Here is a 53,776-nt window from a genome sequence, read left to right as displayed (position 1 = left end):
TACATGGACCTCATGGATCCCGACACGATCGACGACTTCGCCGACCGTTTTCTGGAGAATGGCGAACCGCTGCATTTCCTCATCAACAACGCCGCCGTCATGGCCAATCCGCTGACGCGCGACAGCCGCGGTTATGAATCGCAGTTCTCCACCAATCACCTCGGCCACTTCCAGCTCGCCGCCCGCCTCTGGCCGGCGCTGGTGAAGGCGGAGGGCGCCCGCGTCATTGCCGTCTCCTCTCGCGGCCATGTCCGCGCCGGCATCGATTTCGACGATCCGATGTTCGAAAACCGCGAATACCAGCCCTATGTCGCCTACGGCCAGTCGAAGACGGCGAATGCACTTTTTGCCGTCTCGCTGGATGCTTTGGGCGCAAGAGAGGGTGTGCGCGCCTTCTCACTGCATCCGGGCGGCATCGTCACGACCGATCTCATCCGCCATCAGTCGCGCGAATATCTTCTGGCGAGCGGCTATGTGGATGCCGATGGCAACCCGGTCATCGATCCCCAAAACAACAAGAAGACCATCGCCCAGGGTGCCGCAACCACCATCTGGTGCGCCGTCAGCGATGAGCTGGAAGGCATGGGCGGCGTCTATTGCGAGAACTGCGATATCGCCAAGGCTGTTCCAGCCAACTCCGAGGAGTTGCTCGGCGTGCGCCCCTGGGCGACCGATCCGGAGCTTGCCGAGCGTTTGTGGCAGATGAGCGAAAGACTGACCGGACTGACGCAGAGCTGAAGACGGAGCCCACACTTGACGTCATCCTCGGCCTTGTGCCTGGCATCTGCTGCCAGCAGATGCCAGGGGACAGACCTAGAATGACGGAGGGGCAGAGGCCCTAAGACCTAAGTCTAAGCCCCGATATTCTTAGACAATTGTTAACCATGTTGTTTGAAGCTTCTCTAATGTAGCTTGGGGGAGCTGGATCATGCAGGCGTTGAAGGCAGTGGAGGAGAATGCCGTAAGCCCGGCCCACGAACCGGATGGACCGGATCGCGACGCTCTGCGCCATATCCTCTCGCGCCTTGCCGAAGAGGCCTCCACGCTCGGCGTCGACCTCGTCGATATAGCCGGCGCCATCCAGGACATGGCGGCGATGTCCGCCCGCCATGCCGCCGCCTTCGATGACGTCACCCGCACAGCCCTTTCCATCGCCGAGACCAACCGTTCCGTCGCCGTTTCGCTGCGTGAGACGGATAGTACCGCCGCACAAGCGCGCCACATGCTGAAGGAATCGGCCGATCGCCTGTCCGGTTCGGTCGAGGAAATCCGCCATATGGTTCAGTCATCGGAAGAGATCAGCACGGAAATCGCAGGCTTCTCCCGCTCACTGACCGACGTCGACAAGGTGGCCGCCGAAATCAGCACCATCGCCCGCCAGACCAATCTTCTGGCGCTCAATGCAGCGATCGAGGCCGCCCGCGCCGGCGAGGCGGGCAAGGGCTTTGCCGTCGTCGCCTCTGAGATCCGCGCTTTGTCGCTGCAGACTTCCAAGGCGACGGGCTCCATTCAGGAAACGCTGGAGCAGCTTCGCGTCAAGATCGATCGTCTCTCGACTGTCGGCGGCGGCGCGCGCAAGAGTGCTGCTGGCGTCAGCGAAAAGTCTGAGGCAATGCGCGGCGCCTTCGAAAGCATGGAGCATGTCATCACCCGCATCCTCGATTCATCCGCCGTCATGGCCAATACGACCGAGGCCGTGGACCGCGATTGCGCCGGCTTCGTTGCCAAGCTCGGCGAAATGTCCGCCGAGGTGCTGGATTCCAACGGCCGACTGCAGCAGGCGGCAAAACGCGTCGACAGCGTCGTCGGTCTGTCGGAAACGCTGATCCAGCTGACCGCGAGCGCCGGCGTGGAAACCGCCGACCGCCACTGGATCGAACAGGCGCAATCCGTCGCTGGCAAGATATCGCATGCTCTCGAGCGTGCCGTTGCCGAAGGCGCAATCGGCATGGAGAGCTTGTTCAACCGCCAGTACCAGCCGATATCAGGCACCGATCCGGTGCAGATGATGGCCCCCTTCACTGATCTCACCGACCGCCTGCTGCCGCCGATCCAGGAGCCGGTGGCCGGCTCCGACCAGCGCATCGCCTTCTGCGCCGCCATCGATGAAAATGGCTACCTCCCGACCCATAACCGCAAGTTCTCTGAGCCGCAGCGGCCGGGCGATATCGTCTGGAATACTGCGAACTGCCGCAACCGCCGCATCTTCAACGATCGCGTCGGCCTTGCCGCCGGAAGGAGCACCGCGCCCTTCCTCGTCCAGACCTATCGACGGGACATGGGCGGCGGCAATTTTGTCATGATGAAGGATATTTCCGCCCCGATCACCGTCCGCGGCCGGCATTGGGGCGGCCTGCGGCTGGCGGTCAAGGTATAGCGTTGCCGCCACCTGCCGCACGGTCTATACCGCGCCCATGAGATTGCGCGCCGATATCTACGTTTCCGCTCTCGTCCGCAGGGTTTTCTCCGCGGGCGATTTTGCTGCCGTGGAAAAGAAGGGCGCTGAGCAGGCCGGTGCCATCTTCATCCGCCAGCGCTTCCGTGACGGCCTCGAAACCCTCTATGCGCCAGCCCCGCAGAGTTTCTTCGATGAGGAGAGCAGCGGCGACCGCCTGTTCGAAGTCAGGCTGGAGCGCGCCGAGCCGGACAAGGTGCGGGAGATGCTGGACCGCGAGCGCAAGTTCGACCCCGATCTCTGGATTGTCGAGTTGGAGACAGACAAGGTCTCGGAACTCATCCCGATGGCCGGCTGACGGCCTGCCTTGAATTTACGCCAATTCCCGCCTAGTTTACCGCCATCCGCAATACCAACAGGACGGTGCAAAATGGATTCCAACCTGATCGCAATGCCAATTCGCCTTGCCATCGGGGATTTCCATGCCTGCATCCATTACACTTTCCAATCTTTCGTGGTCCACACCTGACGGCCGGCCGCTTTTTTCCAATATCGATCTGAGCTTCAATGCTGAGCGCACCGGCCTCGTCGGTCGCAACGGCGTTGGCAAGACCACGCTTCTGAAGTTGGTTGCCGACGAACTGCAGCCGCAGACCGGCTCTGTCGCCGTATCCGGCACGATAGGCATACTGCGCCAGAGCGTGCAGGTCGGGCCGGATGAAACGGTTGCCGATCTCTTCGGTGCGGCGCAGGCGCTTGCCATTCTCCACCGCGCCGAAAGTGGCGAAGCGAGCGCCGATGAGCTTGCCCTTGCCGACTGGACACTCGAAGCCCGCATGGAAGCCGCACTGGAGCGCGCCGGCCTCGCCGCCGGGCCGCTGACGCTGCTGGCAGCGCTCTCCGGCGGCCAGCGCACCCGTGCAGCATTCGCCGCCCTGATCTTCGAAGATCCGGATTTCCTCATCCTCGACGAGCCGACCAACAATCTGGACCGGGATGGGCGCGATGCGGTGATCTCGCTTCTCAGCGGCTGGCGCCACGGTGCTCTGGTCGTCAGCCATGACCGGGAACTGCTGGAGACGATGGACGCCGTTGTCGAGCTGACGACTTTGGGCGCCACCCGCTATGGCGGAAACTGGAGCGATTACCGCGCCCGCAAGGCGCTGGAACTTGCCGCCGCCGAGCACGATCTGGCGGACGCCAAGAAACGTGTGGCGGAGGTCGCCCGCAGCGCGCAGGAAACGGCTGAGCGCAAGGCCCGCAAGGACAGCGCCGGCAAGAAGAAAGCGGCCAAGGGCGACATGCCGCGCATCATCGCCGGCGGCCTGAAGCGGCAGGCGGAGAGTACCAGTGGCGAGAATGCCCGCCTCGCCGAACGGCGTCACACGCAGGCGCTCGAGGATGCCGAGGAGGCGCGCAAGCGCATCGAGATCCTGCAGCCGCTCTCCGTCAAGCTGCCCTCGACCGGCCTGCCGCCAAGCAGATCGGTGCTGAAGATCGACGCCGTCACGGCCGGTTACGAGACGGACGAACCCATCATCCGCAAACTGTCCTTCGATATCACCGGCCCCGAACGTATTGCCGTTACCGGCCCAAACGGCTCGGGCAAGACGACGTTGCTCGCGCTGATTTCAGGCGATCTGCAGCCGTGGGAAGGAACGGTTCGTGTGCTGACCTCCGTCTCGATGCTCGACCAGCGCGTCAGCCTGCTCGACCCCGCGACCTCGATCCGCGACAATTTCCGGCGGCTGAACCTGCAATCGGATGAGAATGCCTGCCGCGCAGCACTCGCCCGCTTCATGTTCCGGGCGGATGCAGCGCTGCAGATCGTTTCCACTTTGTCGGGCGGCCAGCTTCTGCGCGCTGGCCTTGCCTGTGTCCTCGGCGGCGCGACACCGCCGGCGCTGCTGATCCTCGATGAACCGACCAACCATCTCGACATCGATTCCATCGCCGCCGTCGAAGCGGGTCTCCGGGCTTATGACGGCGCACTGCTGATCGTCAGCCATGACGAGGTGTTTCTGGAGATGGTCGGCATCGCGCGTCGGCTGGAATTGCCTGCAAGATAGTTACGTGAAGGAGATGCCGAGCAGCTTTTCGCTGAGCGACCAGAGCCGCTCGGTAGCCTCTGAGTCGGTCAGCGAAAAGCGCGAAGAGCGCCGTCAGCAATGCCTTTAAGCGCATAATATCGCGTCGCGCCGCCGCGGGACCGACGCGATTGTTTGACGGTTAGCGCGCCCGGTTGACGCTTTTGAGGTCGCGCACCGGCGCCTGCCGGATGAAGCGATAGGCCGGCGCGGCCTGTGGCTGTGCTGCGGGTGCCGGCTGGGCTGCTGCCGGGCTTTGCGGATTGTAGGTATAGCTGTCGGCGCGGCGCCATGCCTCGACACGGGCATGGCACTCTTCCGGGTCCAGCGCATCGAGAACGAGGAAGGCGCGGCTGACATTGTGCTGCACTTCAGCAAGATGCGGATAGAGCTTTTCTAGCACGAAGACGGAATCGAGAAAGCCCATGCCGAGGCTCGTCAGCGTCGTGGCGAGTTGCTGGCCGGAGAGGTCGAGCATGATGCGCTCGGCAAGCCAGCGGCTGGCAGACAGCGCATCGGCAAGTGCGGTGGCGAAATGCGTGGCTTCCCGCGAGCGGGCAAAGCGCACCAGCAGCGCCTCCTGAATGTCGGACAGCGAGCGAAGGCCGAGCCGATCCTCATCGTTGCGGCTGAGATGGCCGGCAAGGCTTCGGATGCGCTCGCGCAGCGCCTCTTCATTGGCAATGCGTTCTGCTTCCTGCTGGTCCACTTCGGGTGCAGCAGGCATCGGCGAAAGCGGCATAGCCGGCTGCTCGGCCGGTGCGGCGGAGGATGGGCGCGGCTCGGCCTGGCGCAGCGCCACCAGCGCATCGATGACCTTCGGCGACAGGGAATCCCGGCTGACGATCGCCTTCACATGCGCAGCACCATGGGTGCGGGCAATGGTGATCAACGTATCGTCGCTGATTGCCTTGGAGGCAGCGAGGAAAGGTGCGGCGACTTCGATTGGCTGGTTGCCGATGAACAGTGCAACTGCTGCCGGCATGTTCTCGCATTGGGAAAGAGCTGCTACGGCCTGGCGTCTTGCCTCTTCGGAGGAGGCCTGGAAAAGCGGCATGAAGAGTTCGGCAAACTGGCGCAGTTCGGAGCGTGTCGGATGTGACAGGTTCTCGAAACTGCTGACAGTCGCCATTAACACCACGTCCTTCTTCCTGATGGCCATGGGGCCCTCTAGGTCTCGAAACCGGTCACGCACAAGAACACCCCGAAAACGCAGAACAAGCGGGAGACCGTGGGCCGACAAGCGCTGGCGGGACGCATGTCAGACATACGGTTATGAACAAATCCTACACCGGCACGGTTAATGGATGCTGAAGATTCTATTAAAATGCAACAGAAATATACACGTTTCGCGTGTCGTGGATTGGTGAGCCGGCAAAATAAAATCAAACGCCCCGGAAGCGGGGCGATTTCCAGTTTTTAAAGATGTGGATAAATAGCCGGCAAATAATCTAGAGGCCCTTGTGGCCTCTGAGTGCCGACAGCAGTTTGTCGTGGTCGTCATGGCCCGACTGGTAAAAAAGGTCGAGCGCGGTCGAAGCAGCAAACTGCGCTTCGACACTTCTGATGTCGATCTGCTTTTCCGCGCACCAGGCATCCAGCGCGCTACGCAATATATCCAGATCTTCTGACGTGAATGTGGCGTTGTATAGAAGGGGCATGGGTTGCTCTCCGTATGGCAGCAAGAGCACGTACAATCTCCCAGGCGGCCAATGCCTTAAACTTTTGGCCGATGGGGCGAGAATACACCCATCCACCCTTGCGGCAATTAATATTTTTGTGACGCATATTTGCAACACCTGCGGTGCAACGGCCGTTTCAGCGGAGAGGGGCTGTTAACTATCTGAATTGTTTCTAATTTTATCCGACGGCTTTCAGCCGGTCTTTTCTTTTTCGCGACTGAAACCAAACAACCATTCTGCGCGTTATCTCAATGCCGAGCAGACTGCCCAAAGCAGTGGCTGAATATTAGTAATCTGTTAACGGTCGTGTGTCTCAATTCGGACAGGAACGACGCGATTTGGGAATATGGATCGTGGAAGCTCCGCAACATCACGGTATTTCGGTCAGGTGCCGTGAGAAAGGCGCGAATGCCCTCGGTCCGGTTCATCCGGCGCTTGAGGACGCGCTGGCCCGCAGCATGGCGGGCAGGGTGAAATCCATCGCAAGTTCATCCGTCTCGGGCAGTGCATGGAGACGAGAATGGCAATTGTAGTCGCATTGGCGGACCGGCTGCGTGAGGAGCCGCGCCGCATGGGTAAAGAGCCCCGCGAAGCAAAAATCCTCTGGTTCACCGGCGTCCGTTACGAACGGATCGTCGAAACCCCGAAGAAAAATCCGGCGCATTCTGCGCCGCGCGTCAATAACAAGTAACTCACGAAAACAACCCTAGCGGGCGTCGAGTTCATCGCAGGTCGCTTCCGTCAGGAAGGCTCGCGCGGCTTCGTCGAAGCTTGCCTGCGGCGCCAGCGTGCGCAGCACCGCATACCCCTCAGGATGTGCCATCTCCACCATGATCGTCTGCTGCAGTTCCTGCGGCAGGTTCTTGCGGAGGTCCGTCAATTGGATCGGGCTTGCCGTAACAACGTCGAGCGCGCCGCCGACGGAGGTGCGGTCGTTCATGCTGAAGACCTCGTTCGAGGCGCTGTCATAGATCGCGATTGACCAGAAGGGCACATTGCCCTTGGCGGTGAAATGCACCGGAGCCTCGCTCACATCGAAGGAGCAGACGGCGGTGCGCACGAAGGGATCGCCATTGGCGAGCCCTGCTTCGTCATAGCGGCCGGTAAGCAGATAGAAAGTGTTCGGATCGCCCTCAGCCTCCACGCGCGTTGCGGCATCGCGGCCGGTGAAGTGTGGCAGAGCGAGAATGATGACGAGGTGCAGAAGTGCTGCGCCGAAAAGCCCGGTGAGGAGGGCGAAGAACACCCTAAGCATTGCCACATCCGATCTTGGTCAGCTTCGGCATCGAAAGGTCGATCACGCCGGAGCTGCCGGCAGTCGGCGTATCGAATAGCGTCAGCACCAACCGGAATGTGCCGGCCTGCGGCAGCGCCAGCCAGTTGCCGGGCTCAGCGCGTGCGGCAATGTCGATGGTGAAGCTGCTATCGGGCTGTCGCAGCACCGTCCATGAATTCAGCGCTGCTGGCAGGGTCGCCTGCAACGAGGCGGGATTGCCGGCATTGTCGGCGGTAAACAGCGTCCACAGCCGCGCCGGCGGCGTCTGGCCGATGATGCGGTAGCGGCAGGCAGCGTTCAGCCGCTCGCCGCTATCGTCCACACTCGCTGTAAAGGTCAGGCCCTCGGCACTGCCATAGAGCAGCTTGCCTGCGCGCGCACGATGCGACTTTGCGTAGGGGTCTGCGTCGACGGTCTGGAGTTCCGGAAAGGCCTCCCAGGCCCCGAGCTTGATCGCCCCGAATCCCTGCGTTGCATCCAGCGCATAAAGCGAAATCATGATGCCGCCGCCGAAGGCGACGATCAGCGTGATTAGGATGAAAAGGGGAAACCGAAACACCTTGCGCCCTTGAAGATCAAATCAGTTGAAAGGGTTACCACTGATTCTGGCAGGGTGGAATGCCGTGAGGCGATGTGTCCCCCAAGTCTTGGCAAACCAGATATGTCGGTTTGACTAAAACAGCCGAAGCATCACTCCGCGCTCGCGACCTTCTGTACCTCGAGCGGTGCAGCATCCTTCAGTTTCTCGCCGATGCCCTTGAGAATGTTTGTCGATTGCACGGAGAGCATGCGCGGGCGAATGAGGGTCGGCACGCCGTCCTTCGGCTTGCTGGCCTGGGCCTTGGCGACATCCTTTTCGGATGGCAGCGGGTTTTCGATACCGGGGATGGGGCGCAGCGCGACACCCTGATGGGCATAGTCCATGGCGCGCTTGAAGGTCATGGCAGGCAGCGAGCCGCCGGTCATGTTGTTGGTCGACGTATAGTCGTCGTTTCCGAACCAGACGGCGCAGGTGTAGTTGCCGGTGAAGCCCACGAACCAGGCATCGCGATAGGCCTGCGTCGTGCCCGTCTTGCCGGCGGTGACGACGCCATTGTCGAGTGCTGCCTTGCGCGCCGTACCCACATAGGGCACGCGCGACAGCATCTGGTTCATGTAGCTGTCGGCCTGTTCCGACAGCACGCGCTGGGCGGGCGGCTCGTCACGATCGAAGTCGTAGAGGACGTCACCGTCATAATCGAGAACCTGCGTGATGCCGTGGCGACGAGACTGATAGCCGCCGGTCGGGAACACCGCATAGGCGGTCGCCTGGTCCAGCACCGTCACCTCGGACGTGCCGATCGGGATCGTCACGTCGTCGCGGATCGGCGTTTCGACGCCCATGGCTTTGGCCATGGCACGGATCGGCTGGATGCCGAGCTTTTCCTTGGCCAGGCGCACTGGAATGGTATTGATCGACTGGGCGACCGCGGTTTCCAGCGTGATGCGGCCCGCATAATGGTTTGCGTAATTGTGCGGGCTCCAGTTGCCCCAGGAGATGGGCGCGTCGATGATCGTCGTCTTCGGCGTCATCCCGCTCTCCATGGCCACCGAATAGGTATAGACCTTGAAGGAGGAGCCCGGCTGGCGCAGCGCCTTGGTGGCGCGGTTGAACTGGCTCTCGCCATAATCGCGTCCGCCGACCATGGCGCGCACGGCACCGCCATTCTCGATCATCACCATCGCGCCCTGCTTGGCGTGATAGGCTTCGCCATATTCGCGCAGCGACGTCTCGATGGAATCGTCCGCCGCCTGCTGGATGCCCATGTCGATCGTCGTGCGCACGATCAGCGAGCGCTGATGGAAGCGCGGCGACAGACGCTGCACCTCGTCGAAGGCCCAATCGAGGAAGAAATCGGGCGATTCCACTTCATTGCGGTCGACGACGGTGGCGGGATTGCGCCGCGCGGCGATCACCTGCCCCTCGGTCATCAGTCCGCTCTGAACCAGATTGGTCAGCACCTCGTTGGCGCGGCCGCGCGCCGCCGGCAGGTTGACGTGCGGAGCATACTTGGCCGGCGCCTTGAAGAGGCCGGCCAGCATCGCGGATTCGGCGAGGTTCACGTCGGTGATGCTCTTGCCGAAATAGAATTGCGCCGCAGCCGCCGCACCAAATGTGCCACCGCCCATATAGGCGCGGTCGAGATAGGTCGCGAGGATCTCTTTCTTGGAAAGGTTGGCTTCCAGCCAGAACGCCAGGAAGGCCTCGGTGATCTTGCGGTCGATCGAGCGCTCGTTGGAAAGGAACAGGTTCTTGGCGAGCTGCTGCGTCAGCGTCGAACCGCCCTGCACGACTTCGCCGGCCTGGGCATTGGTGACCATGGCGCGGAAGRGGCCGATGACGTCGATGCCGAAATGGTCGAAGAAGCGGCGGTCTTCGGTCGCGATGACGGACTTGATCAGCGAATCCGGCAATTCGTCGATCGGCACGGAATTCTGATGGATCACGCCGCGATGGCCGATGACGTTGCCATAGCGGTCGAGAAAGGTGACGGCAAAATCGCCGCGGTTGCGCCAGTCTTCCTTGGTGGCCTCGAAAGCCGGCTGCGCGAGCGCCAGCATCAGCACGAAACCGACGGCCCCGAGCGTCAGCCCTTCGCCGGCGAGTTCGAACACCGCACGTTTCCAGCCGCGAACGCGAAAGCGGCGAAAGAAAATGGTGGTGTCTTCCCAGATTTCTGCAGCGCGGAAGCCAGCGTTCCAGACGGTCGAGTCGATCCATGAATCGATACGCAACAGCAGGTGTCGGTTTCTCGACTGCTGCTTCTGAGGCTTCTTGCCTTGCCCGTTTTCGGGCTCGTCTGGCCCATTATCTGGGTTGTCCGGATCCTGCACGTCCTATATTCCCGCCTGAGCACGCTCGGCGGCCGTGAAATCCGGACGCAGGAGCGGGGCCTGAAAGGGGCCGCAACTCTCCGGATAGCCGGAGCATGTTGAATGATTGGTTGATTTTGCGCACAAGAACAAGAGAGTTGAACGGTCGTCACGCGAATTTGCGGGCGGCTGTTGCAAGAAACGAACGATGAACGATCTGCCCTTCTGGAAGCGCAAGACGCTTGCCGAAATGAATGCCGAGGAGTGGGAAAGCCTCTGCGACGGCTGCGGCCTCTGTTGCCTCAACAAGATCGAGGAATGGGATAGCGGCGACGTCTATTTCACCTCGGTCCGCTGCAAGCTGCTCGATAGCGAGAGCTGTCAATGTTCCAGCTATCCGAACCGTTGGGATTTCGTGCCTGACTGCGTTCAACTCACCAAGGAGAACGTCTCCGAGATCGCATGGCTGCCGCCGACCTGCGGCTATCGCCTCGTCAATGAGGGCCGTGATCTCTACTGGTGGCACCCGCTGGTATCAGGGGATCCGGAAACCGTCCACGCTGCCGGCATCTCGGCCCGCGGCCGCACCATCAGCGAAAACGACGTCGATGTCGATGATTTCGAGGATTATGTCGTCGACTGGCCGCTGACGGTCGGAGAGGACGCCGAAAAAAACCGGGAAGCCGAAGAAAAGGCTGGCTGACCGCTACGGCCAGGTGCCATGGGGGATCTGGAACAGATGCCGGATGCGCGTCGTCAGCGTCGTCGGATGGCTGCCTTCAGCCGATACGCCGGCGCTGAAGTGATGTTTCTCGGATTCGATCCGGCGCGACAGCAGCAGTCCCAGCTCTTCGGCAAGCGCCGGCCGTTCCTGCATGATCGCGGCGAGATGGTCCTTGGCGATTTCATAGACGATGACGGATGTGAGCGCGCGGATATTGGCCGGCTCGAGCGCACCCATCAGCACGCCGCGTTCCCCGAATAGATCGCCGGGTGCAATTCTGGCGAGCTCGATGATCTCGTTGCCCTCGATCCGCTCCACGACGGCAACGCCGCGCCGCACGATCATCAGGGAGGTCAGCGAGGTGTCCTGCGTCGCGATCAGCGCATCCTTGCGGAAATTCAGCCGTTTCATGTCGGCCGCGAGCGACTCCTTTTCGTCTTCCGTCAGTGTTGAGAAGAGCGGGATGGCGTTCAGCAGCCGCCAGGCCGAATTCGGGTGCTTTCCGGCCGCTTCCAGCGGATCGGCAACCGGGGGAAGCGTCGACCCGGCGGGTGGCGCAAGCTGCAGGCCTGACGCCTTGGTGTGACGATAGACGAGATCGTAGACTTCGTTCCGGGCAGCCGTCGCTTCGCCCAGTCCGGAGACACGGAAAGAGAGCTCAAACTCGATGGCATTGCTGTCGAGCCCCGTGACGCTGACAACAGGGGTAGGGGATTTCAGGATGGCGTTGCTGCTCAAAAGTACCGTGCGCATCGTCTCTTCGATGGTCGCCGGTGGGATCGAGGGAACAACCCGGATCTTCAGCGAGACGCCATGGGCTTCTTCAGGGCTCGTCAGGTTCGTCAGCCGCGCCTTGGCGAGCGCGCTGTTGGGAACGATGACGAGGTCGTTGGTGCCGTTCAGAAGATGGGTTGAACGCCAGTTCGTTTCCACCACGCGGCCCTGCACGCCATCGTCGAGGACGATCCAGTCGCCGACGCTATAGTGCCGGCCGAGATTGAGTGCGATGCCCGAGAATACGTCATTCAGCGTGCTCTGCAGCGCAAGACCGAGCACGATGGCGAAGACACCCGATGTAGCAATCAGCGTGCCGATCGGCGCGCCGAAGACGTAAGCCACGACCGAAAGCCCGGCGCCGAGATAGATGATGGCGACGACGAGATCCTGCAGCAGGCGCCCCTCGCGTGGTTTGCGCTCGAAAATCAGGAAGAGCCGCACCGAGCTCGCCAGCACCATTGCGCCGCCTATCCACCAGACGGCCTTGGCGACCCCGACGAAGATGCGCCGAAAGAGATCGTCGGCCTTGCCCATATCGGACGTATAGGGGGCAATCTCGTGCTTCACGAGCAGCAAGGTCAGCAGCGCGAAGAAGATGAAGTTGGCGATCAGCCGGAAGGCAGGTTCCCGTCCGAAAATGAACCGCGCCGCGGCACTGGCCAGAACGAGAACAATAAACTGATACAGCGGATCTTCCAGCATCTGCCATGACATGCAGTACATCCTGATTGGGCGTTGGACCCTATATCACGGAAGAAGAAGTCCTGTCCTCTGACACGAATGGATAGGGTGTCGTGACCGTTGATAATACCGGCCGGGATTTTGCCCGGCCGGCCATTTGAGCTATTTCGCCGCGTAAGCTTCCAGCGCCTGGATGAGCTTCAGCCCCGTTTCGGCACGTACCGGGTTCGGATAGTTCCGGTTCGCCAGCACCGTCAGGCCGATATGCGCCTTCGGCACCAGAACGACATAGGCGCCGAAGCCGTTCGTCGATCCGGTCTTGTTCATCAGCACCGCGCTTTGCGGCGCAAGCGGCTTCGCCCGCTGTTTGACCGGCTGGCTTTCCAGACTCATCTTGGCCGAGTTGCCGTCGAGGAGCTTCTTGAGCGCCACGGGCCAGGCATATTGTTCCCAGACCATGTCCTGCGTGTAATAGGCCGTATCGAAATAGCCCATATGCGTCTTCTCGATCGCGGCCTTGAATTCGGGTGCCAGAGCACCCGGCTTCAAATTGAGTTCCAGCAGATGCACCATGTCGCGGGCCGTGGTCTTGATGCCATAGGCCTCGTCCTCAAGGACGCCGGGTCCGACGCGGACCGGCTTATTGGCGTTGGAATAACCGAAGGCGTAGCGATCCATGACGTCAAGCGGAACCGCGATGAAGGTGCTCTTGAGACCGAGGGCGGGAAACAACTTGCCTTCGGCCGCCTGCCTGTAAGTGCCGCCAAAACGCTCACCGGAGATCCGCCCGAGAAGGCCGATGCTGACATTGGAATAGGAGCGCATGGTGCCTGCCTTATAGGCCGGCTTCCAGCTTTTCAGATAGGTCATCAGCCCGGCATCGTCATTCACGCTATCCGGCACCTGCAGCGGCAGGCCGCCTGACGTGTGGGTGGCGAGATTGACGAGGGTGATCTTGTCGAAGGCGCCGCCCTTGAGCTCCGGCAGGTAGGTCGAAACCGGCTGGTCCATCGACAACAGGCCGCGCTGTTCGGCAAGTGCGGCAAGCGTGACATTAAAAATTTTGCTGACGGAGCCGAGCTCGAAGATCGTGTCGCTGGTGACGGGTGCTTTCGTCTCGCGCGAGGCTTCACCATAGGTGTAATAGAATTCCGAGCCGTTGATCGTCACGCCGACGGCCAGTCCCGGGATGTCGTATTTCCTAATTACCGGCTGAAAAACGCGATCGACCATCTCCTGGAACGCTTTGTCCGTCATGTCTGCTGCATGGAGCGGGCTCGCCGACAAGGCGAGGGCGATGAGGCAGTGTCTCATATTCACTAGCGGTTCCTCTCTGTGCATCCGGCAATATGGCCGACACACGGTCGATAGCGTGGCCCTTTGTCCCTCCACAAACGATAAGAACTCGCAGGAGACCCTAGTTTAATTTGGGCTCGAGGGCGGCGAGAAAGAGCCGTAGTTCCCGCTGGACGTAGTCGGCTACAGCTCCCTCGGACGAGAAGCCCCACCAGAGCAGCGATCCCTGCCATTGCGAGAGCATCAGCCGGGCAATGGTCTGCGCTTGCCCCTGTCCCCCGAAACGCTCGGCAATCGCTGCCGTCAGGGCAGCACCCCAGGCCGCGCCACGAGCGCGGAGAACCGGATCGCGGAAATCCTCGCGCAGTAGAAGCAGGCCTTCCGCATAGGAGGCGGGATTATCGCCATAGTCCTGGGAAAGGCCGGTCAGCAGCGCGATCGCTCCGTCCGCGGTCTTCGGCAGCGTATCGGCAAGCCGCGCCGTTTCCGCGTCCAGCCGGTCCCAGGCGTGGAGCAGGGCGGCGCGCAGCATGCCGGCTTTGGTAGAGAAGCGCTGCACCAGTGTCGAGCCGGAAAGGCCGCTTGCCTTCGCGACCGCCGCAAAGGTCGCCGCATCCGGCCCCTCGGACTGGATCACATCGAGAACCATCGAAAGCAGCTGTTCATCTGAAAGCGTGCGCGGACGCGGCATGAAATTCCCTCTTGCGTTCGCCATATTTATGAACGAACATTCGTTTATATACAAGTAAGCCGACTGGGCCGGTTAATTGCTTCTAGCGGGGAGGACAGCGAAGTGACAGCGAACTTAAAGGGAAAGGTGGCGCTTGTTGCCGGCGGAACGCGCGGCGCCGGCCGCGGCATTGCGGTGGAACTGGGCGCGGCAGGCGCGACCGTCTATGTGACTGGCCGCACGACCCGCACGCAGCAATCCGAATACGGCCGGCCTGAGACCATCGAGGAGACCGCCGAACTGGTGAGCGCGGCAGGTGGGCGTGGCATCGCCGTGCAGGTGGATCATCTGGTGCCGGAGCAAGTCGAAGCGCTGGTTGCCCGCATTCGCGCGGAGGAGGGCAGGCTCGATATCCTCGTCAACGATATCTGGGGCGGCGAGCATCTGACGGAGTGGAACAAGCCGGTCTGGGAGCATTCCCTCGACAAGGGCCTGCGCATGCTGCGGCTTGCCATCGACACCCATTTCATCACCGCCCATTACGCGCTGGCACTGATGATCGAGCAGCCGGGCGGATTGCTGGTGGAGATGACGGATGGCACGGCGGATTATAATGCCACGCATTACAGGCTCTGCCCCTATTACGATCTGGTGAAAACGGGCACGAACCGTATGGCCTGGGCGCATGCCAAAGATCTGGCAGCGCATGGTGCCACTGCCGTCTCGCTCTCACCCGGCTGGATGCGCTCGGAAATGATGCTGGAAATCTATGGGGTTAAGGAAGAAAATTGGCGCGACGGCACAAAAGTCCAGCCGCATTTCGTCATCTCGGAAACGCCGCGTTTCACCGGCCGGGGAGTGGCTGCACTGGCCGCCGATCCCGACCGCAAGAGATGGAACGGTCAGTCGCTCTCAAGCTTCCAGCTGGCCGATGCCTACGGTTTCACCGATCTCGACGGCACGCGGCCGGACTGCTGGCGTTACCTCGCCGAAGTGCAGGAACCTGGTAAGCCGGCGGATGACACTGGATATCGCTGATCAGACGCTGCCGCCCGAGGGATCGATCCCCATGCGAATCTGCTAGTCTCTCGACGAAGAGGGAGTTCGCATGGCTTTGCGTATCATTTCATTGAATGCCTGGGGCGGCAGCATCCACGCGCCACTGATCGACTATCTGGCAAATGTGGATGCCGACGTCTTCTGCCTGCAGGAGGTAGTCCGGTCCGCAGCCGATACGCCGGGATGGCTGGAATATCGTGATGGCGGCGTTGTGCTGCCGCAGCGCGCCCATCTCTATGACGAGATTGCCGCCGTCCTCCCTGACCATGACGGCTTCTTCTGTCCATTCGCGCGGGGGCATCTCTTTCACGGCGAGGCGGTCTTCCCGACCGAATTCGGCATTGCCACCTTCGTGCGTAAGTCGCATGCGGTAATCGCCCAGGCGGTGGACTTCATCCATGGCGGTTTCTCGTCCAATGGCTGGGGTGAGCATCCGCGTTCGCGCAATGCCCATTGCATTCGCCTGTTCGATTATGCCGGCGGCTTTTCCGTCACCATCGCCCAGCTCCACGGCCTGCGTGATCCCGCCGGCAAGGGCGATATTCCGGCTCGGCATGCGCAGGCGGATGCGCTCGTCGAGCTGATCGAACGTGTCTGGCCGGGTGATGAACGCCTGGTCGTCTGCGGCGATTTCAACGTGCTGCCTGACAGCGTAACCTTCGAAAAGCTTGGCCGCCTCGGCCTCAACGATCTCGTCACCGGCAGGGGTTTTACCGATACCCGCACCTCGCTCTATCCGAAGGATGGACGCTTTGCCGACTATATGCTGGTGACGCCGGAAGTGGTGGTGAAGCGCTTCGAGGTGGTGGAGGCTCCCGAAGTTTCCGATCACCGGGCTCTGTTGATTGATCTTACCTAGCGCAGCTTAAAGTGCCGCTCCAGGTCGGCAATCTGCTCACTATTGAGCTGTCGCACCTTCATGCCGCGCGTAATGATCGAAAGCTTTGCCGCCTCTTCCAGCTCTTCGATCGCGAAGACGGCGGAATCGAGCGTGGCAGCCGACACGATCGGCCCGTGGTTTTCCAGCAGCACGGCGCTGTGCTCGCCGGCGATTTCAGCAATCAGTGGCTTTACGTCAACCGAGCCCGGCCGTGTATAGGACACGACAGGCACCTTGCCGACGCGCATCACCACATAGGGCGTCAATGGTGGAATGGCGTCCTTGGGATCGGTATCGGCAAGGCAGGAAAGGGCAGTTGCATAGGTGGAATGCAGATGTACGACCGCGCCCGTCTGCGGCCGTTTCTCATAGAAGGAGAAATGCAGCGGCAGTTCCTTTGTCGGCGCATCGCCCGAGAGGGACTTGCCGTCTTTGTCGAGTTTCGACAGCCGCTCAGGATCGAGAAAGCCCAGGCAGGAATTGGTCGGCGTTGCGAGATAGAAGTCTGCGGTCTTTACCGAAATATTGCCCGAGGAGCCGGCCGTAAGCCCGCGCTCGAAAAGCGATTTTCCCCAGCGGACGATGGCTTCGCGCAGCGCTGCCTCATTCATGGCCTGCAATCCTGTCCAGAGCCTTGGCGAAGAAATCCGGCGAGCCGAAATTGCCGCTCTTCAGCGCGAGTCCGATCGGCCGCGCAGGCCGGCCGCGCTCGGACACCAGAACCGGCACGCCGGGATCGATCTCCGCACCAATGGTCATATGCTTGAGGCCGAGTGCCTCAACAACCGCACCAGAGGTCTCCCCGCCGCCGACGACGATCTGGCATGTGCCGGAATCGGCGAGCCGCTTGGCAAGGCCGCCGAAGAAATCCTCAAGGATCTTTGCCGATTCCTCGCGGCCGAAGCGCTGCTGCACGAAGCTCACGACATCCGGCGAGGTGGTGGAGTAAACGATCGGATTGTCGGCCGCATTGGCGGCGACCCAGCTGGCGGCGCGCTCCACCGACATGGTGCCGCGCACGATGGCTGCTGGATCGATCGACAGGCCTGGATGGTTCTCCAGATGGCAAGCGACCTGGTTCTGCGAGGCGAGCGAGCAGGAGCCACAGAGGACGACGCCGGGGCCAGCAACGATAGGCACTTCGGCGGGAATACCGGAAAGCTTGCCAAGCTTGGCGAAATTACGCACCAGCCCCTGCGCCACTCCCGACCCGCCGGTTACCAGCGCATGGTCGGCGACAGCTTCACCGATGGTTATCAGATCGGCATCCTCGATGGCATCGACGACGACGAGGCGGTTGCCATCGGTCAGTTCGTCGCGCAGGCGGCTGCGGATGGCGCCGGAACCTTCGCGCACCGTATCGAGCGTAATGCTGCCGACACTGCCGCGGGTCTGGTGCCGCAGCCAGCGGCGGATGTCGGGATCCGTCATCGGCGTCAGCGGATGGTTCTCCATGCCGGATTCGCTGAGCAGCTTGTCCTTGACGAAGAGGTGGCCCATGAAGACCCGCCTTCCGGTCGCCGGAAAGGCCGGGCAGAACACGGTGACATCGGCGCCCGTCAGCCGCTGCAGGGCCTCGGCCACCGGGCCGATATTGCCTTCACGTGTGGAATCGAAGGTCGAGCAATATTTGAAGAAGATCTGCTCGCAGCCCTGATCCAGCAGCCAGCGCGCCGCATCCATGGATTGCAACACCGCATCTTCGACCGAGATCGAGCGCGTCTTCAGCGCCACCACACCGGCTTCGCAATTCACTTTGCCGCGGCCGGGGCCGACGAACTGCATCGTCGACATGCCGCCGCGGGCAAGGGTGTTGGCTAGATCGCTGGCGCCGGTGAAATCGTCGGCAATGGCTCCAAGCAGCATGTCAGGCAGGCTCCGGCAGTCTGTTGTTCAATTCGTCCTCGATATGGACGCAGATAATGTCGTCAAAGGATGTCTCGGCTGTGAAGCCGAGCGAAAGGGTGGGGCTGGCATCCAAACTCTGCGCCGATCACAAGGATTTTCATCTGAAGCGGTCCTTCCGACGGATGATGTGAACGCAAACCAAAACGCGCCGCCGCCTGAGTCGGCAGGCACGGTGCGTTTCTAGTTAAGACCAGCCGGGCAAGGCTGTCACGCAATTTCGGGCGGAGGGTCCGGTTTGATTGTGGGTTGGAATTGGCAGTCGGCCTTGCTCCGAGACCGGTTTCGCGGCAACAAGCATGGCATGAGCATCCCGACAGAATACCCTTTCGACTTCGACCCCACCTACGGCATGACGCTTGCCGACCTGCAGGCAATCCGCCCGCCGGAAGCGCCTGAGGGATTCGATGCCTTTTGGCAGAAGCGTTATGCCAGGGCGCTGGCGGTGAAGCCTGAGCCGCGCTTGAGCCCAAGCAAGGATACCCATCCGGACTGGCAGGTACGCGATATTGTCTACACGTCCACGGATGACGTCCGCATCGGCGGCTGGCTGCTCACGCCCCGCAAGGGCGAGGTCAAGCGCGGCCTCGTCGTTGGCCACGGTTATGGAGGCAGGGACCAGCCTGAATTCGATATTCCGGTCGAGGACACCGCCATCCTCTTTCCCTGTTTCCGCGGCATGTCGCGCAGCGCCCATCCGCCGATTTCGCCTGACGCGCCCTGGCATGTGCTCCACGACATCGATGATCCCGATCATTACGTGATCGGCGGCTGCGTTGAGGATCTCTGGGTTGCAGTGTCGGCGCTGCTATCGCTCTATCCCGCGCTTGATGGCCATATCGGCTATAGCGGCATCAGCTTCGGCGGCGGCATCGGCGCGCTCGGCATTCCCTTCGATAAACGTATTGCCCGCGGCCATCTGACGGTACCGACCTTTGGTAACCGCAAGCTGTGGCTAACATTGCCGACGGTCGGCAGCGCCCATTCGGTGCAGGATTATGCAAAGACGCACGCGGGTGTTTTCGAAAAGTTGCGGCTCTTCGATGCCGCAACGGCAGCGACCCGCATCACCGTGCCGATGCTGGCCGCCGTCGCCCTCTTCGATCCGGCGGTTGCACCCCCCTGTCAGTTCACGGTGGCCAACGCTTTGCCGAAATCAAAATTTAATGAAATCTTCATCCTGGATGCCGGGCATTTCGACTATGCTGATAGTGCAGTGCAGCAAACTGTGCTGCGCGAGCGAGTCGGGCGGTTTTTCAGGGGTCTATGAACCGAGAATATCTGCGCTGGTACAGCGATCGGCTCCATCGTGACATGGAGCTTCTGGTGTTCGGGCATGCCGGCGCCAAAGTACTGATGTTCCCAACGCGGGAAGGGCGCTTTTGGGAATATGAACATCTCGGAATCGTTGCCAGCCTCGCCGATAAGCTCGAGGCCGGTCATCTGCAGCTGTTCTGCATCGAGGGCCTCGCGGGCGAAACCTTCTACGACTTCGGCCGCCATCCGGCCGATCGTATCCGTCGCCATATCGCTTTCGAGGAATATGTGCTGAACGAGGTTCTGCCGCTGATGGAGAGCCGCAACGGCCACGAATGCACCATCGTCCACGGCTGCAGCCTCGGCGCCTTCCAGGCCGCCAGCCTCGTCTTCCGCCACCCGCATCTCTTCCGCAAGCTGGTGGCCTTTTCCGGCCGCTACGACCTGACGATGAAGGTCGAATCCTTCTCGGATCTCTTCGACGGTTATTACGACGACACGGTCTATTTCCACATGCCGACACATTTCCTGCCGGGCCTTGCCTGCGATTGGCGGCTGGAAAAGCTGCGGCAGGTGGATATCGTGCTGACGATCGGCAACGAGGATCCGTTCCTCGATAACAATCGCTATCTCAGCCGCCTTCTCGCTGACATGGGTGTCGGCCATCGGCTGCATTTCTGGGATGGCAGGGCGCACCGCGCCGGTGCCTGGCGCCGGATGGCGCCCCTTTATATATGAGCATCGCCGGATGTTTATATCTAGGCATCGCCGGATGGCGCCGCTCTATATCTGATTCACTGCATCAGCGGCTTCTTGAGGAAGCTGTTGCGGTCGGCGGATTTGATCCGCAGCCAGGCCTCGCGGCCGTTCCGCAGCACACGCATCGGGATTTCAGCGCCTGCCGGGCCACTCTTCCAGACCTTACGGTAGAAATCGGCAAGCCCGTCCACTTCGCCGTCGCGGATTTCCGAGATCACGTCGCCCTGCTGCAGGCCGGCCTGCGCGGCCGGGCTGCCCTTGGCAACGCTCATGACGACAACTTCCCCGTTGCTTTCAGCCGAAAAGGCGCCGAGCCAGGGGCGCGGCGGCCTGTCGATCTGGCCGCGGTTAAGCAGGTCGTCAAGGATCGGCGGAAGGAGGTTGATCGGCACGGCCATGTTGATATCGGCGACCTCTTCGTCCTGAACCATCTGCAGGCGCAGCGAACCGATGCCAAGCAGCTTGCCGTCGTCGCTGATCAGCGCCGCACCGCCCCAGGAGGGATGCGCGGGTGCGATGAAGATCGCCTCGTCGAGCAGATATTCCCAGTAGCCCGCAAATTCCTGCTTGGCGACGATATTGGCCTGCACGAATTCGCCGAGACCATCGGCAAAGATCACGGCATCGCCGACCGTCGTCTTGACCTTGTCGCCGATGTCGATGGCCGGCAGGTCGAGAGGCGCCAGCGACTGGATGAGGCCGAAGCCGGTTTCCTGGTCATAGGCGAGCGCATGGCCAGGTACGACCTTGCCGTCATGGCGCGTCAGCCAGATTTCGTCTGCTTCGGTGATCAGGTAGCCGATGGTGAGCACCAGCCCGTTTTCCCTGATGACGACGCCGCTTCCTTCCCGGCGGGTGCCCAGCGTATTCGCGGTGAAGGCATCTTCGGGGATGGAGGCGCGAACGGCCACAACTGACCGCAGGATCCTGTCGATATTCATGGTTTCATCCTCGTAAGGCGGGCACAAAGGCTCGGAATGCAGCGAGGGCCGGCAAGGGCCGGACGCATACCATTCCTTCTATAGGTATGAAACGACAGTCGTTTCTGCAAGACCCGCAGCCTGCGGTCTTTTACCCTGCTGCTTCCCGGCTGTATTGCCGCGGCGAGCGCGCCATCACCCGCTTGAAGGCGGTGCTGAAGGCGCTTTCGGAATCGTAGCCGAGCGAAAGTGCAATCTTGCCGATCGGCTCGCTGCTGTTGGAGAGCCGCTCGCTCGCCAGCATCATACGCCAGCGTGTGAGATAGTCCATCGGCGCGGCTCCGACCTTTTCCTTGAAGCGCTCGGCAAAGGAGGAGCGCGACATGCCGGTCATCGCAGCAAGTTGCTGCAGCGTCCAACGCCGCGCCGGCTCTGCATGCATGGCGCCGATCGCCATGCCGATCTGCCGGTCGGCGAGCGCAAACAGCCAGCCGGTGCCTTTGATATCGGGTGCTGAGAGATAGAGCCGCAGGATCTGCATCAGCATGATATGCGCCAGATGCTCGGTCATCAGGAAGCCGCCCGGGTGGCGGCCGCGCAGCTCCCGCGCCATCTGGTCGATCGCAAAGCGCAGCACCGAGGCCTGATCCGAATGCTCGCTGACATGGACGACCGGCGGCAATATGCCGACGAGCAGATCGGCGCCTGCGCCGGAAAAGCCGAAGCGGCTGCCGACGAGGAAAAAGGCGCCGCCGCCATTGCAGATCGCGACACCATCCTTAGCATGCGCATAGATGTCATTGGCGGGGATCGTCGGCAGGCTGCGGTCGCTCATCATCCGGAAGGGCCGGCTCTGCGTCAGCAGAAAACAATCGCCTTCCTCCAGCCGCACAGGCTCAGCGACCCCATCCACCTCCAGCCAGCAGCCGCCCGAGAGAACGGCATTGAACTTGATGCCCTGCGGTGGCGGAAAATCGATCGCCCAGTCACGGCCGGCATCGAGCCCGAGCGAGACGTAGCTCTTCGGCTTCAAGAGCGCCAGCACATCGGAAAGCGGATCCATGGAAACAGAACTCATAAGGAAATCCGGACGATCGCAAACATATCATGGACTTTAACGCATAGATCGTATGGACGCCACCGCATTAGTCTCCGGCCGAAAGCAGAAGGAGGCATCCATGGAAAACACACAACACCCCATCGGCTCCGGTTTTGGCGCTCGCTCCACAGCCGACGACGTGCTCGCGGGCATCGATCTCACGGGCAGACTGGCAATCGTCACCGGCGGCCATTCCGGCCTCGGACTGGAGACGACGAAAGCGCTGTCGCGGGCCGGCGCGCATGTGCTGATCGGCGCGCGTCAGCCGGAAGCGGCGGCCAAGGCGGTCTCGGGCATCGCCAATGTCGAGGTCGACAGGCTCGATCTCTCCGATCTCGAAAGCGTCCGCGACTTCGCCGAGCGCTTCGTCGCCTCCGGCCGCAAGACCGATATCCTCATCAACAGCGCCGGCATCATGGCCTGCCCGGAAACGCGGGTCGGGCCGGGCTGGGAGGCACAGTTTGCCACCAACCATCTCGGCCATTTCGCACTCGTCAATCGCCTCTGGCCGGCGATGGCGAGGGGAGCCCGAGTGGTTGCCGTCTCCTCCGGTGCCCATGGCATCACGCCCATCCGCTGGGACGATGTCCAGTTCACCGAGGGCTACGACCGGTGGCAGGCCTATGGACAGGCGAAAACCGCAAACGCGCTCTTTGCGGTGCAACTCGACAGGCTGGGCAGGGATGCCGGCGTGCGTGCCTTCTCGCTGCATCCCGGCAAGATCCTGACGCCGCTGCAGCGGCACCTGGAGAAGGAAGACATGGTCGCCGCCGGCTGGATCGACGCTGACGGCAATGCGGCCGACCCAACGTTCAAGACACCGGAGCAGGGTGCCGCGACGCAGGTCTGGGCCGCAACCTCGCCGCAGCTTGCAGACCTTGGCGGCCTCTATTGCGCCGACTGCGATATCGCATCCGTCTCGGATGACGGTGCGGAAACCAGCGTGCGCGCTTACGCCGTCCATCCCGACGAGGCGGCCCGTCTCTGGGCGTTCTCGGCGGAACTGACCGGTGCAGACGCGTTCAGCCGTTAAGCGTGGATGCCGGGCGCCTCGTAGCCGGTGCGCTCGACATACTCCGTATAGCCACCGCCATACTGCTGGATGCCATCGGGCGTCAGCTCCAGCACGCGGTTGGAAAGGGCGGCAAGGAAGTGGCGATCGTGCGAGACGAAGAGCATCGTGCCCTCGAAATCGGCGAGCGCCTTGATGAGCATTTCCTTGGTGTCGAGGTCGAGATGGTTGGTCGGCTCGTCGAGCACGAGGAAGTTCGGCGGGTCGAACAGCATGTGAGCCATGACGAGGCGGGCCTTCTCGCCGCCGGACAGCACGCGGCAGCGCTTGTCGACGTCGTCACCCGAAAAGCCGAAGCAGCCGGCGAGAGCACGTAGCGGCGCCTGGCCGGCGAGCGGGAAGGAATCTTCCAGCCATTCCAGTACCGTGCGTTCGCCATCGAGCAGGTCCATGGCGTGCTGGGCGAAATAGCCGAGCTTCACGCTGGCGCCGAGCGCCACGCTGCCGGCATCCGGCTCTGCCGTGCCGGTTACCAGCTTCAGGAGCGTCGATTTGCCGGCGCCGTTGACGCCCATGATGCACCAGCGCTCCTTGCGGCGGACCATGAAGTCCAGCCCTTCATAGATGGTACGGCTGCCATATTTCTTGTGCACGTTCTTGAGGTTGACGACGTCTTCGCCCGAGCGCGGCGCCGGCTGGAAGTCGAAGGCCACCGTCTGGCGGCGCTTCGGCGGCTCCACGCGCTCGATCTTTTCCAGCTTCTTGACGCGACTCTGCACCTGCGAAGCATGGCTGGCGCGCGCCTTGAAGCGCTCGATAAACTTGATTTCCTTGGCGAGCATCGCCTGCTGGCGCTCGAACTGCGCCTGCTGCTGCTTCTCGTTCTGCGCCCGCTGCTGCTCGTAAAAACCGTAGTCGCCGGAATAGCTGTTGAGCGAGCCGGCATCGATCTCGATGATTTTGGTGACGATGCGGTTCATGAACTCGCGGTCGTGCGAGGTCATCAGCAATGCGCCCTCATAGGTCTTGAGGAATTCTTCCAGCCAGATCAGGCTTTCGAGATCCAGGTGGTTGCTCGGTTCGTCAAGCAGCATGACGTCGGGACGCATCAGCAGGATGCGGCCGAGCGCCACGCGCATCTTCCAGCCGCCGGAGAGTGCACCGACATCGCCGTCCATCATTTCCTGGCTGAAGCTCAGGCCGTCCAGAACTTCGCGGGCACGGCCTTCCAGCGCATAGCCATCCAGTTCCTCGTAGCGCGCCTGCACCTCGCCGTAGCGCTCGATAATCTGATCCATCTCGTCCATGCGGTCAGGATCGGACATGGCCGCTTCCAGCTCGCGCAGCTCTGCGGCGACGATGCTGACGGGGCCGGCCCCCTCCATCACCTCGGCAACCGCGCTGCGGCCGGACATTTCGCCGACATCCTGGTTGAAGTAGCCGATGGAGACGTGCTTTTCGACTGAGACCTGGCCTTCATCCGGCAGCTCTTCGCCATTGATCATGCGGAAAAGCGTCGTCTTGCCGGCGCCGTTGGGGCCGACGAGACCGATCTTTTCGCCGCGATTGAGGGCGGCAGTGGCTTCGATGAAGAGGATGCGGTGGCTGTTCTGCTTGCTGATATTTTCGATACGGATCATGTCTTACGCGGGAGCTTGGGAGAATTTTGGCGCCCTTATGCCACGGGTTTGCCGCCGTGTCGCAGGTTTTCCGCGTCATCAAGCTGTGATCTTTGCAGCTGTGGCCATTCCGCACGACTGGAAATCGAGGGATGCTTCCTTATTATCCCCAAGGGGGAGGAGCCCATGGTCAATAAGATGTCCAGCAAGCCGGCAAAATCGGCAGAGCCCAAGCTGCTATCCGGCGGCAATCCGCAGATCGCCAAAGGCGAGGGCGATGGCCCCGTCCAGGCCTATATCGCCGCCATGCCCGGCTGGAAAAGCAATGTCGGCCGCCACCTCGATGGACTGATCATGCGCACTGTTCCAGATGCCCACAAGGCCGTCAAATGGAACTCGCCGCTCTACGGCACGAAAGGCGACGGCTGGTTCCTCGGCATCCATTGCTTCAACAAATACATCAAGCTGGCCTTCTTCCGCGGCGCTGCTTTGCAGCCCATACCGCCGGGAGAATCCAAGACTGCGGAAACGCGCTATTTCCACATCCATGAGAACGATCCGATCGACGAGGCGCAGCTCGCCGACTGGATCAGGCAGGCAAGCCTGTTGCCGGGCGAGAAAATGTAAGGAGAGAGACCATGAAGAAAGCGGCGACGACGAAAAAGGAAGCGGAACCGAAAGAAATCTCTCCCTCCGAACGCATCGATGCCAAGATCAGGGAATTGGTCGACTGGCGCGGCGAAACGCTCGCCCGTGTGAGGGCCATCATCCGCGAGGCCGATCCCGAGGTGGAGGAGGCGTGGAAATGGAGGGGCGTCCCGGTCTGGGAACACGCCGGCATCATCTGCACCGGCGAAACCTACAAGGCGGTGGTCAAGCTGACCTTCGCCAAGGGCGCTTCGGTGGAAGACCCGTCCAACCTTTTTAACTCCAGCCTTGAAGGGAATACGCGCCGGGCGATCGATATTCGCGAGGGGGATAAGATCGATGAGGCGGCGCTGAAGGCGCTGGTGCAGGCCGCGGTGGCGCTGAACACGGCGGGCAAACCGGCATCGAAGAAAGCGAGCGCCTAGTTCTGAGGGTAAAAGGCATCTGGGGCGACAACTGGTCATTGCCGATGCCGCGGAGCGTCCTATGTGGAGCCTTGCGAGCTCATTTCGATTGAAACCCGCTAAGACGGAGGCTCTCTTGAAGGGTTACCTTCCCTATCTGGCCGGCGCACTGGCGGGAATGCTCGTGGCCATTTTCCTGTCCAGCCTTTTGACGCTGACAGGAACGCCACAGCTGGTCCTTTTCGCCCTGCTGCCCGTAGTCGGTGGTGCTGTCGCCGAGCGTGTTTCTCAGCGCCGCTCCGGCAATTCGTGAGTGACCATGGGGCGGCTGAAGGAAATCGTCATCGATTGCGATGTGCCCTCCCGCGTCGCCCGCTTCTGGGCCGAAGCGCTCGATGACTATGCGGTCTTGCCCTACGACGATGAGGAAATCGCCCGCCTTGCCACGCTTGGCCTGACGCCGGAAACCGATCCGGTGGTGATGGTCGAAGGACCGGGAACGCGCCTTTGCTTCCATCTTCGCCCGGGAGAGCGTCCGGCCCGCAATCGCGTTCACCTCGATATCGCTGTCGGCGACCGGACAAAAGAACTCGCGCGCCTCATCTCTCTGGGCGCGACCTTCGTGCGTGAGACGGCCGATTACACCGTGCTGAACGATCCCGAAGGCAACAATTTCTGCGTCACCTCCGATTAGTCAGCGTCAGACAGACTTCACCTCGCCGCCATCCATGCGAAGCGTCGTGCCGGTCATCCAGCGCGCCGCCGGCGATACGAGGAAGGCCATGAGTTCGGCGATCTCCTCCGGTTCTCCATAACGGGCAATGCCAGCCTCCTTCGGAAACCGGGCTGTCGCCTCTTCCACCGTCATGTCGTGCAGCGGCGCCCAGTGCTCCAGATAGCTGCGCCGGCGGCCGGTCATGACCGGGCCGGGCAGCACGCTGTTGACCTGCACGCCATCCTCGATGCCGCGATCGGAGAAAGCCTTGGCGAGTGCGGATATCGCCGCATTGATCGTGCCGACGGCAGCATAGGCCGCCTTCGGAAAGACCGCCGAATTGCCTGACATCAGCACGACGGAACCCTTCGTTTCCTTCAGTGCCGGCCAGGCGGCGATGGTCAGCCGCCGTGCGCCATGCAGCTTCAGCGCCATGCCATCATCCCATTGTCGGTCCGTCATTTCGAACACGTCGATCTGCGGCACGGCGCCGGCAATGTTGAGCAGCGCATCGATCCGCCCGAAAACGGCAAGCGCTTTGTCGACGACGACCTGTGCCGCGACCGGCTCCGCAAGGTCGGCATCGATGACGAGCGTCTTGGCACCCGCCGCTTCGACTGCTTTCGCCGTCTCCGCGAGATTGGCCTTGTTGCGGGCAACGAGCACGAGCTTGGAAAAATCCTTTGCGAGCCGGATGGCCGTTGCCTGGCCGATGCCCTGGCTGGCACCGGTAATGATGGCTACTTTATCGGACATGATATCTCTCCTGTCGCGGGATTATCAGCCAAGGAAATCGCGGACTGCAGCGGCAATTTCATCCGCATGTGTTTCGAGCGCGAAGTGGCCGGTATCGAAGAATTTGATCACGGCGTCAGGAATATCGCGGGCGAAGGCTTCCGCGCCCGGCGGCAGGAAGAAGGGATCATTCTTGCCCCAGACGGCGAGGAAGCGCGGCTTGTGGGTCCGGAAGTAATCCTGGAAGGTCGGGTAGAGTGCCACATTGCTCTTGTAGTCGCCCATGAGATCGAGCTGCACATCTTCAGCGCCCGGACGCGAGAGATAGAAATTGTCGAGCGAATATCCGTCAGGCGAAATCCTGGTCGTATCGGCAACGCCATGCGTATATTGCCAGGCCGTCGTTTCCGGCCCGAGGAACCCCTTCAGCACGGCGCGGTTTTCTGCGCTGGCGTCCTGCCAGTAGGCCTGCACCGGGTTCCATGCGTCGCTGAGGCCATCGACATAGGCATTGCCATTCTGCGAAATGATGCCCGTGATCCGCTCGGGATGTTTGACCGCCAGGCGGAAGCCCGTCGGAGCGCCGTAATCGAAGACATAGACGGCATAGCGAACGAAGCCGACGATCTCGGTGAAGCGGTCGATCGTGTCTGCAATGCTGTCGAAGCTGTTGACCGCGGGATCGTCCGACTGCCCGAAGCCCGGAAGATCCGGCGCGATGATGTGATAGCGATCGGCCAGCAGCGGGATCAGATCGCGAAACATGTGGCCGGAGGTCGGGAAGCCATGCAGCAGCAGGAGCTTCGGAGCGTCCTGGGTGCCGGCCTCGCGATAGGCGATCTTGATGCCGTCGACGGTGGTGTGGCGGTAGCTGATCTTGGTCATGGTCCTGTTTCCTTCAGTTGAGATGAATGGCGATGTGTTGGGAGATATGTCTGTCATTCAGCCTGCGGCCACACTTGCCGCCGCTTCACGGATGACCTGCAGCACTGCCTCCGGCGCCGTCGCCATCGGCGTATGATCGACCGGGAAAGGCCGCTGATGCGCCTGCATGCGCTCCGCCATGAAGCGCTGGTTGGTGGCAGCGATCATACGGTCGTCCTCGGCGACCAGGAACCAGGAAGGGCGATCCTTCCAGAGCGGCCGCCCGACCGGTGCCGTGATGCAGGCAGGCGAGATCGGCCGCTGCACGGCTGCAAGCACCACTAGTTCCTCATTCGTGGCATTCTGCGCATAGGCCGCGGCAAAGGCTTCATGCGGATAATAGATCAGGCCGTTTTCATCAGGCGCTAGCTGCGGCGCCCGCGGATCGAGTTCGCTGCGATAGAAGACATCGGCAACCGTCTCTCCCTCATCGGGGGCGAGAGCAGAAACATAGACCAGTGCCTTCACATTTTCATTCCCCACCCCGGCGATAACCGCTCCGGCATAGGCATGGCCGGCAAGAACCACTGGCCCATCCACACGGTCCAGCGCCTGCTCAAGGGCTTTAACGTCATCGGCATAGGAGGTCATCGGTAGCGGCGCTGCTGTCACCGCAAAACCCTCGGCGACAAGCGGCGCGATGACTTTGGCCCAGCCAGAGCCGTCGGCCCAGGCGCCATGGACGAGCACGATATGCATAGTCTGCTGATCAATCGACTGCGACGACATCTGCTTTCTCCTTCGTTCGGCTTGTAACCGCTTAAATCGATACAGGACGGTTACTCCTTAGGAAGGTAACTTGTCAACAGCCTTTTGACAGGTTACATAAGAGTCGCGTCTTCAAGCAGGCTGCCCTACAACTATGGTCGGCAGCCGGAATAGGACTTGTCATGGATAACCACTCTCCCGCCCTGTTTCTGGGTGATGCGCTGGCACTGGATTTCCTGAATTCGGTGGCAACGCCCGTCGACACGCCTGTTGATTGGATAGAGGACGGGGAGGGACTGTTGCGCTGGCTCGAGCAGGCAAACCTCGTCCCGCGCGAAACGCTCGAAAGCCTGCGTGCCCAGGCGTTGCCGGGCGAACTCGACAACGTCGCCGATCAGGCAAGGAACCTGCGCGAGTGGTTCCGGACCTTCGTCCGCGAGCATAAGGGAAGGCAGTTGAAGCCCGACGCCCTGGCCGAGCTCGAACCGCTGAACCGTCTGCTGGAGCGCGACGAAGGCTATGGCCGCGTCGTGGCGCGGCAGACGGATGAGGGCGCGGTCTTCGACTTCCAGCCCATGCGCAAATGGCGCTCGCCGGAATCATTGCTGCTACCGGTCGGCGAGGCACTCGGCCGCTTCGTCTGTACCGAGGATTTTTCCAATGTGAAGGCCTGCGAAGGACCAGTCTGCACCCTGCTGTTTGCCGACCATACCCGTGGTCATCGCCGGCGCTGGTGCAGCATGGCGATGTGCGGTAATCGCGCCAAGCAGGCCGCACATCGGCACCGGATCAGACAGGCGTAGCCGCCATCTCTTCGACGAGCCGGTCGAAGCCGATGCCGGTGCCGCTCTCTCTGATATCGCCGTCTTTGGCATCGCCGAAGACGGCCTGTTCGGTGAAGGTCATCAGCGTCATGCCGCCGCGTCCGGTGAATTCCACCGTGACCAGCGAGGAAGAGATGCTCTTTCCCGCCGTCAGCATCGTATAGGCATAGACGATGCGTTCGCGCGGGTGGATTTCGAGATAATAGGCGCGCATCGCCTGTTCCGTCCCGTCGGGCATGCGCCATGTCATGCGCTCGCTCCCGCCGGTCTCGAAGTCGAATTGATCCTCCAGTACTTGCCAGTCGGGATGGCAGGCGGTCCAGCGCCGTTTCAGCGCATGGTCCGACCAGAAGCGGAATGCATGCGCCACGCTGCCGGGCAGGTCGCGTTTGATGACGAAGGTGCGGTGATTGACGCTGACACCCATCAGTGATCCTTTTCCTCAGGAGTTTCCGCCATCAGCAAGGCGAGGCGATCGAAGGCGGCGTGCATTTCAGCTTGACGCTGCTCGATCCATTGGTTGATGGCGCCGAATGCCTGCTGCTGCATGCGATAGGTGCGCACCCGCCCCACCTTTTCCGAAATGACAATGCCGCTTTCTTCCAGAATTCGCAGATGTTTCAGCACCGCCGGCAGGCCGACATCGGCGGGCTCTGCCAGTTCCGTGACGGAGGCCGGCCCCCTGGCAAGCTTTTCCACGAAGCCACGGCGATAGGGATCGGCGAGCGCCTGAAATATCCGGTCGAATTCGGCTGGCGCCAGTTCTGCCATCATATGCCTCAAGATGTCCCGGCCTCAAGATGTCGCGGCTTCAAGATAACGCGCTGGCATCGCCTCCCGATAGGGAAACATCGAGAAATAGGGCTGCGCTTCGGCCAGCACGCGTTTGACGGAAGCACGTTGTAACAGACGCTCCAGATAGGAGGAAAGCGCCTGCTGCTCAGCTGTGAAAGGATGCACGATGGAAGCAAAGAACAGCCCCGGCAAAGCCGCGCAATCGGCCATGGTGAAATCATCGCCCGTCGCCCAGAGCCTTCCCTGCATATCCGCCTCGATCATCTTATAGGCCTGATCAAGCATCCCTCTCGCTTCAGTGACGCCATGCGGATCATGGGCGTCCGCCGGCCGGATTCTGTCGGTGACGATCTTCTGCATCGGCACGCTGACATAGAGGTCGTAAAACCGATCCCAGAGCCGCACCTGCAGCAGCGCGTCCGGATCATCGGGCAGAAGCCGCACCGGCCCCGGATAATGGGCCTGCAGGTATTCGATGATGATGCTCGTCTCCGGGACCGTACGCCCGGTTGCCTCGTCATGCAGGATCGGAATCTTGCCGACCGGCCATTTGTCGAACAGGGCCGCGGCCGAGTCCGGATCGGCAAAATTGACGATCCGGCTGTCGAACGCGGTCTCGTTTTCATAAAGCGCGATCAGCACCTTGTGGCAGAAGGAGGCAAGCGGATGCAGGTAAAGGGTCAGCGTCATACGGCACCTATAGTTTCCAATTTCGGAAACTATATCTCGGTCGCTATTGTCACGCAAGATACTTTCCAAAACTGGAAAGTTTAGGGGCGCCTATGCGTATGCCACCCATCCCCTGAAGCTGAAGGCGGCGTAGAACAGGCTGACATCCGAAAAGCCTGCCGCGCGCAGCATGGCCTCCTCATCTTCCGGAGCGAGGATATGCAGCCTCTCGCGCATGGCGGTGCGCGCATTCTCCTGCCGAGAAGGGTCTCCTCCGTCAGGAGCGCCATAGGCGATATGGCGATCGATCCACATCGACCGCCCCGGCTCGTCTTGCGGGAAACTCATATGCGCAACAACAAACGGCGCACCGGCTTTCAGTCGGCGGCGAATTTGCTGAAGTATTTCAGGTCGTTGCTCGACGGGGATGTGATGGAAGGTCAGCAGGCAGACGGCGGCGTCGAAGGGGCCTTCGGGCGCGATATCGATGCCGCCCTGGTGAAAACCGATGCGACTGCTGTGCTCTCCGGCAACCTGCCGCGCCAGTTGCAGCATGTCGGCAGAGGGGTCTATGCCATCAAAAGTCCAGCCCGCATGCGCCTCGGCAAAGGCTTTGAGTTCCAGTCCGCCGCCGGCGCCGAGCACGAGCACGCGGCCATTGTCAGGCGTCCGCTCCGCCATCAGCATCGTCGCCATCCGGTGCAGGCTTGATAAGCCGGGAACCTGCCGCGGCGGCCCTTCGAGATAGGATTTGACGGCATCGCCGGTAAAGGCAGATGCCGTCTTGTGAGGTGTGGGCAGGCTAGGGTAATTGTGATCTCGCATCATGTAACTTTAATTATTACAGGATGCCAGAGCTGTCAATTTTCGACCTATTTTGCGAACTTGCGTGCCCCGGCTACGCAGAGAATGACGGCGACCGTCACCGCGAGCATGCTCCAGCTCACCGTTTCGCGCAGCAGCGTCGCGGCAAGCGCCAGGCCAAAGAAAGGCTGAAGCAACTGCAGCTGTCCGACGGCAGCAATGCCGCCCTGCGCAAGCCCGCGATACCAGAAGATGAAGCCAATCAGCATGCTGAAGAGTGAGACATAGGCAAGGCCCAGCATGGCCGGCGTCTGGATCTCGGCAAAGCTCGGCGGCCTGTAGAGGATGGCGGCGACGATCATGACCGGCAACGACACCACCAGCGCCCACGAGATCACCTGCCAGCCACCAAGCCGGCGCGACAGCCGCGCGCCCTCGGCATAACCAAGCCCGCAGACGATGACGGCGGCCAGCATCAGCGCATCGCCAACAGGCGAGGCCGTCAGCCCCTGCGCCAGCGCAAAGCCCGCCACCAGCGCGCTGCCGAGCAGCGAGAAGAGCCAGAAGGCCGGCTTCGGCCTTTCGCCGCCCCTGATGACCCCGAAGATCGCAGTCGCCAGCGGCAGCAGGCCGATGAAGACGATGGAATGCGCCGAGGTTACATGCTGCAGCGCCAGCGCCGTCAACAGCGGAAAGCCGACGACAACGCCGAGCGCGATGACAACAAGCGAAATGAGATCCTGCCGTGAAGGCCGTTTCTCACGGAAAGTGATCAGCAGGCAAAGCGCCAGGATGCCGGCAATCGCCGCTCGCGCCACCGTCAGGAAAACCGGATCGAGCTGCATGACGGCCACGCGGGTGGCCGGCAGCGATCCGCTGAAGATGAGCACGCCGATAAAACCATTGATCCATCCGGTCGCTGTGCGATCCATGCGGGCACTCCTTTGTTTGCCCCATGCTTATCCGCCGTTCGCACTGGTACTACCAGCCACAGTTCGATACAGTTGGCTGAAACTGTTATGGTTGGGGAAGCAGTACGGATGGACGAGCAAGTACAGGCAAGCAGCCGGGTCGGGATGGTCATGGCGACCATCCGCCAGCGCATTGCCGGCCGCAGCCTCACGCCCGGAGCCAAGCTGCCTTCGATCCGCAGCCTGTCGGGAACTTTGAAAGTCTCCGCCTCTACGGTGGTCGATGCCTATGAGCGCTTGGTGGCCGAGGGTGCGATCCTCTCGCGCCCCGGTTCTGGCTTCTATGTCGCGAGCCAGGCCGCGCCACTCTCGCTGGCCGATATCGGCCCGAAGCTCGATCGCGCGGTCGATCCTTTCTGGGTATCGCGGCAATCGCTGGAGGCGCAGGAAAGCGATCTCAAGCCCGGCTGCGGCTGGCTGCCGCCCGCATGGCTTCCCGAGGAGGCCATTCGCCGGGCGCTGCGATCCCTGTCGCGTGCGGACGCCGCAAGCCTCTCCGACTACGGCTCGCCCCTCGGCCTCAAGCCGTTGCGCCAACTGATTTCCAGGCGCATGGCCGAGCGCGGCATCGAGGCCGCGCCCGATAAGATCATGCTCACCGAATCCGGCACACAGGCAATCGATTTCCTCTGCCGTTTTCTCATCGAGTCCGGCGATACGGTGCTGGTCGACGATCCCTGCTATTTCAATTTTCATGCGCTGCTGAGAGCCCACCGCGCCAAGGTCGTCAGCGTTCCCTACACGCCTTCAGGCCCCGATATCGAGCTCTTTGCCGCAGCCCTCACCGAGCACCGGCCGCGCCTCTACATCACCAACTCCGCAATCCACAATCCGACCGGCGCCACGCTCTCGCCGGTCACGGCGCACCGATTGCTGAAGCTCGCCGAACAACATGGCCTCACCATCATCGAGGACGATATCTTCGCCGATTTCGAACTGACGCCGGCGCCCCGCCTTGCCGCCTTCGACGGCCTCGACCGCGTCATCCATATCGGCAGCTTTTCGAAGACACTCTCGGCCGCCGCGCGCTGCGGCTTCATCGCGGCGCGGCCTGAATGGATCGAAGGCCTGATCGACCTCAAGATTGCCACCTCCTTCGGCGGCGCCCGGCTGAATGCCGAACTGGTGTTGAGCGTGCTCAGCGACGGCAGCTACCGCAAACATGCCGAAGGCCTGCGCAGCCGTCTCTCCAAGGCGATGTTTGATGTCACGACCCGGCTGAAAACATTGGGCATCCGCCCATGGCTGGAGCCGCAAGCCGGCATGTTCCTCTGGTGCCATCTGCCGGATGGTCTGGATGCCGCGGCCGTGGCGCGTGCCGCGCTCGCCCAGAATGTCGTGCTCGCGCCGGGCAACGCCTTCAGCCTGTCGCAATCGGCCACCGGCTTCATGCGCTTCAACGTCTCCCAGACACTGGACAACAGGGTGTTTGACGTGCTTCGGGATGCGCTCAGGCAGGCATCAATTAGTCCGCCTGCCACTCCATGAAGGCTTTGCCGATCACCTTGCCATCCTCTTCCCGCCGCAGCCGGCAGAGGGCTTGCCGCCGATCGGGAGAAAGCCCCATCAACTCCACCCGCACGGCTTCGCTCGCCCGGATATTGCCGGAAAAGAAGATCTCACGCCGAGACACCTGCGAAAGCTCGGGAAACCACCGCCCGAAGGCGCGGTCGGCCAGTGCCTGGAATTCGGCGAAGTAGAACAGCCCGGCGCCGTTGAACTCCTGCGACGCATCCGGCTCGAAGCGAAAGCCGCGCAGTGCCTTGGCCGGGTTGGCAGGCAGGCCGAAATGCGCCTCCAGCGTGCCGGCGCGCAGCAATGCTGCCGTCCTTGCCAGCGCATTGTCCTCCACAGCCGTCGTCAGGCCGGGCAGGGGAACGCGGGCGATCGAATAGTTGTCGCCCTCCCGCATGCGGCAGACGAAAGTGGAAATAAGCTCCACCTCGCCGATCAGGTTGCCACGCACGAAAAGCCGGTGGCGAGTTGAAACCTGCGTGCGCGAGACGGGCGACAGTGTCGAGCGTATCGTGAGCACATCATTGGCGCGAACCGCGCCGAAGTTTGCATGCTCCAGCGACGTCGCGCAGATTGCCGCATAGGCCTCGCCGCCATCGGGCGCGCGGAAATCGGCATTCTCCATGCCGAGATGGCGCGCGAGCATCAGCCAGTGGCGATGCCCGAGCTCTTTCATCGCCCAGGTTTCCGAGAGGCCTGACGGCGTCAGGTGCGGCATGCCGACGAGCATATGCGGCGCAAGCGCCTGCTCCATCAGCTCGCGCGCTGACGGCTCGGGTGGATGAAAATCGAGGATCGCGACATTCATGTTCAAGCGCTGGCCGCCTGTTTCAGGACCTGATGGGTGACCTCAAGATGGCCGGCGAGGTGGTTCACCACATGCTCGGCATCTTTGCCGACGGCCAGGAACCGGCCGGAACCCCAGGTCCAGAGCCAGGGCAGGCCGAGAACATAGACGCCGTCGATGCCGGTCACGCCGCGCCGCTGCACCGGATAGCCGGTGCCGTCGAAGATCGGCAGGCCGACATAGGACCAGTCAGGCGAAAAGCCGGTCGCCCAGATCACCGAAGTGACACCCTCCGCCCTGAGATCGAGTTCCGCCGGCTCGCTTTCCGGCTCCCAGAGCGGCGTGTAGAGGCTGGCCGGCGGCGCATCGATGCCTTTCTCGGCAATATGCCGGTCGATCAGCGCGTTGATGCCGTTATAGACGCGGTCGGCATTGTCGAGATTGGCCTTCAGATTCGGCTCGAACAGCATCCGCCCACCCGAAACACCCTCCATGCGCCCATAAAGCGACATGCCCTCCAGCGCGAATTTGCGCAGATCGATATCGCGCCCGCCGTCGCGGCCGGTCAGATAGTGGTTGGTGTCGTGCTTCTTCTTGGTCATGCCGTCATGTTCGACCGTGATGTCGTATTGGCCGACATCGGCGAGCCAGTCGACCACATCGCGGCCGCGATAGAAACGGGCGCAGCGTGGTGCATTGCCGGTGACCATATGCACCTTGCGGCCGGCAAGATGCAGGTCTTCGGCGATCTGGCAACCGGACTGGCCGGAGCCGACAACGACGACGGCGCCCTCCGGCAGCTGGCCGGGATTGCGATAGTCAGCGGTGTGGATCTGTAGGATATCATCCGGCAGGCGCTCGGCGGCGCGTGGGATCGCCGGCGCGCTGTAGAGGCTGGTGGCGATAATGACGCTGTCGGCGGTAAGCGATCCCGCCGAAGTCGAGAGCCTGAAGAGATCGCCAGCCTTTTCCAGCGAGGTGACCGTCGTGCCTTCCAGCACGGGCGCATTCACCTTTTTCACGAAGCGATCGACATAGGCGAGGATCTCGTCCTTCACCATGAAACCATGCGGATCGTCGCCGTCATAGGGCTGGTCGGGCAGCTGGCACTGCCAGTTCGGCGTCACCAGGCAGAAGGCGTCCCAGCGCTCGTTCTTCCATTTATGCGCCACGGTCTTCTTCTCGAAGACGACATGGTCGATGCCGTGCTCCTTGAGATAGTGGCTGGCCGAAAGCCCGGCCTGACCGCCGCCGATGACGACGGCGCTGTAATGCGGCTTGAGGGAAAAGGTCATTGGTCGGGTTCCTTTCAGAGAATGAAGCTTTCGCAGCGCACGCGGGCATCGACGTCGGCAAGAAACAGGGAGCCCGCCTCCTCGATGCGGGCGAGCTGGCCGCGGGCGAGCGAACACGGATAGCCGTATTTCGCCTCCACCCGGTCGCTGGCGATGGTCAGCGCCTTGCGGCTGCGGTCGAGAAAATCGCGGATCGGATAGGTCTGGCCTTCCTCGAAGAATTCCCGGATGACGAGCGAGGGCGAATAACAGGTCTCCTCGCGGCCATCCGGCCAGGCGATGACGAAACGCATTTCAGGCATGGGCAGGCTCCTTCAATGTCTCGTAGGCTTGGAGATGCGCGGCAGCCGTACGCTGCCAGCCGTGATGGGCGGCAAGCTTCAGCCCGCGCGGGATAAGCCCGGCACGCACCGGCGGCATAAGCGAAATCGCCATGGCCTCGGCGATAGAGGCGGCATTGTGCGGATCGCACCAGACGACGTCTTCAGGGCCGAGATATTCGGTAAAGGGTGCGATCGAGGAGACGACAACGGGAACACCGCTCGCCATCGCCTCCAGCACTACGAGGCCGAAACCTTCCTTGACCGAGGCGAAGACCAGTGTATCGGCAAGCCGGTAAAGCGCCGGCATGTCCTCGTCCGCAACGGTGCCGAGGATATGGACGGCAGCCGCACACTCGCCGAGCGAGGCTAGCGCGGCGCGGAACTCGCCCTGATAGCCGCGATGATCGAGCAGTGAGGCACCGCCGGCGATCACGAATTGCGCATCCGGGCGGATCGCGCGCACTTGGTCGAAGGCTTGCAGCATGGCGATCGTATTCTTGCGCGCCTCGATGCCGCCGACAGCAAGGAAAACAGGGCCATCCGGCAAGGCGAGTTTGCTGCGCAGCGAAGTGCCGTCGGCGGTGGGACAGAAGCGCTTGGTGTCGACGCCATTGCCGACGACGGTGGAGCTGATGCCGCGTGTTTCCTTGAACGTCTTGCGCCACATCGAACTGACGGTAAAGAACAGGTCGGCCTGGTCGATGGATCGATCCTGCAGCTCCATCAGCCTGATATCGGCGAACTGGTCGATATGATGGACGGTGCGGACGAAAGCGGGGATCAGCCCGCGCTCCTTCAAGGTTGCCAGTGCATTGCCCGAAATGCCGTCATGGGCGTGGAAAATATCAAAGTCGCAGGCCCCAGCACTTTCGAAATGCCTGACATAATCGGCAATCCGCTGCTCGACCATGGCGGTCATGCCATCATGCGCAGGCCCGACAGGAATGCACATCGCGCTACAGGCCGGCGTGCGGAAGAAACCTGTCCCCTTGGCATCTGGCGCATGCAGCACGACCTCATGGCCAAGATCGGCCAGTGCTTCGGAAAGCTGCATGGCATGCACCACGCCGCCGCGCGGGTTCGTGGAGTGGGAAAGCATGGCGATGCGCAGCGCCCGGCTCATGCAGCATCCTCCTGCCGGCCGAGCTGCAGCAGCGGTGTCTCACCATAATCGCGGATCACGGCACGATCGGTGCCATCAGATATCGCCACTTCGCTGCCAGCTTTGACATTGGCGATCACGGCCGCGCTGATATTGCGGGCGGCAAAACGCAGGATCACCTCATCGGCCTTTTCGGGCGTGGTGGAGATCAGGTAACCGAAGCTTGGGAACGTCGCGAGCCAGCGCTCGAGCGCCACGCCATCCGGCAGCGGGATTGCCGAGATATCGATATCGATGCCGACCCCGGAACATTCCGCCAGCATGATTGCCGTGCCGATAATTCCGCCCTGGCTGATATCCTTGGCGGCGAGTGCCAATCCGGCTTCTGCGATCTGCGGTAAGATCTCCAGATCGCCGCGCAGCCGGGCGGACGGGGCATCGGTTGCCGCTTCCCAATTGTTGAAGGGTTCGCGATAACGGCCGCGATGATCGATCGCCGCGATCAGCACATCGCCCACCTTCGCATCGAAGCTCGTCAGCAGCTTCTTCGCCCTGCCGAGAATGGCGACTGAAAGCTGACCGCGATCGGTGCGGATATTGGTATGGCCGCCAACGATCGGCACACCAAACGTCCTGGCTGCCGCCCGCATGCCCTCAAGAACAGGTGCTGCGCCTGCCTCGCCATTCGCCCAGACGGCATCGACGACGGCGACCGGCCGGCCACCCATGGCAGCGACATCGGAAATATTGACCATCACCCCGCACCAGCCGGCAAACCAGGGATCGGCGGCAACAAACTCGTTGATGAAGCCCTCGATGGCAAAGAGCAGGTATCCGTCGCCATCGGGCAGCGCTGCACAATCGTCGCCCACCGGTATCTGCTGACCGGCAAGGCCAAGGCTCGCGGCAACCGTGCCGATATCCGCCTTGGCAGCGATGCCGGAGGAGGCGGAAAGCTTGGCTGCCAGCACCGTGAGATCGATCCTGTCGCCCATCACGCCGCCTTCCTGGCGAGTGCCACCAGCCCGGTTTCCGGCGTCGGGCAGGGCGGGTACCAGGCAAGGTCCGCCTTCATCCTGAGATGCGGCTTGCCGTAGACCTCGAATTCCTCGATCACATCCCAATGCAGACGGCGGAAGAGCAGCCCGTTCTGCACCTGCACATTGGCAAGAAACGTGTGGCAGCCCATCGCATTGGCCGAGGAGACCGCAAGCCGGATCAGCGTTGCGCCAAGCGCGCCGATCTTACGGAAATCCTCGTGCACGGCGAGCCGCGAGCCCCACCAGAGGCCGGGCTCCTCCTGATGGATGCGCACCGTGCCGACCAGCCTGTCGGCGGCAACGCCCATCATCGACAGCGCCACGATCGGAATGGCGTGATCGTCGATCACATCGCGGTCATCGCTCTCGAAGATCTTCTGCTCCTCGCAGAAGACGGCGCGGCGCAGCGCATGCGCTTCCTGCCGTTCCCACTCCGAGGTCGAAAATTTCACCTGGAATTCGCTGGCGCGATAGGGCGAGAAGGGCTCCAGCATCATTTGGTCAGCATCCTTTCATAGGAGGAAAGGGCAGAGCAGGCGCCGCAYTTGCCGCAGCCGGCCTTGATGTCGACGGCCTTCAACCCGCTATCGACCAGCATCTTGGAGAGCGGGCCGAGGATCGAATGCATGAAATCAGGCTTCGGCGCCGGATGGCTTTCGAGCGGCGTTCCCGAAATCGGCACGAAGGGCACGACGAAAGGATAGACGCCGATGGCAACAAGCTTTTCGCAGATATCGAGGATCGCCTCACGCGTATCGCCGAGGCCGGCGAGAATGTAGGTCGAGACCTGGCCGCGCCCGAACACTTCGACGGCGGCCTTGAACGAGGCCATGTATTTTGAAATCGGGACCTGCGCCTTGCCGGGCATGATGCGCTCACGCAATTCCGGCGTGACGGCTTCGAGATGCATGCCGAGCGCATCGACGCCGGCTTCCTTCATGATCGAAAACCAGATGTCGTCTTCCGGCGGCTCGCACTGCGCCTGGATCGGCAGGTCGACGGCCGCCTTGATGGCGCGGGCGCTGTCGGCAAGGATCGAAGCGCCGCGATCCGGCCCCTTCGGCGTTCCCGTCGTCATCACCATATGCTTGATGCCATCGAGCTCGACGGCGGCCTTGGCGACTTCCGCGAGCTGTTCCGGCGTCTTGTGGGCAACGGTGCGGCCCGCCGCCAGCGACTGGCCAATGGCGCAGAATTGACAGGTCTTGGTGCGGCTTTGATAGCGGATGCAGGTCTGCAGCACCGTGGTCGCCAGCACGTCACGGCCATGCAGCACGGCGATCTGCGAATAGGGAATGCCATCGGCCGTGCTGCGCTCGTAGAAACGCGGGCGCAGCGGGAAGGACACTTCGCCGAGCACGCGCCCATCGCGGCTGATGCGGCTCTTGCCGGCCTCATCGGGTTTATCGACCAGATAGGGGCTCTCGAAAGCCGGTGCGGTATGAACCGGTACCATCACGGTCATGCCGTCGATCGTCAGCGCCTTGTGATCGGATGGGCCGGCGCCGCCGCGGCGGCTCTCGTGGCCGGCCTTGGGATCAACGAGCCTGGCTCCGAAGGACTGCAACTCGTTGATCAGAGTCTCGGTCGGCAGAAACGTCGTATTGTCCATCGGTGTTGCTCCCTGTGTCTGTTTGGAAGGAATGTGCAGAGCCGACCATCGGTTGGGTGGCGCGGCCGTCCATGACGAGATGCAGCAGTTCGGGGCGGGCGTAGTGGCCGACCGAATCCATCATCCGCTTGCGCTTGGTGATCAGGCTCATGTCGAGATCGGCGATCAGGATGCCTTCGCCCTCGGTGATCGGCGGTGCCAGGTGCTTGCCCTCGGGCGAAATGATCGCCGTCATGCAGCCGCCGCGCAGTGCCTTCTGCAGGCCTTGATCGGGGGTAATGGAATTGATCTGCTCCTCGGTCAGCCATCCCGTGGCATTGACGACGAAGCAGCCGCTTTCAAGCGCGTGGTGGCGGATCGTCACCTCCATCTGCTCGGCAAAGATCGGCCCGACCATCGAGCCCGGAAACTGGGCGATGTGGATTTCCTCGTGCTGGGCCATCAGCGCGTAGCGGGCAAGCGGATTGTAATGCTCCCAGCAGGCGAGCGCTCCGAGCCGCCCGATGCTGCTATCGACGACCGTGAGGCCGGAGGCATCGCCCTGGCCCCAGATCATCCGCTCATGGTAGGTCGGCGTGATCTTGCGGCGCTTGAGGATGAGCCTGCCATCCGCATCGAAGAGAAGCTGGGTATTGTAGAGTGAGCCGTGATCGCGCTCGTTGATGCCGAGCGCCACGACGATGCCATGTTCGCGGGCAGCCGCTGCAACCGCATCGGTTGCCGCACTCGGAACGGTGACTGCTTCTTCATAAAGGCGCAGATGCTCGCGGCCCGATAGAACCGGCGGCAGCACGAATGAGAAATAGGGGTACCAGGGAACGAAGGTCTCCGGAAAGACGATGATCTCGGCACCCTTGGTAGCGGCTTCGGCAATTGTCTCCAGCACGCGCGCCAGCGTCTTTTCGCGCGAGGTCAGATCCGGCGCGATCTGCGCGGCTGCGGCCCGGACGGTCGTATTCTTCTCCATGACGAAATCCTTCTGATGGTGTGAGGGAGGCGGAGGAGGGGAACTCCGCCTCCCGAACGCGGCTGACGACGGCGTTGCTTCCGGGTCAGAGCGTCCAGGTATCGAGGATGAAGGCGCCGTCGCGACGGTGGATCAGGATCAGGTCCAGCACGTCGAGCGGACTGATCGGCCGGATGCCGGGGATCAAGGCCTGTTCGCCATGGCCATAGAGCGCCTGCAGCGCGAAGCGGCAGGCATAGACCTTGCCGCCTTCTTCCAGGAATCCCTTGATCTGATTGTTGAAGTTCAGATGGCCGGGAAATGCTTCCGCGCCGAGTTTGGGAAAGCCGCGCTGCACGCCGAGCGTCACGCCGGGACCATAGAGAAGGACGGAGGTTTCGAACCCCTTGCGCTTCAGGCGCTTGGCCTGCAGCAGGTTCACAAGGCCGATCGACCCTTCGAAGGCGACGGTGTGGAAGGTGATGAGGGCTTTCTCACCCTCCTTGGCCTGGACGTCTTCAAAGACCTTTTCCTCATAATCGACGAAGAAGTCTCCATCTGCGTGGGCCGGTGCGGTAACTGCGGGCATGAATGGCTCCTGTGTTTGAAGTCAGGCCCCTCTCGCGGGGTACAGCCATTGAATTGCAAGCGCCGTGCCAAATTGACTTTGCACAAACAGCAGTCAATTTATGCAGAAAAGCATTCAATTATACATTCAATTTTGAAGGGAGGTGAATTTGACGCCGATTAGGCGGGCATTTATGTGCAAAAAATGAATGCAAGAGAGATCGAAATGAATGCAGTCAAAATGCTATCAATGTATTGATGCTATGCGCGATGCTGATTATATCATGCTTGCATGCGGCATTCAGTCGTCTGGCGCACGTGGGCGCGACGCTGTTTTTGCGTGACAGAAGAAATATGCAACAATATACGGTCAATGTCGACGGGAATCCCCCTCTGCGTCGATCACGAATTGCGGAACATGAAATGAAAGACTGGCATCCCGATCTCAGCCGCTCCTCCAGCCCCCGTTACATGGCAATTGCCGATCTGATCGAGATGGATCTGAGGAGCGGCGTGCTGGCGGTGGGGGACCGGCTACCGCCGCAGCGCGAGCTGGCAAAGCGCCTCAGCATCGATTTCACCACAGTGGCGCGCGGTTATGTGGAAGCACAGAAGCGCGGCCTGGTGGATTCGCATGTCGGCCGCGGCACTTTCGTGACTGGCGGGCAGGACAGGGAGCGCCGCGGCTTCGCCTCCGATGCGGCGCCCGATCCGCGCCGCGCCTCCGTCGTCGACTTCTCGATGAACCTGCCGCCGGAGCCGGATGATCAGGATCTGATCGCCCGCATGCGCGAGGGCATGTCGGCCGTGGCGACCAATCTCATTCCGCTCTTGCGCTACCAGGGTTTCGGCGGTTCCGGCATGGATAAGGAGGCCGCCGCCGCCTGGCTCAGCCGTCGCGGGCTCGTGCCGTCGCAGGAGCGCATCTTCGTCACACCCGGCGCCCATCCGGCTCTGCTCGCGATCTTCGGCCTGCTGGCAAAGCCCGGCGAAACAGTGCTCTCGGAAAACATCACCTATCCCGGCATGCGCTCGATCGCCGCCCAGTTGCGGCTCAATCTCTCGGGCCTGCCGATGGATGAGGAGGGCATCCTGCCCGACGCCTTTGCGGAGGCCTGTCAGCGCCTGGCCCCGAAGGCACTCTATCTCAATCCGACCCTGCAGAACCCGCTGACGCTGACCATTCCGGAAAAGCGCCGCGAGGAGATCGCTGCCGTCGCCCGCAAATATCACGTGCCAATCGTCGAGGATGACGCCTATGGCTTCATCCCGCTGCATGGCCCGCCGCCACTCGCGGCCATCGCGCCCGATCTGACCTGGCATATCGGCGGTCTCGCCAAGTGCATCGGCGCCGGCCTGCGTCTTGCCTATGTGGTCGCCCCGGACACCAAGGCGATCTGGCCCTTCGTCAGCGCCATGCGCGCCAACAATGTCATGGCCTCGCCGATGACCGTGGCGCTTGCGACGCGCTGGATCGAGGATGGCACGGCAGACACGATCCTGCGCTTCATCCGCGCGGAAGCAGGGGCGCGCCAGCAGATGGTGGCGAATATCCTGCCCGACGGCAGCTACAAGGCCGATCCGATCAGCTTCAACATCTGGCTGCCGCTCACCAATGGCTGGACCCGCTCCACTTTCGGCAGCCACATGCGCTCCTCAGGCATCGGCGTGGTGGCAAGCGACGCATTCACCGTGGAAGGTGCCGCCCCTGAAGCCGTGCGCGTCTGCCTCGGCGGACCGATCAGCCGCGACAGGCTGAAAGGCGCGCTGGACTTCATGGCCCATGCCCTCGAAGGCCCGCCGGAAATGTCCGCTTCGTTCTTCTGATGTCGCCTCATCCCTTTGCCCTCGTGCCGGCACAAGGGATGTCAAGAGGGTCGAGCCACCGCGCGTCTGCGCGGTGAATGACTCTCCCTTGCACAAAATACGGCCGCCGTCGGATCTTCCGGCTTGCCTGCTCGTGCGTCCGCCATCCACTCTTTCACGCCCCAAACCCGATTCAAAGAATCTCTGCGTCATTCTGACGAATAGACTGGCAATCCGCTTTTAATGTAATTATATTGTATGCATACATTATGAGGCATTGAATGGATTACGCCAATGCCTCGCAACGTCGAAAAGCGAGATCGCCATGGATACCGAATATCCTCCTCTCCCTCCGATGCAGACCGGCATCCGGGGCCGCTGCCCGCGCTGCGGACAGGGACATATGTTCAAGGGTTTCCTCACGCTGAAGAAGGAATGCGAAGTCTGCGGGCTGGATTATTCCTTCGCCGATCCGGCCGATGGCCCGGCCTTCTTCGTAATCTGCTTCGCCTGCGTGCCGAGCGTGCTGCTTGGCGTGTGGCTGGAAGTTGCCTTCTCCGCGCCGCTCTGGGTCCAGCTGCTGGTCACCGGCCCCTTCATGTTCGCCACCTGTATTCCGCCATTGAGGCCGCTGAAGGGATGGCTGGTCGCAAGCCAGTATTTCTACAAGGCCGAAGAGGGCAAGCTCGCCTGATCTCGGGTAGTCAAGGATCGCGCGGGATATCCTGATCTTTGCGTATGAAAGGCCGCTCGGAACATCGAGCGGCCTTTTTTGCTGCGCAAGCGGCCGTCGTTGTCTGAAGCCAAAATGCCGCAGGAAATGGATATCAAAGCCTCTTGCGTTTTATGTACCGATCGGTACAATGCGTGACGAAAGGTACAATTCAATCAAGGAGACCAGACATGCCTGCACCGCTTCCCCCTTTCAGCCATGAAACCGCAACCCAGAAGGTCCGCCTTGCCGAGGACGGCTGGAACAGCCGCGATCCGCAGCGCGTATCGCTCGTCTATACGCCCGACAGCCAGTGGCGGAACCGCGCCGAATTCGTCACCGGCCGCGCCGAGATCGTGGCCTTCTTGACCCGCAAGTGGGCGAAGGAGCTCGATTACCGGCTGATCAAGGAACTCTGGGCCTTCACCGACAACCGCATCGCCGTGCGCTTTGCCTATGAGTGGCATGACGACAGCAACAACTGGTTCCGTTCCTATGGCAACGAGAATTGGGAATTCGATGCAGAGGGCTTGATGCAGCGCCGTTTCGCCTGCATCAACGATCTGCCGATCAAGGAATCGGATCGCAAGTTCCATTGGCCGCTCGGCCGGCGGCCTGATGACCATCCGGGCCTTTCCGACCTCGGCCTTTGAGGCCTGCAGGTGACCCGAGGGTGAATTGTGAAGACCGTTTATGAACGTGCCGATGTCGTGCCGCTGCTTGCGGAAATCTTCCGCGAGCTCGGCTATGAGGGCACGACATTGAGCCGCATCACCGAACGCACCGGCATCGGCAAAGGCAGCCTCTATCACTTCTTCCCCGGCGGCAAGGAGGAGATGGCGGCCGCAGTCCTTGCTGATGTCGACGCCTGGTTCGAGCGCGCTATCTACGAGCCGTTGCGACGTGACGATCCCAGGGCGGCGATCGATGGGATGTGGGCGAATGTGATGGACTATTTCCGCTCCGGCAGCCGCATCTGCCTCGTCGGCGCCTTTGCGCTGGACGAAACGCGCCAGCGCTTTTCGCCTGTCATCCGGGATTATTTCGTCCGCTGGATCGAGGCGCTGCGCCAGGCGCTGGTCCGCGCCGGCTCCGCCGAGGATGACGCACTTGCCGCGGCCGAAGAGGCCGTCTCCGGCATTCAGGGCGCGCTGGTGCTCTCGCGGGCGCTGGATGACAAGGATATGTTCCGCAGAACCCTGGATCGGCTGACCGGCAGGCTGGCTGCGACGAAACGTGGGGGATAGGCGGTGGCCGCTGTCTTGGCAGGAGCAGGAATGCCGGCAACGCGGGGAACTGCGGGTGAGGGGTTCAGGACGTCCTCACCCGTCAAGATTGTGCTTAAGAGTCGTTCTGGGAGGGCAGGCGGACCGGGCGCGGATTCTCGCGCTGCGTGCGTACCTGGCGCCACTCGTTTTCCATCTGGTCGACGACGTGCTGGGGGATCTTGGTCGGAGTTTCTGCGGTGGTCTGCATCATATGCCTCTCTTCCTCAGCAAGGGTGTGCTTACGGATTGATGCATCGCACAACAAAAACTGCGTGTAAATCTACCCCGGTCACACTTGAAACGATTAAATTAATTTCAATCGATTAAGCCGACGTTAACCACAGCAGGCCTCAGAGAAGCGTATCATGACAGCCCCACTCGACCGGCAATTCTTCTTCGATACCGTGCAGAACGCCCTCTTCAAAGGCAGTCTCACCACTACCCAGATCGAAGGCATGAACGCGATCCTCGACTACTGGGACGCGAATTTGGCTACCGCCGATCGGCGCTGGCTGGCCTATGTATTGGCGACTGCGTTTCATGAGACGGCTTACACGATGCAGCCTGTACGTGAGACGCTGGCAACGAGCGATTCGCGCGCCGTCGAGATCCTCGAGACCGCCTTCGCATCCGGCCGGCTCTCCTGGGTGAAGTCGCCTTACTGGCGGCCGGATGAGGATGGCAAGTGCTGGCTTGGCCGCGGGCTGGTGCAGCTCACCCATAAGCGAAACTACGAGGCTATGAGCGAGGTGACCGGCATCGATCTCGTCGCTCATCCTGACCGCGCTATGGAGATGACGCCCGCCGTGACGATCCTGATCGAGGGCATGCTGCGCGGCAGCTTCACCAGCCACCGGCTTTGCGATCACCTCAATGAGGAGAGGGAAGACTGGGTGAATGCGCGCCGCATCGTCAACGGCACCGACAGGGCGGAGAGGCTCGCCGAATATGGGCGGACATTCCTTGCCGCCATGCGCAAGCCATCCTGACGCGGCATTGTGGCCCGGTTGAAGGCCTGGGCGGCGCGTGTTATCGCCCGACCTAAGCTCAGAGAATTGCCACAGGAGTGTCCGCGTGATCCGCCATATCGTCTTCTTCACCGTGCCGGAGGAAAACCGCGAGGCAGTGCGCAAGGGGCTCTCCATACTGACGGGCATACCGCACGCGCTGAAGCTGGAGATCGGCGAAAACGTCAAGACGGACCAGTGGGGCAATGCGGTCGATTTCGTCGTCTATGGCGAATTTGAAAGCGAGGAGGCGCTTGCCGCTTACAAGGCGCATCCCGATTATGATCTCTCCACACGCACGGTAAAGCCGCTTCGGGATACGAGGACCGCGGCCGATTTCGATAGCAGCAAAGCGGTCACCAGGCCCCTGCACGATTGACGATGAAGAGTGTGCCGCTTAGGGCGAAGATCTATCTCATTGAAAATGAATAAGTATTTTCTAGTGCTGGTGCATTTTGCCGTGATTTTCCGGCTAAGTCATTGATAGTGTTTAAGTGATCCACCAAAGCACAAAAATCTTTTAATAATTCGATTTCGGCAAACGCTGCTTCTGATTTTGAAATTCCTTATGCGAAATTTTGAGGCTAAGTGGATCACTTATTCAGAATCAATGACTTAGCCCCAAAAACACTACACTGAAGGCTCATTCTGAAAATTCTTATTCAGTTTCAAATAGATAGGGAGGATCGGAAGCGATGCCGGTTGCAGATGAATCAATCTGTGAAGGGCCGGAAGCAGCTCTTGAGAAAAAAGCCGTAAATGATTCAAAAGCTTAACGGCTTGGCAGTTCCTGATGCTGTATGACCGGAACCTCCTCTGCCTGAAGGCACAGTGCTGGTTCTCAGTTTTGTCGCCGGTCAGGCCGGCTGCTCGCTCGGCCTCGCGCTGCGCACCAGTGACATCAGCATCAGCACGAAAACCATGGCGATGGCCGCAAGCACCGCGCAGGTGATGACTGTCGGACCGGCGCCGGCGCGATCGAGGATGGCGGTGAAGATGACGGGTGCGATGGCATTGGCAAGGTTCTGCGGCATCGACAGGCGCGCCGCCTGCAGCCCGTATTCCTTGGCCGAGAAGAGGGCGAGCGGCATTAGCGCGCGGGCGACCGCCAGCACGCCGGAGCCGAAACCGTAGAGCAGCACGAAGGTGACGAGCAGCGGCGTCGATGGCGGCACGATGAAGAGCATCAGGAAGCTGAACAGCATCAGGCTGACGCCCATCACCGATGTCAGGATCGGATTGCCGCGCTTGCCGAGCAGCATGTCGAGTGCGCGTGCCGAAATGCCGATGACGCCGCGGGCCGAGCCGAGTTGCAGTGCAAGGGCCGACGATGCGCCGGACTGGCGGAAGATTTCGAGCAATGACGGCGAGACGCCGAAGGTGATGAAGGTGCAGAGTGTGGTGGAGACGGCAATCAGCAGGAAGGCCTTGCGCCGGTCGGCAGGCGAAAGCTCCACCGGCGGTGTTTCGGCGGCGTTGCCATGCGTGTGGCTCGCAACCGGCTTCGGCAGGCCGAAGAGATGCAGCGGCAGGCAGACGAAGAACTGCAGGCAGGCGCTGACGACGAAGGTGACACGCCAGCCGAAATTCTCGTTGAGCAGCGTCAGGATCGGCCAGAAGATGGTCGCCGAAAGACCTGTGAACAGCATGAGGATGGCGATGACGCGTTTGCCGTTCGCACCCTCGCGTTCGACAACTGCGGTATAACACGGCGCCGAGAGGCCGAGCGCGCCGCCGAGCCCGATGACGACCCAGGCAAGGCCATAGACGACGATATTGGTGGCGGCGGCAAGCAGCAGCAGGCCGATCGCAAAGGTGAGCGACGAGGCCGCCAGCACTTTCGCGGCACCATAGCGGCCGAGCCAGCGCCCGGTGGCTGGACCGGCGAAGGCACTGATGACCATCATCACGGTCAGACCGGCAAAGATCACCTCATTCGGCAGGCCGAGCGATGGTGCGATGACGCGGCCCATGACACCGAGCATATCGAAAGTGGTGCCCCAGCCGATAAGCTGGGTGACTGCGAGCACGCCAACTGTCTGCGCCGTACGAAGCGAAAGTGATTTTTGCATGGATTCGAAAATGAAATGGATGAAGACGGCCCAGCGATAGCAGTTTCAACCAGATGGTGAAAGGCTTGATCGAACAAATCCAGTACGGATTTGCCTTGTGTCGGGATTCTCCCAGTGGCAGAAGGCCTTAGCGGCATCATTCAGAAATCACGTATATTTCGCGCAATAGTCGAGAATTGTTCTAAAAACCCTGCGTTACCGTGCATTCATTTGCCATTCAGGTCGCGTGAGTACATATTCGGGACAAGTTGGCATTACATTGAAAGCACAGCACATGGCCTCTCCTCTGAGCGTCGCAGCATTGGCCGCCGGTCTGGCGGTTTCGGCGCCCTCACCGGACGATACGCACACGCTTGTCCTGCGTGTGGCGGGCGATTGCAGCGCCGCAGCCCAGCAGGTCGTGGAAGAGACGGGCGGCCAGCTTCTTTCCGTGCAGCCGGTAGGCAATGCCTGCATCATCACCGTTCTCGTTCAGGGCAATGGCCAGCGTCCGCGCAAGGTGACGGTAAAGGTTCCGATGTAGGCGGAATCGGCTTATTCATGACATCAGTGATTTGCAGCGGATGAAGGCGAAGCGATGCGCATTCTGGTAGTCGAAGACGACGTCAATTTGAACCGACAGCTGAGCGACACGCTGAAAGAGGCGGGTTATGTCGTCGATCAGGCGTTCGATGGTGAGGAAGGCCATTTCCTCGGTGACACAGAGCCCTATGACGCCATCATCCTCGATATCGGCCTTCCCGAACTGGACGGCGTGACAGTTCTGGAAAAATGGCGCGGCGCCGGCCGCTCCGTACCGGTACTGATCCTGACCGCCCGTGACCGCTGGAGCGACAAGGTGGCCGGCATCGATGCGGGCGCCGACGACTATGTCACCAAGCCCTTCCATGTCGAGGAGGTGCTCGCCCGCATCCGCGCGCTGATCCGCCGTGCGGCCGGCCATGCCTCCTCGGAAATCGTCTGCGGCCCGGTGCGGCTCGATACCAAGACCTCGAAGGCGATCGTCAATGGCGTGGCGCTGAAGCTCACCTCGCATGAGTACCGCCTGCTTGCCTATCTCATGCACCATATGGGCGAGGTGGTGTCGCGCACGGAACTGGTCGAGCATATGTACGATCAGGATTTCGACCGCGATTCCAATACGATCGAGGTCTTCGTCGGCCGCCTGCGCAAGAAGATGGGCGTCGATCTGATCGAAACGGTGCGCGGTCTCGGTTACCGCATCCAAGCGCCGACCAATGCGAATTAAGTCGCTCACCGCACGCGTGCTCCTTCTGACCACGGTCTGGTCGACGGTGGCGCTGGTGGTGATCGGCCTGTTGATTTCGACACTCTATAGACGCAGCGCCGAGCGCGGCTTTCAGGATCTCCTGCGCGCGCAGCTGTATAACGTCATCAATTCCGTGACGATCGGTGATCAGGGTGCCCTGTCGGGCAGCCCGCAGCTCGGCGACCTGCGCTTCGCCCAGCCGAAGACCGGCTGGTACTGGGTAGTCGAGCCGCTCGGCACCTATACGACCGCGCCGCTCGTCTCGCCGTCTCTTGGTTCCGCGACGATCCCGGTGCTGTCGGTCGTGGAAGCCCCCTTCGACAAGAATTACGAGCGCTACTACCAGGTGACGGACGCCTCCGGGAACCGCGTGCAGGTGGCTGAAACCGAAGTCGTGCTCGATACCGACGGCCGAGCCGCGCGCTTCCGCGTGACAGGCAATGTCGATGTCGTGGAAGACGACGTCCGCAACTTCTCCCACCGGCTCTATCTGGCGCTCGCCGGCTTCGGCGTCGGCAGTCTCATCGTCAACGCGCTTGCCATTCTCTATGGCCTCAAGCCGCTCGACAAGGCGCGCGCCGCCCTGGAGCGTATTCGCGCCGGTGAAAGCGAGCAGTTGAAGGGTGATTTCCCCCGCGAAATCCTGCCACTTGCCAATGAGGTCAATGCGCTGATCGACAGCAACCGCCGCATCGTCGAGCGGGCGCGCATGCAGGTCGGCAATCTTGCCCATTCCCTGAAGACGCCGATAGCCGTGCTGCTCAATGAAGCGCGTGTGCTTGAGAGATCGCATGGCGACCTGGTGCGCAATCAGGCCGAAGCCATGCAGGGGCAGGTGCAGTCCTATCTCAACCGCGCCCGTATTGCCGCCCAGCGTGAATCCGTGCTTGCGCGCACCGATGCCGAACCGGCGCTCGAGCGGCTGGTGCGCGTCATGCGTCGCCTGAATGTCGATACCGAATTCGAACTGATCGTCCAGCCGCCGCATCTGGCTGTTGCCATGGAGCAGCAGGATCTCGAGGAGACGGTCGGCAACCTGCTGGAAAACGCTGCGCGTTTTGCCAAGAGCAAGGTGCGCCTCTCGGCGGTCGAAGCCGGCGATGACGTGAAGGGCACAGAAGCCAGCGCCAGAAAACATTGGGTGGAGCTTGCCGTCGAGGATGACGGCCCGGGCCTGGAGCCCGACCAGATCCGCGAAGCGCTGAAGCGCGGCCGGCGGCTGGATGAGAGCAAGCCCGGAACCGGCCTTGGCCTCTCCATCGTCACCGAAATTTCCAACGAGTACCAGGGCCGCCTGGAACTCACGCGCGGGGAGTGGGGCGGACTCAAAGCCAAGCTTATCCTGCCAGGTGTGACAAAGGATGTTGCATGAGCAACTGCTTGATGTCACAAAGATAGTGGCAAATGTATAGCATGCTTTGCCTTAATGCTGACACGGGGACGCTGCACTTCGATCGGCTCATTTTGACACCCCTGATCGTGGTTCGATTGCAATGACTCTACGTTCGCAAGGCATGATCGTTTCTTCCCTTCTCGTCGCCGTTGCGCTCTCTGGCTGCACGACGACGAAGGGAGCTACAACGCGTGGGCTCTTTGGCGGCGGCAAGCCCCCGGCTTCGGCCGCTTTCATCTCCGCCTTGCAGGGTGGCATCGTCGGACGCACCGGCGTGGAGCTTGATGACAGCGACAAGCAGCGGGCGCTGGAAGCCGAATACCGCGCGCTGGAAGGTGCAGCCGTCGGGCAGCCGGTGACCTGGACTGGTCGCGATGCCAATGGCAGCGTCGTTGCGGCAGCACCCTATCAGGTCGGCTCGCAGAACTGCCGTCAGTACACCCATACGGTGACGGTCGATGGCAAGAATACGCTGGCGCGCGGTGCCGCCTGTCGCAACGAAAACGGCACCTGGTCGCCGCTCGGCTGAGCGCCCTTGCTCGTTATCCTTGCGGCCAAAAGCCTCAAATCTTCGTCATTCCGGCATTGGCAGTTGGAATGAGGGCGCGCTTCAAGTAATTGGGCCGATATGCTGTTCTGGATTCTCGTGGCCGTCCTGACGGCGGCTGTTGCCGCCATTCTGCTTTACCCTCTTTTGCGTGGGGCGAAGGCGGCTGAGGATACGCGCGCCGGTGAAGCGGCCGTCTATCGCGACCAGTTGCGTGAACTCGACAGGGATCTATCGGGCGGCCTGATCAGCGCTGACGAGGCTGATTACGCCCGCGCGGAGATCGGACGCCGGCTGATCGCCGTTTCCGGTGTTGCTCCGGCCGAAGAACGCAAGCCCGCAAGGCATCACCGCCTGACCGAAGCCTTCATCGTGCTGCTCCTGCCGATCATAGGGCTCTGTCTTTACATGAATACCGGCAGGCCCGACCTGCCGTCCCAGCCGCTAGAGGCGCGGCTTGCCAATCCCGGGAATGATATGGCCGTTCTCGTGGCCAAGGCGGAGCGGCATCTGGCGCAGAACCCTGACGACGGCAAGGGCTGGGATGTGCTGGCGCCGATCTATTTCAGCACCATGCGCATTACCGACGCCGAGACCGCCTATCGCAACGCCATCCGTTTGCTTGGCCCAAGCCCCGCGCGTCTCGACGGCCTTGCAGAAACGCTGATGGCGATGGCCGAAGGCGTGGTGACCGAAGATGCGCGCAAGGTGCTGGAACAGTCGTTGGCGCTTGAGCCGAACAACCCGCGTGCGCGCTTCTATGTTGCTTTGAGCCTGGAGCAGGCGGGCCAGCCGGATCAGGCGCGCACGGCCTTCGAGGATCTGGCGAAGCAATCGCCTGATGATGCACCCTGGCTTCCGCTGGTCAACGAGCATATCGCCAAGAACGGCGGCACGGCGGTCGCCCCTGTAGCCGAGCCAGAAGCCAAGCCTGCCGCCCCGGTCGGGCCGACGGCGGAGGATGTGGCGGCGGCTCAGAACATGAATAGCGGCGACCGTCAGCAGATGATCCGTGGCATGGTGGAAAGCCTGGATGCCAAACTGTCGGCTGACCCTGATAATTTCGAGGGCTGGATGCGTCTCGTCCGCTCTTACGCCGTATTGAACGACAAGGATCGCGCTGCCGGCGCCTTGAAGCGGGGGCTTGCCGCCTTCCCGGCATCGGGCGACGAGGGCAGGCAGCTGCTCGCGCTGGCAAAGGAACTCGGCATCGCGACGGAAGGATTGAGTGAATGACGCGCAAGCAGAAACGCCTGGCGGTGATTGCCGGCGGCATGAGCTTCATCCTTGTCGCGGTGCTACTCGTGATGTTCGCCTTCAGCCAGTCGGTCGCCTATTTCTATATGCCGGGTGATCTCGCCAAGAC

The 53,776-nt window shown here is 61.7% G+C and carries 59 protein-coding genes and 2 pseudogenes (1 of these 61 cut by a window edge); 29 read left to right on the top strand and 32 right to left on the bottom strand.

Annotated features, from left to right (window positions below):
* The 4 genes from AC1DTN_RS23715 to AC1DTN_RS23700 form a co-directional block, all read left to right on the top strand.
* On the top strand, positions 1–738 hold the 3' portion of the coding sequence (locus tag AC1DTN_RS23715) for an oxidoreductase (RefSeq protein WP_477922894.1). Its footprint begins 237 nt before the window's first position; 738 of the gene's 975 nt are visible here — the last part of the coding sequence; its start codon lies beyond the left edge, outside the window; it ends in the stop codon at positions 736–738.
* Positions 739–928: 190 nt separating this feature from the next.
* Positions 929–2,377: a methyl-accepting chemotaxis protein gene (locus AC1DTN_RS23710; protein WP_439014398.1), complete on the top strand. Its 1,449-nt coding sequence runs from the start codon at positions 929–931 to the stop codon at positions 2,375–2,377.
* Between the two features lie 37 nt (positions 2,378–2,414).
* The gene (locus tag AC1DTN_RS23705; RefSeq protein WP_113322578.1) at positions 2,415–2,753 is read left to right on the top strand and encodes a DUF1491 family protein; all 339 of its coding nucleotides are present in this window, start codon (positions 2,415–2,417) and stop codon (positions 2,751–2,753) included.
* Positions 2,754–2,877: 124 nt separating this feature from the next.
* Entirely contained in the window at positions 2,878–4,464 is a 1,587-nt protein-coding gene (locus tag AC1DTN_RS23700; RefSeq protein WP_439014399.1) for an ABC-F family ATP-binding cassette domain-containing protein, read from the top strand.
* A gap of 160 nt (positions 4,465–4,624) precedes the next feature.
* On the opposite strand, the gene AC1DTN_RS23695 is transcribed toward AC1DTN_RS23700, so the two are convergent.
* Complete coding sequence (locus AC1DTN_RS23695; RefSeq protein ID WP_113322594.1) at positions 4,625–5,677, bottom strand: DUF2336 domain-containing protein; 1,053 nt, start codon at positions 5,675–5,677, stop codon at positions 4,625–4,627.
* Positions 5,678–5,933: 256 nt separating this feature from the next.
* Entirely contained in the window at positions 5,934–6,143 is a 210-nt protein-coding gene (locus AC1DTN_RS23690) for a hypothetical protein (RefSeq protein ID WP_439014400.1), read from the bottom strand.
* Between the two features lie 541 nt (positions 6,144–6,684).
* Between AC1DTN_RS23690 and AC1DTN_RS23685 the strand changes: the two genes are divergently transcribed.
* The gene (locus AC1DTN_RS23685; RefSeq protein WP_439014401.1) at positions 6,685–6,855 is read left to right on the top strand and encodes a hypothetical protein; all 171 of its coding nucleotides are present in this window, start codon (positions 6,685–6,687) and stop codon (positions 6,853–6,855) included.
* A gap of 15 nt (positions 6,856–6,870) precedes the next feature.
* Here AC1DTN_RS23685 and AC1DTN_RS23680 read toward each other — a convergent pair whose 3' ends face one another.
* The 3 genes from AC1DTN_RS23680 to AC1DTN_RS23670 form a co-directional block, all read right to left on the bottom strand.
* Positions 6,871–7,419, bottom strand: coding sequence for a DUF1254 domain-containing protein (locus tag AC1DTN_RS23680; protein WP_113322581.1), 549 nt, complete (start codon positions 7,417–7,419; stop codon positions 6,871–6,873).
* The gene (locus tag AC1DTN_RS23675; protein WP_113322582.1) at positions 7,412–7,999 is read right to left on the bottom strand and encodes a DUF1214 domain-containing protein; all 588 of its coding nucleotides are present in this window, start codon (positions 7,997–7,999) and stop codon (positions 7,412–7,414) included. The genes AC1DTN_RS23680 and AC1DTN_RS23675 overlap by 8 nt, the downstream gene beginning before the upstream one ends.
* A gap of 131 nt (positions 8,000–8,130) precedes the next feature.
* Positions 8,131–10,314: a transglycosylase domain-containing protein gene (locus AC1DTN_RS23670; protein WP_477922889.1), complete on the bottom strand. Its 2,184-nt coding sequence runs from the start codon at positions 10,312–10,314 to the stop codon at positions 8,131–8,133.
* Between the two features lie 187 nt (positions 10,315–10,501).
* Here AC1DTN_RS23670 and AC1DTN_RS23665 point away from each other — a divergent pair, with 187 nt between their 5' ends.
* Positions 10,502–10,996 (top strand): YcgN family cysteine cluster protein, encoded by a 495-nt coding sequence (locus AC1DTN_RS23665; protein ID WP_310377891.1) that lies wholly within the window; start codon positions 10,502–10,504, stop codon positions 10,994–10,996.
* Between the two features lie 3 nt (positions 10,997–10,999).
* On the opposite strand, the gene AC1DTN_RS23660 is transcribed toward AC1DTN_RS23665, so the two are convergent.
* The 3 genes from AC1DTN_RS23660 to AC1DTN_RS23650 all read right to left on the bottom strand — a co-directional run bounded on the left by AC1DTN_RS23660 (position 11,000) and on the right by AC1DTN_RS23650 (position 14,462).
* Positions 11,000–12,508 (bottom strand): mechanosensitive ion channel family protein, encoded by a 1,509-nt coding sequence (locus AC1DTN_RS23660; RefSeq protein WP_113322585.1) that lies wholly within the window; start codon positions 12,506–12,508, stop codon positions 11,000–11,002.
* Between the two features lie 129 nt (positions 12,509–12,637).
* Complete coding sequence (gene ampC, locus AC1DTN_RS23655) at positions 12,638–13,789, bottom strand: class C beta-lactamase (RefSeq protein WP_439017182.1); 1,152 nt, start codon at positions 13,787–13,789, stop codon at positions 12,638–12,640.
* Between the two features lie 103 nt (positions 13,790–13,892).
* Positions 13,893–14,462 carry a TetR family transcriptional regulator gene (locus AC1DTN_RS23650; RefSeq protein ID WP_439014402.1) on the bottom strand — a complete coding sequence of 190 codons (570 nt, stop codon included), beginning with the start codon at positions 14,460–14,462 and terminating at the stop codon, positions 13,893–13,895.
* Positions 14,463–14,564: 102 nt separating this feature from the next.
* Here AC1DTN_RS23650 and AC1DTN_RS23645 point away from each other — a divergent pair, with 102 nt between their 5' ends.
* The gene (locus AC1DTN_RS23645) at positions 14,565–15,479 is read left to right on the top strand and encodes an SDR family oxidoreductase (RefSeq protein WP_439014403.1); all 915 of its coding nucleotides are present in this window, start codon (positions 14,565–14,567) and stop codon (positions 15,477–15,479) included.
* A 70-nt stretch (positions 15,480–15,549) separates the two neighbouring features.
* Positions 15,550–16,359, top strand: coding sequence for an endonuclease/exonuclease/phosphatase family protein (locus AC1DTN_RS23640; RefSeq protein WP_439014404.1), 810 nt, complete (start codon positions 15,550–15,552; stop codon positions 16,357–16,359).
* Here AC1DTN_RS23640 and otnC read toward each other — a convergent pair.
* Both otnC and otnK read right to left on the bottom strand, forming a co-directional pair.
* Positions 16,356–16,991, bottom strand: a complete 636-nt coding sequence (gene otnC, locus AC1DTN_RS23635) for a 3-oxo-tetronate 4-phosphate decarboxylase (protein WP_439014405.1) — start codon at positions 16,989–16,991, stop codon at positions 16,356–16,358. The genes AC1DTN_RS23640 and otnC overlap by 4 nt on opposite strands.
* A complete protein-coding gene (gene otnK, locus AC1DTN_RS23630) occupies positions 16,984–18,246 on the bottom strand; it encodes a 3-oxo-tetronate kinase (protein ID WP_439014406.1) in 1,263 nt (420 codons plus the stop codon). Before otnK ends, otnC begins: the two co-directional genes overlap by 8 nt.
* 343 nt (positions 18,247–18,589) lie before the next feature.
* On the opposite strand from otnK, the gene AC1DTN_RS23625 reads away from it, so the two are divergent.
* Positions 18,590–19,555 carry an acetylxylan esterase gene (locus AC1DTN_RS23625; RefSeq protein ID WP_439014407.1) on the top strand — a complete coding sequence of 322 codons (966 nt, stop codon included), beginning with the start codon at positions 18,590–18,592 and terminating at the stop codon, positions 19,553–19,555.
* A complete protein-coding gene (locus AC1DTN_RS23620; RefSeq protein WP_037105163.1) occupies positions 19,552–20,280 on the top strand; it encodes an esterase family protein in 729 nt (242 codons plus the stop codon). Before AC1DTN_RS23625 ends, AC1DTN_RS23620 begins: the two co-directional genes overlap by 4 nt.
* A 56-nt stretch (positions 20,281–20,336) precedes the next feature.
* Here the strand turns inward: AC1DTN_RS23620 and AC1DTN_RS23615 are convergent, their stop codons facing one another.
* Together AC1DTN_RS23615 and AC1DTN_RS23610 are read right to left on the bottom strand one after the other, a co-directional pair.
* Positions 20,337–21,242: a S1C family serine protease gene (locus tag AC1DTN_RS23615; RefSeq protein WP_113323014.1), complete on the bottom strand. Its 906-nt coding sequence runs from the start codon at positions 21,240–21,242 to the stop codon at positions 20,337–20,339.
* A 130-nt stretch (positions 21,243–21,372) separates the two neighbouring features.
* Positions 21,373–22,284 carry an AraC family transcriptional regulator gene (locus tag AC1DTN_RS23610; protein WP_439017183.1) on the bottom strand — a complete coding sequence of 304 codons (912 nt, stop codon included), beginning with the start codon at positions 22,282–22,284 and terminating at the stop codon, positions 21,373–21,375.
* Positions 22,285–22,399: 115 nt separating this feature from the next.
* Between AC1DTN_RS23610 and AC1DTN_RS23605 the strand changes: the two genes are divergently transcribed.
* A complete protein-coding gene (locus tag AC1DTN_RS23605) occupies positions 22,400–23,353 on the top strand; it encodes an SDR family NAD(P)-dependent oxidoreductase (RefSeq protein ID WP_439014408.1) in 954 nt (317 codons plus the stop codon).
* Here AC1DTN_RS23605 and AC1DTN_RS23600 read toward each other — a convergent pair.
* Positions 23,350–24,972, bottom strand: coding sequence for an ABC-F family ATP-binding cassette domain-containing protein (locus AC1DTN_RS23600; RefSeq protein ID WP_113323017.1), 1,623 nt, complete (start codon positions 24,970–24,972; stop codon positions 23,350–23,352). The two genes, AC1DTN_RS23605 and AC1DTN_RS23600, sit on opposite strands and share 4 nt — an antisense overlap.
* A 165-nt stretch (positions 24,973–25,137) precedes the next feature.
* On the opposite strand from AC1DTN_RS23600, the gene AC1DTN_RS23595 reads away from it, so the two are divergent.
* From AC1DTN_RS23595 to AC1DTN_RS23580, 4 genes are all read left to right on the top strand, one after another.
* The gene (locus tag AC1DTN_RS23595; protein ID WP_439014409.1) at positions 25,138–25,578 is read left to right on the top strand and encodes a DUF1801 domain-containing protein; all 441 of its coding nucleotides are present in this window, start codon (positions 25,138–25,140) and stop codon (positions 25,576–25,578) included.
* Between the two features lie 11 nt (positions 25,579–25,589).
* A complete protein-coding gene (locus AC1DTN_RS23590) occupies positions 25,590–26,024 on the top strand; it encodes a DUF1801 domain-containing protein (protein WP_113323019.1) in 435 nt (144 codons plus the stop codon).
* 115 nt (positions 26,025–26,139) lie between these two features.
* On the top strand, positions 26,140–26,316 hold the full coding sequence (locus AC1DTN_RS23585; protein ID WP_439014410.1) for a hypothetical protein: 177 nt from the start codon (positions 26,140–26,142) through the stop codon (positions 26,314–26,316).
* Between the two features lie 6 nt (positions 26,317–26,322).
* A complete protein-coding gene (locus AC1DTN_RS23580) occupies positions 26,323–26,697 on the top strand; it encodes a VOC family protein (protein WP_439014411.1) in 375 nt (124 codons plus the stop codon).
* 6 nt (positions 26,698–26,703) lie between these two features.
* Here AC1DTN_RS23580 and AC1DTN_RS23575 read toward each other — a convergent pair whose 3' ends face one another.
* From AC1DTN_RS23575 to AC1DTN_RS23565, 3 genes are read right to left on the bottom strand one after another with little or no spacing between them, the layout of a single operon-like run.
* The gene (locus AC1DTN_RS23575) at positions 26,704–27,474 is read right to left on the bottom strand and encodes an SDR family oxidoreductase (RefSeq protein WP_439014412.1); all 771 of its coding nucleotides are present in this window, start codon (positions 27,472–27,474) and stop codon (positions 26,704–26,706) included.
* Between the two features lie 24 nt (positions 27,475–27,498).
* Positions 27,499–28,338, bottom strand: a complete 840-nt coding sequence (locus AC1DTN_RS23570; RefSeq protein WP_439014413.1) for an alpha/beta fold hydrolase — start codon at positions 28,336–28,338, stop codon at positions 27,499–27,501.
* Positions 28,339–28,395: 57 nt separating this feature from the next.
* Complete coding sequence (locus tag AC1DTN_RS23565) at positions 28,396–29,106, bottom strand: alpha/beta fold hydrolase (RefSeq protein WP_439014414.1); 711 nt, start codon at positions 29,104–29,106, stop codon at positions 28,396–28,398.
* A 161-nt stretch (positions 29,107–29,267) separates the two neighbouring features.
* On the opposite strand from AC1DTN_RS23565, the gene AC1DTN_RS23560 reads away from it, so the two are divergent.
* The gene (locus AC1DTN_RS23560; protein ID WP_439014415.1) at positions 29,268–29,888 is read left to right on the top strand and encodes a CGNR zinc finger domain-containing protein; all 621 of its coding nucleotides are present in this window, start codon (positions 29,268–29,270) and stop codon (positions 29,886–29,888) included.
* Here the strand turns inward: AC1DTN_RS23560 and AC1DTN_RS23555 are convergent.
* The 5 genes from AC1DTN_RS23555 to AC1DTN_RS23535 all read right to left on the bottom strand — a co-directional run bounded on the left by AC1DTN_RS23555 (position 29,875) and on the right by AC1DTN_RS23535 (position 33,109).
* Positions 29,875–30,336 (bottom strand): SRPBCC domain-containing protein, encoded by a 462-nt coding sequence (locus AC1DTN_RS23555; RefSeq protein ID WP_439014416.1) that lies wholly within the window; start codon positions 30,334–30,336, stop codon positions 29,875–29,877. The two genes, AC1DTN_RS23560 and AC1DTN_RS23555, sit on opposite strands and share 14 nt — an antisense overlap.
* Positions 30,336–30,680, bottom strand: coding sequence for an ArsR/SmtB family transcription factor (locus tag AC1DTN_RS23550; protein WP_113323025.1), 345 nt, complete (start codon positions 30,678–30,680; stop codon positions 30,336–30,338). The genes AC1DTN_RS23555 and AC1DTN_RS23550 overlap by 1 nt, the downstream gene beginning before the upstream one ends.
* Before the next feature lie 24 nt (positions 30,681–30,704).
* On the bottom strand, positions 30,705–31,394 hold the full coding sequence (locus AC1DTN_RS23545) for a glutathione S-transferase family protein (protein ID WP_439014417.1): 690 nt from the start codon (positions 31,392–31,394) through the stop codon (positions 30,705–30,707).
* Positions 31,395–31,484: 90 nt separating this feature from the next.
* On the bottom strand, positions 31,485–32,201 hold the full coding sequence (locus tag AC1DTN_RS23540; RefSeq protein WP_439014418.1) for a class I SAM-dependent methyltransferase: 717 nt from the start codon (positions 32,199–32,201) through the stop codon (positions 31,485–31,487).
* 44 nt (positions 32,202–32,245) lie between these two features.
* Positions 32,246–33,109, bottom strand: coding sequence for a DMT family transporter (locus AC1DTN_RS23535; RefSeq protein ID WP_439014419.1), 864 nt, complete (start codon positions 33,107–33,109; stop codon positions 32,246–32,248).
* 87 nt (positions 33,110–33,196) lie between these two features.
* Here AC1DTN_RS23535 and AC1DTN_RS23530 point away from each other — a divergent pair, with 87 nt between their 5' ends.
* Positions 33,197–34,636, top strand: a complete 1,440-nt coding sequence (locus tag AC1DTN_RS23530; RefSeq protein ID WP_439014420.1) for an aminotransferase-like domain-containing protein — start codon at positions 33,197–33,199, stop codon at positions 34,634–34,636.
* On the opposite strand, the gene AC1DTN_RS23525 is transcribed toward AC1DTN_RS23530, so the two are convergent.
* The 9 genes from AC1DTN_RS23525 to AC1DTN_RS23485 all read right to left on the bottom strand — a co-directional run bounded on the left by AC1DTN_RS23525 (position 34,614) and on the right by AC1DTN_RS23485 (position 42,357).
* The gene (locus tag AC1DTN_RS23525) at positions 34,614–35,471 is read right to left on the bottom strand and encodes a Pnap_2097 family protein (protein WP_439017184.1); all 858 of its coding nucleotides are present in this window, start codon (positions 35,469–35,471) and stop codon (positions 34,614–34,616) included. The two genes, AC1DTN_RS23530 and AC1DTN_RS23525, sit on opposite strands and share 23 nt — an antisense overlap.
* A 2-nt stretch (positions 35,472–35,473) precedes the next feature.
* A complete protein-coding gene (locus AC1DTN_RS23520; RefSeq protein WP_477922879.1) occupies positions 35,474–36,745 on the bottom strand; it encodes an MSMEG_0569 family flavin-dependent oxidoreductase in 1,272 nt (423 codons plus the stop codon).
* A gap of 14 nt (positions 36,746–36,759) precedes the next feature.
* The gene (locus tag AC1DTN_RS23515; RefSeq protein WP_113323032.1) at positions 36,760–37,047 is read right to left on the bottom strand and encodes an MSMEG_0570 family nitrogen starvation response protein; all 288 of its coding nucleotides are present in this window, start codon (positions 37,045–37,047) and stop codon (positions 36,760–36,762) included.
* Positions 37,040–38,191 carry an MSMEG_0565 family glycosyltransferase gene (locus AC1DTN_RS23510; protein WP_439014422.1) on the bottom strand — a complete coding sequence of 384 codons (1,152 nt, stop codon included), beginning with the start codon at positions 38,189–38,191 and terminating at the stop codon, positions 37,040–37,042. The genes AC1DTN_RS23515 and AC1DTN_RS23510 overlap by 8 nt, the downstream gene beginning before the upstream one ends.
* The gene (locus AC1DTN_RS23505) at positions 38,188–39,165 is read right to left on the bottom strand and encodes a sll0787 family AIR synthase-like protein (protein WP_439014423.1); all 978 of its coding nucleotides are present in this window, start codon (positions 39,163–39,165) and stop codon (positions 38,188–38,190) included. Before AC1DTN_RS23505 ends, AC1DTN_RS23510 begins: the two co-directional genes overlap by 4 nt.
* A complete protein-coding gene (locus AC1DTN_RS23500) occupies positions 39,165–39,707 on the bottom strand; it encodes an MSMEG_0567/Sll0786 family nitrogen starvation N-acetyltransferase (RefSeq protein ID WP_113323035.1) in 543 nt (180 codons plus the stop codon). The genes AC1DTN_RS23505 and AC1DTN_RS23500 overlap by 1 nt, the downstream gene beginning before the upstream one ends.
* Positions 39,704–40,822 (bottom strand): MSMEG_0568 family radical SAM protein, encoded by a 1,119-nt coding sequence (locus AC1DTN_RS23495; protein ID WP_477922875.1) that lies wholly within the window; start codon positions 40,820–40,822, stop codon positions 39,704–39,706. The genes AC1DTN_RS23500 and AC1DTN_RS23495 overlap by 4 nt, the downstream gene beginning before the upstream one ends.
* Positions 40,749–41,789, bottom strand: coding sequence for a Nit6803 family nitrilase (locus AC1DTN_RS23490; RefSeq protein ID WP_439014425.1), 1,041 nt, complete (start codon positions 41,787–41,789; stop codon positions 40,749–40,751). The genes AC1DTN_RS23495 and AC1DTN_RS23490 overlap by 74 nt, the downstream gene beginning before the upstream one ends.
* Positions 41,790–41,874: 85 nt before the next feature.
* On the bottom strand, positions 41,875–42,357 hold the full coding sequence (locus AC1DTN_RS23485) for an MSMEG_0572/Sll0783 family nitrogen starvation response protein (protein ID WP_439014426.1): 483 nt from the start codon (positions 42,355–42,357) through the stop codon (positions 41,875–41,877).
* Between the two features lie 401 nt (positions 42,358–42,758).
* On the opposite strand from AC1DTN_RS23485, the gene AC1DTN_RS23480 reads away from it, so the two are divergent.
* The 4 genes from AC1DTN_RS23480 to AC1DTN_RS23465 all read left to right on the top strand — a co-directional run bounded on the left by AC1DTN_RS23480 (position 42,759) and on the right by AC1DTN_RS23465 (position 46,100).
* A complete protein-coding gene (locus tag AC1DTN_RS23480) occupies positions 42,759–44,162 on the top strand; it encodes an aminotransferase-like domain-containing protein (protein WP_439014427.1) in 1,404 nt (467 codons plus the stop codon).
* A gap of 304 nt (positions 44,163–44,466) precedes the next feature.
* Positions 44,467–44,835 (top strand): DUF983 domain-containing protein, encoded by a 369-nt coding sequence (locus AC1DTN_RS23475; RefSeq protein WP_037105104.1) that lies wholly within the window; start codon positions 44,467–44,469, stop codon positions 44,833–44,835.
* A 209-nt stretch (positions 44,836–45,044) separates the two neighbouring features.
* Complete coding sequence (locus tag AC1DTN_RS23470) at positions 45,045–45,506, top strand: nuclear transport factor 2 family protein (RefSeq protein ID WP_113324142.1); 462 nt, start codon at positions 45,045–45,047, stop codon at positions 45,504–45,506.
* 27 nt (positions 45,507–45,533) lie between these two features.
* Positions 45,534–46,100, top strand: coding sequence for a TetR/AcrR family transcriptional regulator (locus AC1DTN_RS23465; protein ID WP_439014428.1), 567 nt, complete (start codon positions 45,534–45,536; stop codon positions 46,098–46,100).
* A 94-nt stretch (positions 46,101–46,194) separates the two neighbouring features.
* On the opposite strand, the gene AC1DTN_RS23460 is transcribed toward AC1DTN_RS23465, so the two are convergent.
* The gene (locus AC1DTN_RS23460; protein WP_162748077.1) at positions 46,195–46,332 is read right to left on the bottom strand and encodes a hypothetical protein; all 138 of its coding nucleotides are present in this window, start codon (positions 46,330–46,332) and stop codon (positions 46,195–46,197) included.
* 154 nt (positions 46,333–46,486) lie between these two features.
* On the opposite strand from AC1DTN_RS23460, the pseudogene AC1DTN_RS23455 reads away from it, so the two are divergent.
* A pseudogene (locus AC1DTN_RS23455) lies at positions 46,487–47,107 on the top strand (hypothetical protein); the annotation flags it as partial.
* A gap of 88 nt (positions 47,108–47,195) precedes the next feature.
* Positions 47,196–47,507, top strand: coding sequence for a Dabb family protein (locus AC1DTN_RS23450; protein ID WP_439014429.1), 312 nt, complete (start codon positions 47,196–47,198; stop codon positions 47,505–47,507).
* A 478-nt stretch (positions 47,508–47,985) separates the two neighbouring features.
* On the opposite strand, the gene AC1DTN_RS23445 is transcribed toward AC1DTN_RS23450, so the two are convergent.
* Positions 47,986–49,200 (bottom strand): MFS transporter, encoded by a 1,215-nt coding sequence (locus AC1DTN_RS23445; RefSeq protein WP_477922871.1) that lies wholly within the window; start codon positions 49,198–49,200, stop codon positions 47,986–47,988.
* 274 nt (positions 49,201–49,474) lie between these two features.
* Here AC1DTN_RS23445 and AC1DTN_RS23440 point away from each other — a divergent pair, with 274 nt between their 5' ends.
* The 6 genes and pseudogenes from AC1DTN_RS23440 to AC1DTN_RS23415 form a co-directional block, all read left to right on the top strand.
* Positions 49,475–49,723, top strand: coding sequence for a hypothetical protein (locus tag AC1DTN_RS23440; RefSeq protein WP_113324137.1), 249 nt, complete (start codon positions 49,475–49,477; stop codon positions 49,721–49,723).
* A 54-nt stretch (positions 49,724–49,777) separates the two neighbouring features.
* Entirely contained in the window at positions 49,778–50,449 is a 672-nt protein-coding gene (locus AC1DTN_RS23435; RefSeq protein ID WP_113324136.1) for a response regulator transcription factor, read from the top strand.
* Positions 50,439–51,842, top strand: coding sequence for a sensor histidine kinase (locus AC1DTN_RS23430; protein WP_113324135.1), 1,404 nt, complete (start codon positions 50,439–50,441; stop codon positions 51,840–51,842). Before AC1DTN_RS23435 ends, AC1DTN_RS23430 begins: the two co-directional genes overlap by 11 nt.
* A 121-nt stretch (positions 51,843–51,963) precedes the next feature.
* Positions 51,964–52,392, top strand: a complete 429-nt coding sequence (locus tag AC1DTN_RS23425) for a hypothetical protein (protein WP_310377810.1) — start codon at positions 51,964–51,966, stop codon at positions 52,390–52,392.
* A gap of 99 nt (positions 52,393–52,491) precedes the next feature.
* Positions 52,492–53,646 carry a c-type cytochrome biogenesis protein CcmI gene (gene ccmI, locus AC1DTN_RS23420; protein WP_439014431.1) on the top strand — a complete coding sequence of 385 codons (1,155 nt, stop codon included), beginning with the start codon at positions 52,492–52,494 and terminating at the stop codon, positions 53,644–53,646.
* Positions 53,643–53,776, top strand: a pseudogene (locus tag AC1DTN_RS23415) (cytochrome c maturation protein CcmE); the annotation flags it as partial. The gene ccmI and the pseudogene AC1DTN_RS23415, both read left to right, overlap by 4 nt.

This window comes from Rhizobium sp. 01T444, assembly GCF_056398305.1.
The sequence above is the reverse complement of the archived record's forward strand: the minus strand, read 5'-3'. Positions and strand labels throughout refer to the sequence as shown.

Excerpts from the sequence above, each read along its gene's own strand:
- AC1DTN_RS23445 (WP_477922871.1), bottom strand. The coding sequence starts at position 49,200 with ATGCAAAAATCACTTTCGCTTCGTACGGCGCAGACAGTTGGCGTGCTC.
- ccmI (WP_439014431.1), top strand. The coding sequence starts at position 52,492 with ATGCTGTTCTGGATTCTCGTGGCCGTCCTGACGGCGGCTGTTGCCGCC.
- AC1DTN_RS23580 (WP_439014411.1), top strand. The coding sequence starts at position 26,323 with ATGGGGCGGCTGAAGGAAATCGTCATCGATTGCGATGTGCCCTCCCGC.
- AC1DTN_RS23460 (WP_162748077.1), bottom strand. The coding sequence starts at position 46,332 with ATGATGCAGACCACCGCAGAAACTCCGACCAAGATCCCCCAGCACGTC.
- AC1DTN_RS23680 (WP_113322581.1), bottom strand. The coding sequence starts at position 7,419 with ATGCTTAGGGTGTTCTTCGCCCTCCTCACCGGGCTTTTCGGCGCAGCA.
- AC1DTN_RS23560 (WP_439014415.1), top strand. The coding sequence starts at position 29,268 with ATGGATAACCACTCTCCCGCCCTGTTTCTGGGTGATGCGCTGGCACTG.
- AC1DTN_RS23615 (WP_113323014.1), bottom strand. The coding sequence starts at position 21,242 with ATGAATATCGACAGGATCCTGCGGTCAGTTGTGGCCGTTCGCGCCTCC.
- AC1DTN_RS23640 (WP_439014404.1), top strand. The coding sequence starts at position 15,550 with ATGGCTTTGCGTATCATTTCATTGAATGCCTGGGGCGGCAGCATCCAC.
- AC1DTN_RS23595 (WP_439014409.1), top strand. The coding sequence starts at position 25,138 with ATGGTCAATAAGATGTCCAGCAAGCCGGCAAAATCGGCAGAGCCCAAG.
- AC1DTN_RS23685 (WP_439014401.1), top strand. The coding sequence starts at position 6,685 with ATGGCAATTGTAGTCGCATTGGCGGACCGGCTGCGTGAGGAGCCGCGC.
- AC1DTN_RS23625 (WP_439014407.1), top strand. The coding sequence starts at position 18,590 with ATGAGCATCCCGACAGAATACCCTTTCGACTTCGACCCCACCTACGGC.
- AC1DTN_RS23470 (WP_113324142.1), top strand. The coding sequence starts at position 45,045 with ATGCCTGCACCGCTTCCCCCTTTCAGCCATGAAACCGCAACCCAGAAG.
- AC1DTN_RS23710 (WP_439014398.1), top strand. The coding sequence starts at position 929 with ATGCAGGCGTTGAAGGCAGTGGAGGAGAATGCCGTAAGCCCGGCCCAC.
- AC1DTN_RS23700 (WP_439014399.1), top strand. The coding sequence starts at position 2,878 with ATGCCTGCATCCATTACACTTTCCAATCTTTCGTGGTCCACACCTGAC.
- AC1DTN_RS23650 (WP_439014402.1), bottom strand. The coding sequence starts at position 14,462 with ATGCCGCGTCCGCGCACGCTTTCAGATGAACAGCTGCTTTCGATGGTT.
- AC1DTN_RS23540 (WP_439014418.1), bottom strand. The coding sequence starts at position 32,201 with ATGATGCGAGATCACAATTACCCTAGCCTGCCCACACCTCACAAGACG.
- AC1DTN_RS23510 (WP_439014422.1), bottom strand. The coding sequence starts at position 38,191 with ATGAGCCGGGCGCTGCGCATCGCCATGCTTTCCCACTCCACGAACCCG.
- AC1DTN_RS23500 (WP_113323035.1), bottom strand. The coding sequence starts at position 39,707 with ATGATGCTGGAGCCCTTCTCGCCCTATCGCGCCAGCGAATTCCAGGTG.
- AC1DTN_RS23590 (WP_113323019.1), top strand. The coding sequence starts at position 25,590 with ATGAAGAAAGCGGCGACGACGAAAAAGGAAGCGGAACCGAAAGAAATC.
- AC1DTN_RS23435 (WP_113324136.1), top strand. The coding sequence starts at position 49,778 with ATGCGCATTCTGGTAGTCGAAGACGACGTCAATTTGAACCGACAGCTG.
- AC1DTN_RS23665 (WP_310377891.1), top strand. The coding sequence starts at position 10,502 with ATGAACGATCTGCCCTTCTGGAAGCGCAAGACGCTTGCCGAAATGAAT.
- AC1DTN_RS23485 (WP_439014426.1), bottom strand. The coding sequence starts at position 42,357 with ATGCCCGCAGTTACCGCACCGGCCCACGCAGATGGAGACTTCTTCGTC.
- AC1DTN_RS23570 (WP_439014413.1), bottom strand. The coding sequence starts at position 28,338 with ATGACCAAGATCAGCTACCGCCACACCACCGTCGACGGCATCAAGATC.
- AC1DTN_RS23545 (WP_439014417.1), bottom strand. The coding sequence starts at position 31,394 with ATGACGCTGACCCTTTACCTGCATCCGCTTGCCTCCTTCTGCCACAAG.
- ampC (WP_439017182.1), bottom strand. The coding sequence starts at position 13,789 with ATGAGACACTGCCTCATCGCCCTCGCCTTGTCGGCGAGCCCGCTCCAT.
- AC1DTN_RS23605 (WP_439014408.1), top strand. The coding sequence starts at position 22,400 with ATGGAAAACACACAACACCCCATCGGCTCCGGTTTTGGCGCTCGCTCC.
- AC1DTN_RS23620 (WP_037105163.1), top strand. The coding sequence starts at position 19,552 with ATGAACCGAGAATATCTGCGCTGGTACAGCGATCGGCTCCATCGTGAC.
- otnC (WP_439014405.1), bottom strand. The coding sequence starts at position 16,991 with ATGAATGAGGCAGCGCTGCGCGAAGCCATCGTCCGCTGGGGAAAATCG.
- AC1DTN_RS23705 (WP_113322578.1), top strand. The coding sequence starts at position 2,415 with ATGAGATTGCGCGCCGATATCTACGTTTCCGCTCTCGTCCGCAGGGTT.
- AC1DTN_RS23440 (WP_113324137.1), top strand. The coding sequence starts at position 49,475 with ATGGCCTCTCCTCTGAGCGTCGCAGCATTGGCCGCCGGTCTGGCGGTT.
- AC1DTN_RS23430 (WP_113324135.1), top strand. The coding sequence starts at position 50,439 with ATGCGAATTAAGTCGCTCACCGCACGCGTGCTCCTTCTGACCACGGTC.
- AC1DTN_RS23425 (WP_310377810.1), top strand. The coding sequence starts at position 51,964 with ATGACTCTACGTTCGCAAGGCATGATCGTTTCTTCCCTTCTCGTCGCC.
- AC1DTN_RS23505 (WP_439014423.1), bottom strand. The coding sequence starts at position 39,165 with ATGGGCGACAGGATCGATCTCACGGTGCTGGCAGCCAAGCTTTCCGCC.
- AC1DTN_RS23575 (WP_439014412.1), bottom strand. The coding sequence starts at position 27,474 with ATGTCCGATAAAGTAGCCATCATTACCGGTGCCAGCCAGGGCATCGGC.
- otnK (WP_439014406.1), bottom strand. The coding sequence starts at position 18,246 with ATGCTGCTTGGAGCCATTGCCGACGATTTCACCGGCGCCAGCGATCTA.
- AC1DTN_RS23555 (WP_439014416.1), bottom strand. The coding sequence starts at position 30,336 with ATGGGTGTCAGCGTCAATCACCGCACCTTCGTCATCAAACGCGACCTG.
- AC1DTN_RS23690 (WP_439014400.1), bottom strand. The coding sequence starts at position 6,143 with ATGCCCCTTCTATACAACGCCACATTCACGTCAGAAGATCTGGATATA.
- AC1DTN_RS23475 (WP_037105104.1), top strand. The coding sequence starts at position 44,467 with ATGGATACCGAATATCCTCCTCTCCCTCCGATGCAGACCGGCATCCGG.
- AC1DTN_RS23530 (WP_439014420.1), top strand. The coding sequence starts at position 33,197 with ATGGTTGGGGAAGCAGTACGGATGGACGAGCAAGTACAGGCAAGCAGC.
- AC1DTN_RS23660 (WP_113322585.1), bottom strand. The coding sequence starts at position 12,508 with ATGTCATGGCAGATGCTGGAAGATCCGCTGTATCAGTTTATTGTTCTC.
- AC1DTN_RS23600 (WP_113323017.1), bottom strand. The coding sequence starts at position 24,972 with ATGATCCGTATCGAAAATATCAGCAAGCAGAACAGCCACCGCATCCTC.
- AC1DTN_RS23535 (WP_439014419.1), bottom strand. The coding sequence starts at position 33,109 with ATGGATCGCACAGCGACCGGATGGATCAATGGTTTTATCGGCGTGCTC.
- AC1DTN_RS23515 (WP_113323032.1), bottom strand. The coding sequence starts at position 37,047 with ATGCCTGAAATGCGTTTCGTCATCGCCTGGCCGGATGGCCGCGAGGAG.
- AC1DTN_RS23490 (WP_439014425.1), bottom strand. The coding sequence starts at position 41,789 with ATGGAGAAGAATACGACCGTCCGGGCCGCAGCCGCGCAGATCGCGCCG.
- AC1DTN_RS23565 (WP_439014414.1), bottom strand. The coding sequence starts at position 29,106 with ATGTCGTCGCAGTCGATTGATCAGCAGACTATGCATATCGTGCTCGTC.
- AC1DTN_RS23525 (WP_439017184.1), bottom strand. The coding sequence starts at position 35,471 with ATGAATGTCGCGATCCTCGATTTTCATCCACCCGAGCCGTCAGCGCGC.
- AC1DTN_RS23550 (WP_113323025.1), bottom strand. The coding sequence starts at position 30,680 with ATGGCAGAACTGGCGCCAGCCGAATTCGACCGGATATTTCAGGCGCTC.
- AC1DTN_RS23610 (WP_439017183.1), bottom strand. The coding sequence starts at position 22,284 with ATGGATCCGCTTTCCGATGTGCTGGCGCTCTTGAAGCCGAAGAGCTAC.
- AC1DTN_RS23520 (WP_477922879.1), bottom strand. The coding sequence starts at position 36,745 with ATGACCTTTTCCCTCAAGCCGCATTACAGCGCCGTCGTCATCGGCGGC.
- AC1DTN_RS23480 (WP_439014427.1), top strand. The coding sequence starts at position 42,759 with ATGAAAGACTGGCATCCCGATCTCAGCCGCTCCTCCAGCCCCCGTTAC.